Source organism: Hassallia byssoidea VB512170, from assembly GCF_000817785.2.
Taxonomy (GTDB): Bacteria; Cyanobacteriota; Cyanobacteriia; order Cyanobacteriales; family Nostocaceae; genus Hassallia; species Hassallia carrinoi.
The window spans coordinates 1-57,671 of the sequence record NZ_JTCM02000035.1 but is presented as its reverse complement, the minus strand read 5'-3'; the positions used below and the strand labels follow the sequence as shown (position 1 = coordinate 57,671).

Below are 57,671 nucleotides of genomic sequence, written 5' to 3'. Positions count from 1 at the left end.
ACTTAACTTCAGTTAATCGCTCAATTGCATCTTGGGTTGCTGCAATCCGTCGTTGTGCGAGTGTTTGTTTATCTTCATTCAGCTTTTGTTTAGCAACTTGCTTATTCAAACCTTCTATTTCCGCTTTCAGATTAGCAATTTGCTGTTGATTTGCACCTTGTTCTAACGTTAATTCTCTGATTTTTTCTTCAATTTCATCTAATCGCTTTTGCAAACTGCGAATTTCTTCACTTGGGTCTTTTCGCAAGCGTTCTTGAATAGTATCTAACTCTCCTTCAATTTGAGATATAGTTTGCCTTAACTGATTAATTCTGGCTTGTTCTTTATCAACTTCTTCCCAAAACGCGACTGCTTGCTTGTCAATTTCATCTACTTGAGCGCACATGCGGAAAGCTGTTTCTTCTACCGCTGAAGAACCAGCTTTATCGAGCAACTTTTTCACATTCTCGTGTCGGTGGGTTCCGTCGTGTAATTCTGCACCACAAATACAGCGTTTAGAATTCAATAAGTCGGTAACAAACTCCCGCGAAATTCCCGCAGTTAATTTACCACGCTGCTTTAAATCTTCGACAATAGTACGAAATTGTATTGTACTTGACGATAGCAACACCGTATAACCGCGTGTGGAAATAAGTTTTTTTAACGCTTCTCTGGTTTGTTTGAGATTTTCTTGGTTTGCTTTTTTCTGGTTTTCTAACTCTTGTCGTCTTTCTTGAATTTCTTTGGCAGCGCTGAGTTCTCGCAAACGGTTACTTGTCTCTTTTTTAAAGGTTTGTTGATACTCTAACTCTTGTTTTATTTCGGTTTGTCGCTTGGTGATGCGCTCAATTTCCCGCTCTAGCTTTTCTTGCTGTCTTAAAAGCTTTTTCGTTTCTAAATCACCGATGAGTTTTAATTCATTATCTAAACTTTTCTTTGCTTCCCCCAAATGCTTGATAGAACGATTTATTACTTCTACCCCCAAAAGCATCTTTGTCGCTTCCGCGATTTCCGCTTTTTTATCAGAACGCACTATTTGCTCAATCCGTTCGCCATCAAAGAAGAAATATTGATGTAAACTACTAGGTAAAATCTGATTTATAATATCTTCTGGTTGTTGGAGTGGAAAGTACCAGCGTCCATCATCTCCAGATACTTGCATTAGTAATTCTGTCTTACCAACATCAATGTCAGTTGCATTTTTATAAACTCGACACTGACGTTTGACGTTGTAGCGTTTGCTGTCATGTTCCCAAGCTACTTCTACCCAACATTCTACAGCTTGCCCGATTTTAGCTTCTGCGATCGCTCGCTTATTAACTAACTGCTCAACTGATGCAAATGCTGCACTAAATTTCTCATACAGCACCCATGTAAATGCATTTAGCAGACTGGTTTTTCCCGCACCATTATTACCGTGAATAATTGTCGTGTTATCAGCCTCACCAACTGCTAAGATGATTTCCGGTGTTTTGCCATAAAAAGAGCGAAAGTTACACAGCTTGATTGAAGTCAGCTTCATTGCACAACTTCCTTCACTATTTTTAATATATCATCATTAATATGGCTGAGACTTTTCTTATCCAGTCTGCTTTTTTCTAGATACCATACCCGCTCAATTATTTGCCGCACTTCCTCAGGAGCATTGATAATTGGCTCCTGAACATCATCGATATTCGGCTCTTTTGTCATCTCGGTTTTAAAATAGATTTTTTTCTCTATTTTAACCGTCTCTAAGGAGTGTAAGCGTCGCCTTAAAGGTACTCTTACCGTTATCTTTACTTTCACCCAAAAAAAACAAGAAAATTTGCAATTTTTTGACAAAAATCGCTTTCTTTTTGGGCTGTCTCCTGGTATTATTAAAGATAACTAAATAACTTTCATCATAATGGAGTGGTCGCTGTTTTAAAAATTTTGCTAATACCCCATTATACTAAAATCTATCTCATACTTATTATTATCTCACATTTACCCCTGTTTTTATCGATTTTTTTTACTTCTTTCACAAAAATTTATCTAAAGTATAAAAATCGTTGTTTTTGGTGTCTTAGTGCAATCATTAGATATCCAATAAGTCGTATCTCTTTTGTAAAGCGAGTAATTTCATCCTGGCTTCACCAGCGTTATCAGCTAAATCAGCAAATTCGACAAAGCGACGCAATTCTTTTCTTAACAGATTGCGCTCAACTTCGAGAGTATTCCTGTCAAGTTCTGGTGGAAGCACAATCATGTCAAATATAGTAGCGCGTTCTTTACCTGGGTGAGGGCGTAAAACTCGCCCTCTTCGCTGGATAAATTGGCGGGGATTTCCCGAACTTGCCAAAATTACAGCAGTTTGAATTGCCGGAATATCAACTCCTTCATCTAAACAGCGAATTGCTACTAAACCTTGCAATTCGCCGCTTTCAAATTGAAGACGCAAATTTTCTCTTTCTTGTAAAGGCGTTTTTGCAGTGTAGGTGCTGACTCGATACCCCAGTTCTCCTCCTAATATTTTGGCGACTGCTTTGAGTTGGTGTAGCGATGACCGCTGTTTCTCTTCTTGTGCGCCATCACTACAATAAAAAAGGGTGTGAGTAGTTTCGCGACGAGTCGCCATTAGTTCGCGCAAAGCGTTTAATTTATTTTCTGCCGCACCAATTAATCTTGCCCGTTGCATTAACAAAGGTTTTAAATCTTCGTTGTCTTCAAAGTCCCCTACATCTAAATTTTCTCGTTCTCGATATAATAAAGCTCGTCCTATTCTTTTGGTTAATTTTAAGTAAGCAATACTTTCGGCTTCTGTTAACTCTACCAAGATGGGATGATACAAATAATGTACTAACGCACCTTGAGAAATTGCATTTCTTAAAGTGAATTCTGGCTGAAGAACGGCACCAAAGTAATTAAATAAAGATTGAGTGCCATCATCATCAAAATATCTTTCTGGGGTAGCAGAAAGAGCAAGTCGTAAACCCACGCGGCGTGGTAAACTTTCTTCCAACTTAGGTGCGCCTAAGTTATGTGCTTCGTCACCAATAATCAAAGTCTTTTCGGGAAAGTACTTGAGTTGAGATTGAAAGCCATCGCCAATTAATGTGGAATTGGTAGTAACAACCGTGAGAAACGATTGCGAACCAGAACGCACGTTATAAAGTTGGGTAGAAAGTTGACTTTGCCACGTTCGTAAATCTTCAAAAGCTAAAATGGGCTGCAAGTTGAATTTTTCACATTCTCGCGCCCATTGGGTGACAAGATGACGGTAAGGACACACCACAAGTATTGCTTGCAAGTTAATTTGTTTGTATAACTCGCAAGCGATCGCCAATGCTGTAATCGTCTTACCACTACCAGTAGCCATCTTCAGCGTACCTCTGCCGTTGTTGGCAAACCAAGACTCAACAGCTTGTCGTTGATATTGCCGTAATTGCAGATATTGCGGCATTCTGGGGCATCCTGGTAATTTATGAGTTTGATAATTGCCCTTACTTTCACCTGCAAATGGTTTTTTCAGCTTGAAAGTGGGCAATTTCTCAACTCGTGGCGTCAAATACATATAGACAGCGATGACTAAAATGGTGATGAAACGAGAATTGGTAATTGGTAATGGAAAACGCGGTCACGGGTTTTTTTGTTACCCATTAGGTATTAGCTATTAGCTATTACCTATTACCTATTATCTATTACCCACTACCCATATATCAGTTGTAACCTCGCCAGACACCGATAAGGGTACCTTGCACCTCCACTTTTATAGCCGATACTTCGATGGGGTTGTATTTGGGATTTGCAGGTTTGAGGGTGACGCGATCGCCATTTCTGTAAAATCGCTTCAATGTCGTACCGTGTCCTTCGACTCTGGCGGCGACAATCGTTGCATTTTTCAGATGATCTGGTTCTGGTACTGGACGCAGAAATACCACATCTCCATCGACAATTCCTACTTCAACCATACTATCGCCAGCTACCCGCAAAGCATATGTGTGCGGAGGTAACGACAAATTAGCCAAATCCAGATGTTCCACAGCATCGGTGAACGGTTCGATTAAACCGCCGGCGGCAATTGTACCTAAAATTGGCACACCTGGTTTTTGCGGACGCAAAATCCTAATTGTTCTCGCCTTACCTTCACTCCATTCAATATGTCCCTTGGCGCGTAAATGTTCCAAGCGGCTTTGAATGGGTGCAGGTGATTTCAGGTTCATCGCTTGCATCATTTGCCTAATTGAAGGCGAATGCTGGTGCGTTCGGATGTATTCCGCCAGCCATTCGTAAAGTTCTTGTTGAGCTTCTGTTAGTCTTTCCATAAATTAGTAGGGAGACAAAGTACAAATGTCTCTAGAACATTAGTACTACAAAAACTCCCCCAATGGCTTGTAAATTTTGAATTTTTAATTTGAGATTTTCAATCCTAGCCCACTAATCCAAAATCTAAAATCTAAAATCTAAAATTATTCTGCCCCTAAGATACTTGCAAGTAAAGCTTTTTGAGCGTGCATCCGATTTTCTGCCTGATCCCAAACTCGTGAATGAGAGCCTTCAATTACAGATTCAGTAATTTCTTCACCGCGATGAGCTGGTAAACAGTGTAAAACAATTGCGTGGCGATCGGCAAGACTTAATAGCGGCTCGTTGATTTGGTAGGATTGGAAAATTGGTAGCCTCGCGCCGGCTTCTGCTTCTTGCCCCATACTTGCCCAAACATCAGTATAAAGTACAGAAGCTCCCTTTACTGCTGCTTCTGGGTCATTAGTTAAGATAACTTCAGTTTTGTTGTCGGCTATTGCGCGTGCTTTTTCGGTGATGGCTGCATTTGGCTCATAGCCAATTGGCGTGGCAATTCTTACATTCATCCCTACCAAAGCACAGCCTAGCATCAGAGAATTGGCGACATTATTACCATCGCCTACATAAGTTAAGGTTAAGCCAGCCAGAGTGCCAAAACATTCTTGAATCGTCATTAAATCTGCCAATACCTGACAGGGATGTCCTAAATCGGTAAGCGCATTAATTACAGGAATTTTGGCATAATGGGCAAAAATTTCCAAATCTTGCTGTGCGAAGGTGCGAATTGCCAAAATATCCAAATATCGATCCAATACCCGCGCTGTATCTTCTATCGGTTCCCCGCGACTCACTTGGGTGACATTCGGGTTAAGATCAATTACCTGTCCACCCAGTTGATACATCGCCACTGTAAAACTGACTCGTGTCCGAGTTGAAGCTTTGGAAAACAACAACCCCAGCACTTTCGGACAATGCAACTTTAGCCGTTGTGATTTCAACTCAGTTGCCAAAAGCAAGAGTTCTTGAACTTCGGTTGCACTCAAGTCCGCCAAACTTAATAAATCTCGTCCGATCAAGGCTGCCATTGTTGTGATCTGTAAAGAACAATTATGTCTTTATGTTCGCTTCGCGCGTGCCGTATTCAAAAAATACCACTTTAAAACCTTACCAGATATTTTGGTGTTCAGCCTGCGATTTCAGATATGAATCTTCATTACTCCCTACTCACAATTTTTTCTATATTTTTGCACGAAGAAAGCAGCCTTCAATAAATCATTTACAGGCGGAAAAATCATAAATATGAGACAAAGCAAGCATTTTTTTCTTTTTTTGCACTTGACTTGTGCAAAAAGCTTGCTTATGCTACGATATGAAATTGGTATGATGTGTAAAAAGAAAAAATTTTTGCGATCGTCCAGAGTTAGCGCTTCGCCAGCATAGCACAGTGGTAGTGCATCCGACTTGTAATCGGAAGGTCGTCGGTTCAAATCCGACTGCTGGCTTTGTCTGTGGAATCGTCTTATAAGAAGGTAGGTTGAAAACCCCGTGCAATCTACGCCGGGGACGGCGGCTAAAATGTCGGACGCAGGTTCCGACATCGCCGCCTCATGAAAACCACTTTAAGGCAGGTTTTAAGGTGCCAATCACTTATTTTCGGAATAATCTTATAAAATAGTGTATAATGACTGAGCAATTTTTTAATCAATACAAGTCTTGATTAAATCTTCCACACCAGCGACTGGTAAGATTTTTGTATTCAGTTGGCTAGCTACCTCTTCAATACTCATATCATCTAAAAATATCAATTCACCATGTTTGAGCATAACTTTTGGTAGCAAAATTCCTTCTCCTAAATCTTGCCCTTGTAAGTTTAAAAGCAAATCATGACCAGTTAGCAACCCAGTAACGGTGATAGTCTGTCCCCAATAATCGCTGTTCAAAGCACGCATATTTACTTTCAAATTCTCTACAGCATTCAATTGCTGTAAAATAGGTTGAAATGCTTTTTCAACTGCATTGCCAACTACCCAAGTAAATTTTCGCGTCTTTGAGATTTTTGGCGGTAATAATTCAGCAGCAGCGGTTGCAAACTGCTTGAGAAATAAACGAATCGAACCTACACCGTTATCAATTTGCGGATAGTCGTTATATTCAACTTCGCTGGGTAATTCTTCACCAGCAATCAAAAACCACTCATCAGCTAACCAAGCTACGTTAGAACCGTATTTTTTGCTAAATTCTTGTTGAAGCGATCGCACTTGCGAAATCACTTCTATCGCTTTTTCTTCACTTACTGGTATAAGTTCATCTTTCTCTAAACGAAATCGCGTCAAACCCACAGGTACCACTGCTACTGACAAAATCGCAGGCACTTCCCCAGTACAAAATGACGCTAAATCCCGCAATGTTTGTTCTAAATGTTTGCCATCATTTATACCAGGACAAACGACGACTTGAGCATGAATTTGCAATCGTCTTTCTTGAAACCACTTCAGTTGTTGTAGAATTTGTCCCGCACGGGGATTTTTCAACAATCTAATTCTGACTTCTGGTTCGGTAGCGTGAACCGAAACATATAACGGAGATAGTCGCATTTTTTCAATGCGCTGCCATTCTCGCTCTGGTAAATTAGTAAGAGTTAAGTATGAGCCATACAAAAAGCTCAAGCGATAATCATCATCTTTAAAATACAAGCTTTGTCGCTTGCCTGGTGGCTGTTGATCGATAAAGCAAAATGGACAGCGGTTATTACACTGAATTAAATTATCAAACAGTGCCGTTTCAAATTCTAATCCTAAATCTTCGTCGTAGTCTTTTTCAATTTCAATATGATGAGTTTTTCCTTTCTCGTCTAAAACTTCTAATTCCAGAACTTCATCAGCGCACAAAAACTGATAGTCAATTAAATCGCGGGGATGCGTACCATTGATAGCAACGATCGCATCCCCCACCGCAAAGCCAATTTCCGCAGCGATGGAATCTGGTAATACCCCAGTAATTCGGGCAGGATTAATGGTAGACATGAGTCAATCAAGGGTCAATAGTCAAGGGTCAATGGTCAATAGTCAAGGGTCAATGGTCAATAGTCAAGAGTCAAGGGTCAACGGTCAATAGTCAAGAGTCAAGGGTCAACAGTCAGTTAAATTTGGACTTTAGACTTTGGACTATTGACTCAAGACTATTGGACTTTGGACTATTGACTCTTGACTATTGGACTATTGACTCTTGACTTTAGACTATTAATTATTTTTCAACATTCCAGTTGCGATCGCACTCAAGATTGCTACTCCAAATGCCAAACGATACCAAACAAAGATCCAAGTGTCTTTTCTTTGAAGATATCGCAACAGCCAAGCGATCGAGATATACGAAAATATAAACGCAGATAATGTTCCTACACCTACCAACACCAAGTCAATCTTACCCAAAGCTTCTTTGATAAATTCATATAAAGTTGCAATTGTCAAGGCAGGAATGCCTAAAAGAAAGGAAAATTTTGCTGCTGTCTCCCTTTGCAAGCCCAAAAACAAGGCGGTAGTTAAAGTTGCACCAGAACGAGATACCCCAGGTGCTAAAGCCAGCATTTGTCCTAACCCAATCAGCAGTCCATCGCGAATCTTCAAGCTGTTAAAGTCGCGTTTGCGGCTACCGAATTTTTCTGCCGCACCTAATAAAAGTGCCATCACAATCGAATCGATGGCGATCGTCGTCATGCTGTTAATTGCCGAATTTTCATCATTGAGTAAATCCTTGATCGCAAATCCCACTACTAAAATCGGTAAAGTGCCTATTGCTACACCAACCAATAATTGCCATTCATCCCGTCGCCAGTCTTTTTCTTGGAAAGCTACCCAGCCTCCAGTCAAAATTAGACTAATATCTTTCCAAAAATAAATCAAAACGGCAATCACGCTGCCAAATTGAATCGTCGCGACAAAAGACTTTTCTCCCAAAAGTTTCCAGCCTAATGCTTTGGTAAATACTTGTAGATGGGCAGTGCTACTAATGGGCAGAAATTCTGTTATCCCTTGCACAATCCCCAAGATAAATGCCTGAATTATTTGCAGTATCAGGTTCGGTTCACCCGTTGCTACAGCAGAGGGAACTCCCACCTGTAATATATGACTTGATGCTGGCAATAGCAAATCTAGACCGGCTTCTAACATTATTCCCATTAATCAGACTCCCATATTAGCTGCGTAATTTTACCGAATTATCCAACTTTACGCCTCTGTTGTCGTTGTGTCCGGGTCAGATAATTTTAGCCAATTAAAATTAAAGTAAAATAAATATGCCCCCCTAGGGGATTTATTGTTGTGATATCTTAAATAATATAAAGTTAAGTAAACAATATTAAAAACTTTGATTAACAATACATTGTCTTCTTACGCGGCTTCTAATCCTTCAATTAATGCCCTAGAGACGGAAACGGTGCAAAAAAGCCGAGAGGAGTTAGAGACAGCACTGTCTTTGAGTCCCTCATTCGGAGTGATGGCATCGTCTCGCCAAGGTTGGTTAGTGTTTGCGGCAGCGGTATTTTTAGTATCTGTGCCAGTGTTTATCGAAGCGCCGTTAGTGCGATCGCTACCTTTATTAAGTTTTGTATTAACAGGCTTTTGGGTTTGGCTGAGTTTTAGATTAATGTCAAATTCCGCAACTTATATTTGGGGAGATTTACTCTTAGGGTTCAGCTGGAGTTGGTTAGCCGGTTCAATTTATTGGGGCTGGTTGCGTTGGGAACCGTTATGGCATTTGCCAGTAGAGTCAATCGGGCTACCATTTGCTTGTTGGTGTCTAATGCGGAATTGGGGCAAAGTCGGTAACTGGTTTTATTTCGGTTCTTTACTGGGTACAGCTTTAACCGACGTGTATTTTTACTTGGTAGACTTAATGCCTTATTGGCGGCAAATCATGCGTGTCGAACCAGCTTTAGCATCACCAATATTACATAGTGCTGTGGCGCAAGTCCAAACACCTTGGGGAGAAACTTGGGCGCTAATTCTCGCCGTAGTATTGTTGATTGCTGGCGTTTTGCCTTTAATTAAACGCCAACGGCATTGGTACGCCTTTAGTGGAGCGGTGCTAAGTACAATTTTGGTAGATAGCTTATTTCTGCTAGCTGCCGTTGCGTCTTAAACCGGACTTACGCCAAAACCCTCTACAACTCTTATTCCTTGGCTTCCTTGGCTTCCTTGGCGGTTCGTTTTTTAGTCCTAAAACCAGTCATAACATGCGAGTTGTAATCATCACAGGTGGCAGTAGTGGCATCGGACGTGGCATTGCGGAAGCTTTTGTTAAAGAAGATGCTCAAGTTGTGATTATTGGACGAAATAAAGAAAAGCTTAAATCTACAGCTCAAGCAATTGGTTTGAATTGCGTGTGGCAACAAGCAGATGTCAGCAAGCGAAACGAAGTTACTGAAGTTGTTAATTTTGTTGTTCAGCAATACGGCAATATTGATGTGTTAATCAACGCCGCAGGCTTTCCGCGTTGGTTGACAACCAGTACCCCGTTAGACGAAGCCGAACAACTTTGGGATGAGGTAATAAATACTAATCTCAAAGGTACTTTTCTGATGGCAATGGCGGTTGCCCCTCATTTGACCAAACCGGGAGGTCGCATAATTAACATCAGCACCAATGCCGCGTTTACGGGAGGAAACCGACCGGGTTATTTAGGCTATGCCTCAGCCAAAGCAGGCGTGCATGGATTAACTTATGCTCTTGCACGCGAACTCAGTCCCCAAGGAATTACGGTTAATGCTGTTGCTCCTGGTTACATTGAAAACACCGCTATTACAAACGAGTGGTCTGAAGAAATCGTTCAGTCAATTGTCAACCAAACTCCTGTAGGTCGATCTGGGAATGTTGGGGATGTTGTGGCAGCTGTTTTATTTTTATCTTCACAGAAAGCCTCATTTATCACAGGTGAAGTGCTGAACGTTAATGGGGGCTTACTTTTTGGGCGTTAAAGCGCGTGCTTGACGCATTACGCGCTCTCAAAAACGGTGTTGCACCAAGCCAAAAAGAATAGGTATTTTTGCTTTATTCTTTGATAATTTTTAGTAAAAGTACAACCAATGGCAGTGGCAGTAAATATTGTGGATATTAATACGCTGTATATTAGTTTCTGATGACTGCTGTGTTGATTAAGTTATGAGCATAGGATTGAGGATTGTCTTTTGTCGTTCTGTGACGAATGACGAGCGATCGCTTTAACTGCTCTGAGCTTAAAACTTTTATTTCAGTTTGATAGAGAGGTAAAAAATTGTGAAAGGATTGGTGCGTTTATTAACAGTGTTTAGCTTGTTGCTTGGCTGCTGGGGATGGTTGGGAACAACTCAGATAGCCCAAGCTAGCAATATCAATGGTGTCAGTTTGCAATTTGTGCCAGTTCTTGCAGTTGAGTTTACTCAACCAACGCAAAACAGGGCAGACCAAAAACTAGCAACGGAATTTGGGAAAAAACTTGACTTAAATAACACCAACGTGCGAGCTTTTCAGCAATATCCAGGACTGTATCCTACCCTCGCCAGGAAAATCATCGAAAATGCTCCTTACCAGCAGCTAGATGATGTGTTCAACATTCCCGGATTAAGCGATCGCCAAAAACAAATCCTGCAAGCCAACCTAGATCACTTTACCGTGACCGAGCAGGAAGCCGTCTTCAACGAAGGAGACGATCGCTTTAACAACGGCATCTACAGATAGAGACAAGGGGACTGGGGACTAGGGGGACAAGGAGGACAAGGGAGACAAGGGGAGCCAGCGCGTTGCGGAGGTTCCCTCCGTTGTAGCGACTGGCGTGGACAAGGAGGACAAGATGAATTTTCTTCTCCTTTATCTCCCCCATCCCCCTTGTCTCCCCCATCTCCCCCATCCCCCTTGTCTCCCCCATCTCCCCCCTCTCCCTTGTCCCCCCATCCCCCCCTCCCCAACCTTGTCCGCGTGCTAAATATCAACAGCCAATTTGATGTCTTAGTAGTCGGTGCCGGTGCTGCTGGATTATACACGGCACTTTGTTTGCCAGAGCACTTACAAGTCGGCTTGATTACTAAAGAAACAGTTTCTTTGTCCGCTAGTGATTGGGCACAAGGAGGTATTGCTGCGGCGATCGCTCCGGAAGATTCTGCTTATCTGCACATTGAAGATACTTTACGCGCAGGTGCCGGTTTATGCGACCCGCAAGCGGTAGAATTCCTCGCCGAACACGCCAAAAGTTGCATTCAATCTTTAGTAAATTTGGGAGTAGCTTTTGACCGTCATAATAATGAGTTAGCTTTAACTTTAGAAGCTGCCCATTCTCGGCATCGCGTTCTTCACGCTGCCGATACTACAGGTAGGGAAGTAACTACTACTCTTACCGCTCAAGTATTGCGACGCCCGAATATTCAAGTAATTCAGCAAGCTTTGGCGCTATCGTTGTGGCTGGAACCCGAAAGCGGTAAATGTCAGGGAATTAGTCTGTTTTATCAAGGTAAAATTACCTGGATACGCGCTGGGGCGGTAGTATTGGCAACAGGTGGTGGCGGTCAAGTTTTTGCCCAAACGACTAACCCAGCGGTGAGTACCGGCGATGGAGTAGCGATCGCTTGGCGTGCTGGAGCAATTTTGCGAGACTTAGAATTTGTCCAATTTCACCCGACTGCTTTAACTAAAAGGAGTGCCGATCGCTTTCTCATTAGTGAAGCTGTGCGCGGCGAAGGCGCACACTTGGTAGATAATGAAGGGCGACGCTTTGCTTTTGACTACCACCCGGCTGGTGAACTCGCTCCTAGAGATGTCGTCAGTCGAGCCATTTTCAGCCACTTACAACGCACTTCTAGCGACCTTGCCACGGCTCATGTCTGGTTAGATATGCGTCCCATCCCTCCTGACAAGATTCGTTACCGCTTCCCCAACATTGTTAAAGTTTGTCAGCATTGGGGTATTGATGTCTTCTCGCAATTAATTCCGGTTGCCCCAGCTGCTCATTACTGGATGGGTGGTATTCTTACGGATCTGATGAATCAAACAAATATTTCCGGTTTGTATGCGGTGGGGGAAACTGCCAGTACCGGCGTACATGGAGCGAATCGTCTGGCAAGTAATTCCCTACTCGAATGTATTGTGTTTGGCGCACAAATGGCTAATCTGAAGTCAGAAGTCACAAAAAAGAAGGATATCAAAGAATCTGAATTTACACTTTATCCTTCTGAGTTTATCCTTTCTCAAGGTGAGTGGAACAACGAAGAAGCACAGCTAGAAGCACTACGACAGAAGTTACCGCGTTTAGTCTGGGAAAGTGCTGGTATTTGTCGTCAACAATCAAGTTTAGAGCAAGCGATCGCTACTATTGAATCTTGGCAACAAGATTTTGCAGCTTTAAAACTGAGCCAATTTTTACTTACATTACGTCCAACACAACCAGCTAGTTTCACTTTACCCGACGTTGAAAGGCAGTTGCGACTCTGGGCTGAAACCCGCAATTTATTAGATGTAGCTTATTTAATTCTTAAAAGCGCTGCTTTTAGAACCGAAAGTCGTGGTGGACACTTCCGTTTAGATTATCCTCAAACCGCTCTCGATTGGCAGGCACACACACTAGTACAAAAAAACTACTGGGGCAAAAGTGCGATTATTAGCAACTCACAATTTTGATGATAGAACAATATGCATGAGGCGTAGAAAAAAGCAACTTAATTTTGTTGTAAATTTTTAATTTGGTAAATTTTTAATTTCTTAACGTGTGCCAGTACCATGTTGACTATCAGGACTACCATTATTTGGCGGTTCGTAAATATCGCTACTTGATTCAATATTTAAGTTTGTAGTATTTAATGTCTGAGAATTGCTCTCAATTACCCTAACACTATTAACAGCCAAACTGTTTAAAACTGCTGTTGCATCGGCAACTTTGGGGATTATTAAAGCAGAGCCAATACAAAATACTATAGCACTAGCAATTCTTAAACTTGTTTCTATTTGTCTCGGTATATTCCCTTGCATTTTGATTTAATCCTGTTTTTTATTATCTTCAGTAGTCTGATTAATTTTTTCGGAAAATAACTAAATTTTTATTTTCTATTTGTAAATAAAAAGCTGCGAGTAGCTGACTGTTTAACTTCAATTATTCTTAACATTTAATAAATATTCGCAAACTCCTGCTTTTGACATCAGCCAAAAGTTATATATATTTACAACTCTTTACTTTACTGATAGTGGTCTTGACATCAACCAAAAGATATATATATTTACAAACATTTAATTTTTAATGTGTATTTTTTTGACAAAATATTAATATTTTCCGAGCAAGCACTGTTGACTGTAACACAAAATCGGGCATTGGGCATTGGGAATTGGGCATTGGGAATTGGGAATTGGGAATTAAAGAAGTTCGGTGATGCGCTCTTTGGGTGAATAAATACGATTCTTTCCATGCCCTATGCCCCATGCCCTATGCCCTATGCCCCATGCCCAATGCCCCATGCCCAATGCCCCATTCCCCATTACGCAAATTCATAGCGGTTTTTACCTAAATGCTTGGCACGATACATCGCGGTATCTGCAAGTTTTACCAAAGTTTCGCAGTCGTGGCTGTTAATTGGATAGATACTGATGCCAATACTGGCGGAGACTCTGGTAGTATATTCGTCAAAAACAATTGGCTCGGTAATGGTTGTGAGAATTTTTTCGGCGACTCTTGCTGCAACTTTTACATTAGGAATTGCGCGTAAAATCACGGTAAATTCATCGCCACCCAAACGGCAAACGGTATCAGTGCCGCGCAAAGAGTTGTTGAGTCGCTGGGCAATCGTCACCAACACGCGATCGCCGATCTCGTGTCCAAAAGTATCATTAACTTGCTTAAAGCCATCTAAATCAATAAACAGTAGTGCTAGTAACAAATTGTTGCTTTGCGCCCACTCTAGCGACTCGTGAAGTTGTTCGGCGAAAGATTTGCGATTGGGTAGACCGGTGAGCGGATCGTGATAGGCAAGAAAACGCATGTGGTCTTCTTTGCGTTTTAATTCATCGTTTGATTGGAATAACTTATCAGCTCTGTCCTGGAGTTGTTTTTCTTTGCGTTTTAATTCATCGTTTGATTGGAATAACTTATCAGCAGTGTCCTGGAGTTGTTTTTCAAACAGCTTGCGTTGCGTAATATCACGAATGACTCCAACTAAATAGAAATTACCAGCGGCATCTTTGTGAAGCGATCGCTTAGTAGCAATCAGATGAGTCTTACCAACAGCATCGGTAAATTCTTCTTCATTTTCTTGGGGTTCTTGACTGCAAAGCACCAGATTATCATGTTGGCGAAAAACATCAGCTTCATGTTTGGTGAAAAAGTCATAGTCTGACTTTTCAATTAACATAGTTTTCGGATAACCGAGAAATTGACAATAAGCCTCATTTAAAACAATCCATTGATGTTTTTCATTTTTGACAAAAATTGGGTCAGGAATCGTATTAATCACTTGTCCTAAAAAGTCTTTAGAGCGCTTTAACTCTTCTTGCATGTGGGCAAGTTGATAAGTCAGCACAACAGCTGAACTGCAAAAGGTAAGCAACCCAGGTAAGATTGGTATCCACCAACCATCAAGAAAAGCAACATAAGCATAACCAGTTAGCAGCAAACAACAAAAAACTATACTTAAGGCACTAATACAAGGGCGTTGTATTCGCCGTCTGGTAGCAACTCCCAAATAAGCCCAAGCGAAAATCCACAAACATTCGATTTCATCAGACCAAACTTTTAGTAAAGGTCGTCCTTTTAGGGCGGCTGCGATCAACTCACTGATAAAATAGGCTTGTAATTCGATGCCAGCTACAGGCTGAACCGTCCCCAGCAAACGGCTAGAGTATGGTATTAACACATCATCTGGGAGACTGGGGGCAGTCGAACCAATTAGCACAATCGAATCGCTAATCCAGTCTTCTCGTACTCGGTTAGCTAGCACATCTATAAGAGAAATCTGACGAAAAGGACAGGATTGTTGCAAGTTTTTGCAAGCTGGTTTAGGAAAGTTAGATAAAATTTGGTAGCCTCTAGCATCAGCTTTTACATAAGCACCATGATTCGCTTCAAAACGATGAAATACTGCTTGACCCAACTGCAAATACTTATGATTGCTGGCTGCTTTTTTGGGAGTAATACCTTCGTTTTTTAAATATAGTAAAGCCAGCTTCAATGCAAAACTTTCATGTGATTTACTATTGATGTCGTGCGAATACAACAAGCTGCGACGTATTTTGCCATCACCATCTAACACCACATTATTAAAACCAACTTGATCGCGATCGCTTAGTTCTCGTGGTGCGGAAACAATAGTATTTTTGTTATGTCCGAGTAATTCAATGCCAACCAAGTTTGGCATCGACTTGTAAGCTTTTACTAAATTGTCATGTCCTGGTTCAACTGGCAAATCTCGATATATATCTAAACCAATAGCACGAGGTTTGTGGACTTTTAGTTTCTCTAATAGTTCTGCGATCGCCTTATCTGGAATGGGCCAAGATTTTACTTGGCGCAAAGAAGCTTCATCAATCGCTACAATAGTAATACGGTTTTCTTCAGCTTCATCTGGACGTAAGCGGAAAAATTGATCTAAGGCTCCCCACTCTAAGGATTGTAATAGCCCGAAAGAGCGCAAAACTAAGATGCAGACTGCTACGCAGAAGGCAGTAATCAATTCCCTGTATTTTCGACCAAGCGTTTTTTTGCGTCTAAATAGTAACTTCAAAAAACGCTTGCCTAGCTGCTTACTCATTCCCATTACCTAATTGGGACAAATATTCTCTCTTGACTGTAGTTATAAGCTACCTAATATATGTAGCTTACACACAAGTCAATGGGTGCATTTTCAAAAAGACAACACGCTTATGTTTTACCATTCAATTATGCAACCATCACGCATAGTAACGCTGGCTTTGATAACAATTCCGTTCTTTAAGTATAAATACTAAATAAATCAATCAAAACAAACATAAAAAAGTCAACTAAAAGCAAATATAGAGGCTGCATTCAGTTGACTTTTTCAGGTGAAACCAAATCACCGAAAATAAACTTGTCGAAACAATTACCTAAAATACTTGAAATTCGTCGAACCTGTGTAACCAGAATTTGTTGCTAGTTCCTGCAAGTTTTGCACTCCTGCATAGCTTTTACCATTGATGATCCAAGTAGGGAAACTTTCAACTTTAGCGGCTTTACACAATTCTGGTTTACCTTTTGGACTATCGTTAGCACATTCAACTTTGACATTATTGGTCTCGATTTCTTTGTAAGCTTCTTTACCAAAAAGTAGCTTCTGTTCGTGGCAGTGAGGACACCAATAAGCAACGTATTCTTTAGCACCTATTTTCGCCAAATGGCGTGCTAGCGCTAATTCTGATTCACCAGATTTGGTGGTAATTTCCCAACCGAATTCGGGATTCGGCGCTACTTTTGGTGTAAAGGTAATTTGTACAGGTTTGCCGTCAGTTGATTCAGCGATCGCACCTGATGGATTGACACCAGCATAAACGCCTAAAGTGCCAATTAGCGTCACCATGCCAACAATAATTGCCGTAAAAAATATTTGTCCCAAATCTTCCCAAACATGACCGATAAGCGTCAGCACCAAAAGACTGAGAGAAAATAAAGCTGAACCAATACAGTAAGGACAAAAAGCTTTAAGTTGGAAGAAAAGCACGTACATTAAGTACCCGCTGAAAACTGTCATAGCGATCGCTCCTGCCAGCAGCAGCAACCATGTGACATTTTCCAGCTTTTGACGCTTGTCTTTATTTTCGGCTCCTTTAATTGCCAAGGGAGCCAAAGCAAATATCAACATGCTAGTGTATGCCAAAAATCCAAACAGAGCTAATGGCTGACCAAAAACTGTTCCCCAAGGACTAGAAAGAACATCATTACAGCCTTTAACACCAGCCTGTGCAACACAATTGGCATTGCCTCCGGTTAACTTTTCAAACGTGAGATAAGCTGTGGTCAAGGCACCACATGCAGCGATCGCGGCAATTAAAATACGCGACCATCTTTGAATCCAAGGTGTAGAACGACGGCGAATCATAACCTAAACAACGGTGAATGGGCAATGGGTAATGGGAATTGGTAATGGGTAATGGGGAATTGGTAATGGGTAATGGGGAATTGAGAATGGGGAACGTGGTAATTGGGGAGGCAGTGCGGTCTTCTCCCAAAGGGAGAGGCGCTCCGCCAAGGGGAGGCAGTGCGTTGGGCGGCTTTGCCGACAGTCACGCACCTGCCGTGGTCTCCCCAAGTAGAGCATCTGCCGTCATTGCTCATGAGGGGAAAAGGGGTGCATGGAAAAATTTTTATTTCATTACCCATTACCCATTACCCATTACCCATTCCCCACTACCCAATTAAAATTGATTTTTTTTCAGCCTTAGAGTTCCAACTCCGATGTGCGGCTTCGACAAATTGACTTACGCGAATCGGGTCAATTGGTTGCTCGATACGACCGTGGCGTTTTAGAGAACTGGAAACAATCACACCATCTGCTGCCTGCAACAGTGTAGCAATATTTTCCCAACTCGCCCCACTACCGATAAGTACCGGGGTATCATTTGCTGCACCCGAAGCTAATTCTAAATCTTCTTCGTTCGGAGGACTACCAGTAGCCCAACCGGACAAAATCACGGCGTCTGCTAAACCCCTCTCAATTGTATCTTTCACGGCGACGGTGAGATTTGGGGAACTTAAAGGACGGGCGTGTTTGACCAACACATCAGCAAAAATTTTCACATCGCTGCCTAACTCCCGTCGATAGCGCAATAATTGATGTGCTTCACCCTCAATTAATCCTTGATCGGTTGCCATTACGCCTGTGAGGACGTTGACGCGGATAAATTGCGCCCGGACACAGGTGGCGATCGCCATCGCACTTAATCCATCATTCCGCAAAACATTTAACCCGATTGGCAGCGTCACCAAATTCTGTATCCGCTGCACCACCACAGTCATGGCACTCACAACCGCCGGATCTACTTTATTTTTGGTAAACGGCGCATCGAAAAAGTTTTCTACAATAATCCCATCAACGCCTCCACTCGCCAAGGCTGTTGCTTCTTGTTCGGCGCGGTCTATCACCGCTTTTAGGCTACCTCCCCAACGGGGGGAAGTCAGCAGCGGTAGTAGGTGAACTACGCCAATAATCGGTGTTTTGGTTTTAAATAGCTGATATAAGTCCACGTCTTTAACCCGCTTTGCGGAGTCTAAAGTCAATAGTCAATAGTCAATAGTCAAAAGTCCAAAGTCCAAAGTCCATTGACCCTTGACCATTGACCATTGACCCTTGACCATTGACCATTGACCCTTGACTCTTGACTCTTGACCATTAACTCATTACCAATGACTGATGACAAATTTGTTTAAAACAGTTTGTTTTACTGCCTCCCCCTTCAGATGGAAATTGCCGTAAAACATTCCATAAGATATGTTAAGATAAAAACTGGCTACAAGAGGAGTTTGCCACTCACAAAACGCGAGGCACTTTCAAGCGCAGTTTGGGTGTTTTGCCGACCCTTCCATTGGAAGGCAATACCTGAGCGCAAGGTGAGCTTACCGTACAGGCGTAGTCGCGAGTTGCGATTTCCCAAAGGGCGAGCGACTTCTCACAACCAGCCCTTAGGGCGGCTTCCCGATGGGTAAATTAACAACCCACACCCTGCGGTAGTGTAAAATACAACAGGTTATTTGTTAAAATATATTAAAAGTGTTCTATTTATCCGAAGACACTTTAGTTTTACCCAAGGAAACAGATTAATAAGAATATCATAGCATGAGCTCTATTTACTAATTAGAGTCAGAGAAATGCTGGGCATTTGAGGGCGTCAATCGCCTTTACAAGTGTCCCTAAGGGAGGGTGCGTATGACTAAGAACTCACAAAAGGCGATCTAGTAGTTGAGTCTTGAACAAACAAAGAAGATTTTTTATAATATGGGTGATAAGCCAACAATTGCAATTTCTCACCTGGGCTGCGAGAAAAATCGAATTGACACAGAACACATGTTAGGACTGCTGGTAGAAGCAGGCTATGGTGTAGATAGTAATGAAGATTTAGCAGATTACGTTATTGTCAATACTTGTAGTTTTATTGAAGCGGCTAGAGAAGAATCGGTAAAGACATTAGTAGAACTGGCGGAAGCGAATAAAAAAATCGTGATCGCGGGTTGTATGGCGCAGCACTTTCAAGCGCAGTTATTGTCAGAGTTGCCAGAAGCAGTAGCGGTAGTAGGTACTGGCGATTATCACAAAATAGTTGATGTAATTAAGCGGGTACAATCCGGAGAACGAGTCAAGCTTGTTAGTGCCGAACCGACCTATATTGCTGATGAAACCACACCGCGCTATCGGACGACAAGCGAGGGTGTAGCCTACCTGCGGGTAGCGGAAGGATGTGATTATCGATGTGCGTTTTGTATCATTCCTTATCTGCGGGGAAATCAGCGATCGCGTACTATTGAATCGATTGTCAAAGAAGCGCAACAGCTAGCGAGTCAAGGTGTAAAAGAAATAATTTTAATTTCCCAAATCACCACCAATTATGGATTAGATATCTACGGCGAGCCAAAATTAGCAGAATTACTTCGCGCTTTGGCAAAAGTAGATGTACCGTGGATAAGGATGCACTACGCTTATCCGACCGGATTGACTCCAGAAGCGATTAAAGCGATAAAAGAAACACCTAACGTATTACCTTATTTAGATTTGCCCTTGCAACATTCCCATCCAGAAGTTCTGCGTGCCATGAACCGTCCTTGGCAAGGACGGGTAAATGATGGGATCGTTGAGCGCATTAAAACCGCGCTACCAGAAGCAGTACTGCGGACAACATTTATAGTTGGCTATCCTGGGGAAACACAAGAGCATTTCGAGCATCTGCTACAGTTCGTCCAGCGGCATGAATTCGATCACGTTGGTGTCTTTACGTTTTCCCCAGAGGAAGGAACTCCTGCTTATAACTTACCAAATCAATTGCCCCAAGAATTGATGGAAGAACGCCGTTCAGCATTGATGGAACTACAAATGCCGATTTCTTGGAAGAAAAATCAACAGGAAGTAGGCAAAGTTGTTGATGTGCTGATTGAGCAACAAAATCCGGAAAGTGGAGAATTAATCGGTCGTTCTGGGAGATTTTCTCCAGAAGTCGATGGACAGGTATATGTTAAAGGCGAAGCGAAGCTAGGAGAGATTTTCCCAGTCGCGATCCACAGCGCTGATACATATGACCTTTATGGTCAAGTTGTCAATACTAACAAGCTAAGTGTCGGTTAAAGAGTCCAAATCAAAATAAATCTTAGGAGAATTAATGAATCTTTTTGCAGAATTAGGTATTTCTACCGAACGCGCTGAACAACTAGAAAAACTAGGTTTCACTACACCAACCAATATTCAAGCGCAAGCAATTCCTCAACTATTAGCCGGTCGTGATGTCGTCGGTCAATCTCAAACAGGAACAGGTAAAACCGCAGCATTTTCACTGCCAATTTTAGAACAGCTAGATGTGAATCACAGAGCCGTGCAAGCTCTGGTTTTGACTCCAACTCGTGAATTAGCAATGCAAGTTCACGACGCGATCGAGCAATTTATTGGTAATGATGGATTGCGCGTGTTGGCAATTTATGGAGGTCAATCAATTGAGCGCCAAATTTCCCAACTCAAGCGCGGAGTTCACATGGTCGTGGGTACACCCGGACGTGTGATAGACTTGCTCGATCGCGGCTGTTTAAAGCTCGATAGTGTGAAGTGGTTTGTGTTAGATGAAGCCGATGAAATGTTGAGCATGGGCTTTATTGATGATGTAGAGAAAATTCTCTCACAAGCACCCAAAGAACGGCAAACAGCTTTATTTTCGGCGACAATGCCACCTTCGATTCGCTCGTTGGTAAACAGATTTTTAGTATCGCCTGCGACAGTCACAGTCGAACAGCCAAAAGCCGCACCAAATAAAATCAATCAAGTAGCTTACTTGATTCCCCGTCACTGGACAAAAGCTAAAGCTTTACAACCGATTCTGGAAATGGAAGATCCAGAAACAGCTTTAATCTTTGTCCGCACCCGACGCACAGCCGCCGAACTCACCAGTCAATTGCAAGGAGCCGGTCATAGTGTCGATGAATACCACGGTGACTTGTCGCAACAAGCGCGGGAACGTTTATTAAGCAGGTTCCGCAATCGTCAGGTGCGCTGGGTGGTAGCAACTGATATAGCGGCACGCGGTTTGGATGTCGATCAACTATCGCACGTCATCAACTTCGACTTACCCGATAGCCCAGAAACCTACGTCCACAGAATTGGTCGGACAGGTCGCGCCGGTAAAGAAGGAACCGCAATATCTTTAGTGCAGCCGTTTGAAAGACGCAAGCAGCAAGGTTTTGAGCGCCATGTACGCCAAAGCTGGCATGTATTAACGATTCCCACACGCGCTCAAATTGAAGCGCGACACATCGACAAATTGCAAGAACAAGTGCGGGAAGCCTTAGCTGGCGAACGTCTGGCTTCATTTTTGCCGATTGTCAGCGAATTAATTGAAAAATACGATCCTCAAGCGATCGCAGCTGCTGCATTGCAAATCGCTTACGATGAAACTCGTCCCGCTTGGCTGCAACAATCAGAGGCTGACATTCCTTCTGAAGATATGTCCACTCCCAAGCCGAAGTTGGTTAAGCGTCGTGAAGGTTCAAGCGATCGCCCGCGTACTTCTTGGAGTAAATCTGATGGTAATTCTGAAGAAGAAAGACGCGGTACTCCCAAGCCCAAACCTCGCATCACCCGTCGCAGTGATGTTTCGATGACACCGAAAAAGCTTGGTTCACCTACAGCGAGAGAATCTGCTTCTTAATTAAAAGTTAGGAGTTAAAAGTTAGGAGTTAGGAGTTAGGAGTTAGGAGTTAGGAGTTAGGAATATAACTCTTAACTATTAACTGTTAATTCCTAACTTTTTATGATGGGGACAGAAGCATTCTCGGTGGTTTTATGTTTACTATTACAGACTTAGAGCAACTGCAAGCCGAACATCCAGAATGGCAGATGGAACTGGTTGATGGAAGCATGTTGGTTATGGGTCTATCTGATTACGAGTCAGAGGAAATAATTTCTGAGTTTGCGCGGCTACTTGCTAACTGGGTGCGTCCACAGAGATTAGGACGAGTTACTGGTTCTTCGGCTGGTTTTATTTTGCCAAGCTTAGAAGACGTAGAAGCTGATAAATTAAAGAGAAACTTACGCGCTCCGGATGTATCTTTTGTTCGCGCCGATCGCTTGAAAAGAACTAAGCGCGATTTTGTGGAATTAGTACCAGACTTGATGGTTGAAGTCAAATCTAAAAGCGACCGCATCAAAACGCTACAAGAAAAGATTCAACTATTTCTGCAACTTGGATCGACTGTGGGTATCTTAATTGACCCTGACGAATTGACGTTAACAGTTTACCGACTTAACCAAGAACCGATAATTTTACAAGATAACGACAAGTTGACTTTACCAGATTTATTACCGGGTTGGGAGCTAACAGTATCAGAACTGTGGCCCCCTGTGTTTGAATAAGTATCGTAGCGTTTTTAAACGCACCAGGTAGCTGAGTTTTTGTTACTTAATGCAGCCAAGGGCGGCTAACTTCGTCTAACTGGGCAATATCATCATCAGTTAATTGCCAGTTCAAAGCGCCGGCGTTTTGTTGTACTTGTTGAGCGGTTTTCGCTCCAGCAATCGGGATTGTGTTTCCTTGAGCAATTAACCAGTTGAGAGCAACTTGAGCGGGAGTGCGATCGCGTTTTTCAGAAATAGTGCGTAGCAAAGATATCACTGGTGCAATTTTCTCCAAGCCTTGCTTACTAAATCGCGGGTCAATTTTCCTGGCACCGTTGGGAGTTTCCGCGCTATCAGTTGTGTACTTACCTGTGAGTAATCCCTGCGCTAAAGGACTGTATGCCAAGATTGTCACACCCAACTCACGGGCAGCGGCAAAAATGCCATTACTTTCGATTTGCCGCGTCAGTAAAGAGTAGCGTACCTGATTCACAGCCAAAGGCACTCCGCGTTTAGCCAAGATATCGTGCGCTTCTCGCATTTGTTCTACCGAGTAATTACTGACACCAATTGTAGCGATTCTGCCGCGCTGCACTTCATCTGCAAGGGCATTCATCAGAGTTTGTTGACTCATAAAAAAGGCAAAGGGCCAATGCACTTGATACAAAGCAACTTGCTCGACTCGTAAGCGTTTGAGGCTGGCTGTTAAGGCATCGGCGACTGATTGAGATGTAAATCGCCAAGGTGCAGGACCGTATTTAGTAGCAATTTGCACTGGTTGTTGCCGTTGTTGCATGAATTGCCCCAAGAATTCTTCACTCATTCCCAAGCCGTAAACTTCGGCAGTATCAAAGAAAGTGACACCCGTTTCTAGTGCTGCGATGAAGGCTTCTTTGAGTTGTTCGGAATTGTAGTCTTTGCCATAATTCCAAAAAAGTTTATCACCCCAAGCCCAAGTGCCGATGCAAAGAGGTGCTACAGTCGGTCCGTTTTGTCCTAATGTGATGGTTGTCACTTTTTTTAGAAGGTAGAGATTAGCAAGAAAAATGAATCATATTTAACCTTTTATCTTTTTTCATCTACCCTGCTGAGGTTTATCCTGGAAAATAAATAAAAAAATCCGATTAATCTCGAAAAAGAATATGGCAAGCGGTGATTTATCTGATTCTGGGTCAGCTTTTGTGAGTGTCCCGCGAATCAAAGTTTTGACGATGTTTCGTCTGGGCTTATTTCAGATGGCTTTGGGTATTATGTCGATTCTCACTTTGGGAGTGCTGAATCGAGTCATGATTGAAGAGTTGAAAGTACCGGCGTTAATTGCTGCTGGGGCGATCGCTATGCATCAATTTGTCTCACCAACGCGAGTCTGGTTTGGACAAATTTCAGATTCTAAATTGTTGTTTGGCTATCACCGCACTGGTTATATCTGGGTGGGTGCGGTTTTGTTTGCGATCGCTTCTTTTTTAGCGGTACAAGTCGTTTGGCAACTCGGTTTCAGTTTGCAAGCGGGAACTTGGACAACTCAAACTACAATTTGGGCAGCATTTCTCGCTTTTATCTTCGCACTCTACGGCATGGCGATCGGTTTGAGTTCGACACCTTTCGCAGCGCTGTTAGTTGATGTTTCTGATGAAGACAATCGCTCTAAATTAGTCGGGATTGTTTGGTCAATGCTGATGGTGGGTATCATTGTCGGGGCAATTATTAGCAGCGGCTTACTCAAACAAATTGCTTTAAACGCACCGTTAGATGTACTGCAATCGCAAATTAATCGTTTGTTTTTAATCGTACCCGCAATTGTCGTCGGATTGTGCTTTCTCGCGACAGTTGGCGTAGAAAAAAAATATTCTCAGTATACTACTCGTTCGACGGTAGTTGAGCGCGAAGATAAAATCACTTTGGGCAAAGCGCTGCGAGTGCTAACAGCGAGTCGGCAAACTGGGATATTTTTCAGCTTTTTGCTATTAATGACCATCAGCTTGTTTTTGCAAGATGCAGTTTTGGAACCTTACGGTGGTCAAGTGTTTAAGATGACGATCGCCGAAACAACAAAGCTGAATGCTTTCTTTGGTACCGGGACGCTGGTTGGTTTGAGTATCACCGGCTTTTTGATTGCCCCGCGTTTGGGAAAGAAAAACACCACCAAGCTGGGATGTGTGGGGGTATCGATATGTTCGCTATTGATTATTTTGGCGGGGACAACCGCTAATCCGAAGCTGTTGCAATTAAGTTTAATTTTGTTTGGCTTTGCTTCCGGTGTGACGACAACCGGCGCCTTAAGCTTGATGTTGGATCTCACAGCGGTGGAAACTGCGGGGACGTTTATCGGTGCTTGGGGGTTAGCGCAAGCAATGGCAAGGGCATTAGCTACAGTATTTGGTGGTGGGTTGTTGAATTTAGGGAAAGCTTTTTTCACAACACCGATTCAAGCTTACGGATTGGTGTTTGCGACGCAAGCTGTAGGTATTTTGCTGGCGCTGTGGTTTTTAAGTCAAGTGAATGTCAGAGAATTTCAGAATAATGCAAAGCAAGCGATCGCCTCTATTATGTCAAATGATTTAGATTAGGGAATGGGCTTTTTGAAGAGGGGAAAAGGGTAAAGGGAAAAGGGGAAAGGGGAAAAGCCCAATGCCCAATGCCCATTGCCCATTGCCCAATGCCCCATGCCCATTGCCCAATTCCCAATTACCCATTCCCAATTCCCATTTATCAAATGACTGACTTTTGGACAACAATTCTCGAATTTGCCCAAACCACTACCACCAGGGTAGGTAAGCAGCTAATGCTAGATTTTGGGCAGGTGCAAGCTTCGCAAAAAGCTGATGGTACTTTGGTTACACAAGCTGATAAATGGGCGGATAAGACAATTTGTGATGCGATCGCTTCCACTTTTGCGGGTTATGGTATCCTCAGCGAAGAAGCTGATAAGGTGTTTCCCGCTACAGAGTGGTGCTGGGTAATTGACCCTCTCGACGGCACAACTAACTTTACACGCGGTATTCCTATTTGGTCAATTTCCCTAGGTTTGCTGTATCGAGGCGTACCAATTTTTGGCTATGTATATGTGCCGCCAACTGACCAAGCTTTTCACGGCTTTTGGCAAGGTACATCTGAGTTAACAACACCTACCGGGGCATTTCTCAATCATCATCCCATCCACAGCAGTGTTGATGACCCCAGCAACAATCATTTTTTTAACCTTTGTTCTCGCAGTACAGCAGTTATCCAAGAAGGCTTTCCCTGCAAAATTCGCATGTTAGGCGTTGCTAGCTATAATTTTCTCACCGTGGCGACTGGGGCTGTATTGGGCGGTATGGAAGCGACACCAAAAGTTTGGGATCTTGCCGCCGCTTGGGTAATTGTTCAGGCAGCAGGCGGAAGTTGGGTATCTTTGAAGACAGAGCCGTTTCCTTTATTACCGGGAGAAGATTATAGCGATCGGTCTTTCCCCACTCTTGTTGTCAGTCGTGCAGAATTGCAACCTGTATTTCAGCCGTTTGTAGATAAAGTGAAAATTTAAACTCTTAGGTAGTAAGCGCTGAAGCGCTTTAAATTGAGCGATAAATCGCTCACTACGAATAAGAGCAAGAAAAAAGTTTCTGGCTCTTGATATAATTTTTGCGGTGTTTCGTGTTCGGAACTCGAAGTTTCGTGTTCTGAACTCGAAGTTTCGTGTTCGGAACTCGAAGTTTCGTGTTCTGAACTCGAAGTTTCGTGTTCGGAACTCGAAGTTTCATGTTCTGAAGCTGAAGTTTCGTGTTCGGAACTCGAAGTTTCATGTTCGGAACTCGAAGTTTCGTGTTCGGAACTCGGAGTTTCGCGTTCAGAAGCTGAAGTTTCGTGTTCAGAAGCTCAAACGATCAATCAAAATAATTACGGTCAAACATATGCAAATCGAACAAAAAGAGGTGATGATTTCCACGCCGGATGGAGAGATGCCGGCTTTCTTGTGTACACCTACTGAACCTGACCGCAAGCCAGCCGTCCTGCTTTTCATGGAGGCTTTTGGCTTAACGTCGCACATTCGAGACGTGGCAGCGCGGATTGCCAAGGTCGGATACGTAGTTCTCGCGCCGGATTTATACTATCGCGAGTTGCCGAACAACAAGTTCGGATACGACGAGGTTGAGCAAGCAATGGCTATGATGTGGCGTCTCGATTTTGGCAAGCCCGTAGAGGAGGATATTCGGGCAGCGCTGGCTTATGTGAAGTCACGACCGGATGTGTACCCAGATAAAGTTGGCGTTACAGGGTTTTGCTTGGGTGGGGGATTGACTTTTCTCACTGCCTGCAAAATGTCGGACGCGATCGCCGCCGCAGCCTTCTTTTATGGTATGGTTTTAGACGATTGGATCGACGCAGTAAGAAACATTACTGTACCCGTATACTTATTCTTCGGTGGTGTCGATCCATTTATTCCTCAAGAACGTGTTAAACAAATCGAATCCCGGTTCAAGGAACTCGATAAAGAGTATACCTTGAAGGTTTACAGTGATGCCGACCACGGGTTTTTCTGCAACGAGCGTTCTTCTTACAACCCCTTGGCAGCTGAAGATTCTTGGCGCGAGCTTACACAATTCTTCGATAAACATTTGCAGGAAGTCGTCTAACAAGACCGAAGACGAAAACGTAGCAATACAATCGGCTGAGTCTTTTTTGAGAACACCTGCATCAATTTTATTGCTGGGAACTTGATTAACCTTGGCGACGAGGACACAGCAGCCTATCTTTGTGCCTCATGAGAGTGCAAGCAACCGATGAAATTCAATATTCGCTCAATGCCAGTTATTGGCTTAATCATAGCTGAATCCTTGTCTTTGATGGGGAACCAAATTGCGGCGGTTGCAATACCGATATTGGTCTTGCGGTTTACTAATTCTCCTATAGTTACCGGAATTGCCAGCGCAGCTAACATAGTTCCGATTATATTGGCTGCAATTGTGGGTGGGCGAGCTATTGATAGATTCGGTGCGTGGAATATCAGCGTGGCTGCCGATGTGTTGAGTTTTTTCTCTGTTCTTGCCTTACCCTTTGCATTCATTTATCTCGATCAAGTTTCCCCATTCTTGATATTTTTGTTGGTATTTTTAGGGGCACTGTTCGATCCTACCGGAATATCAGCTAGACAAACACTCGTGCCAAACTTGGCAAAGTTGTCCGGTAAGCCGTTGCCAAAAATCAATTCATGGCGAGGAGGACTTGAAAACGCAGCTGACTTTCTCGGTCCTGTAATCGGCGTTGGTTTAATTGGCGTAGCTGGAATCGTTCACACTTTTTTGATTAATGCCGTTACTTTTCTGCTCTGTGCAGTCATATTTGCGATCGCGGTTCCCAGAAAGCAGGAGATCGCATCAATGGGCAATGAAGGTGCTGCACCTAGGGGCGTGACTTTTATTTTTAAACACCCTCAACTCAGACCGTTGGCGATCGTCGGTATGGTTGCGAATTTCGCGATCCTACCATTTTTGGGGTTGCTTCTTCCGGTGTTGACCACACAAAAGTTTCATAGCACAACTTTACTCGGTGTGTGCCTATCAGTTTTTGGGCTGGCAGCAACCGTTGGTGCAGCCTTTTTCTCACGGCTTTCTCATCGCTACTCTCGTTCAGTCATTTATTATGGCGGATTATTAATGACGGGAAGTTCTATGATACTTTGTGCGGTTTCCAGTCATAAATATGAAGTTATATTTTGTGCGGGTTTGGCTGGATTGTTGCTAGGTGCAGGCAATCCGTTACAGCAGACAATTTTGCAAGAGGAAACACCAAAAGCGATCGCCGGACAAGTATTCACCTCACTAACAGCGATTCACTTTATTGCTGGACCTTTTGGACTGCTGTTTGCCGGCATTTTTACCGAGTTCTCGAATGTTAAGCGGGTGCTTTTGTGTTTTGGCTGTTTGCTGCTAACCTCAGCAATCTTCGGTTGGTTTCGGTTGCCATTGAAACGGTGAGCAATCTTGCAGGAGGCAGGCGTTGCTGTCTGTATTGGACAAGGTGCAAACCGCTATAGACTTTATCGTTTATACTTTTTTTATAAAGGGTAGGCTGAAAACCCCGGAGGAACAAGCACGTAGTGCTGAATTCCACAGCGTAAGACCGGGGATGAAAGCCACGACGCAGGGTTTACCCTGCCTTAACACAATCTTGGCACAAACCAAACAGTAGTATTATGCTTATGTGTTAGCATAAATGTGTAGTTGGTTGGTCGAGCCAGTGATAATTTACGAGTTCAAAGTCAAAGGGAAAGACAAGCAGTACAGAGCGATTGATGATGCTATCCGTACTAGTCAATTCATCCAAAACAAATGCTTGCGTTACTGGATGGACAACAAGGACAAGAAAGTTGACAAATACGCTTTAAATAAGCATTGTGCAGTCCTTGCTGCTGAAGTTCCATTTGCTGATGAACTTAACTCAATGGCTCGTCAATCTGCGGCAGAACGTGCTTGGAGTGCAATATCTCGGTTTTACGACAATTGCAAGAAAAAGATTAAGGGGAAGAAGGGCTATCCAAAATTTAAGAAACACTGTCGTTCAGTGGAGTACAAAACATCAGGATGGAAGCTTTCTTCTACTCGCAAAGTCATAACTTTTTCAGACAAAAAAGGAATTGGGACTCTTAAGTTAAAGGGAACCTACGACCTTAATTACTACGACATCAAACAGATAAAACGTGTTCGTCTATTGCGTCGTGCAGACGGGTACTATGCTCAATTTGCAATTTACGTTGATGTCAGGATTGAAAGTGAGCCAACCAAAGAGATGGTTGGTATTGACTTGGGATTAAAATACTTCATTGCTGACGACAAAGGTAATGTTGAAGAATCTCCTCAGTTTTACCGCAAGTCTGAGAAACAATTGAACCGTGCCAACCGTAAAAAATCCAAGAAATACGACCCCAAAAAGAAGAAGACGAAACAACCGCAATCAACCAACTACCACAAAGCGCGAGAAAGATATGCTCGGAAACACTTAAGAGTAAGTAGGCAACGAAAAGAGTATTGCAAGAGAGTGGCATACTCCGTCATCCAATCTAACGATTTGGTAGCCTATGAAGACTTGAATGTTAAGAGTTTGGTACGGAATCGTCATCTGGCTAAGTCAATCAGCGATGCTGGCTGGTCAACTTTCCGAGCATGGTTAGAATATTTTGGTCACAAATACGGGAAGGTAACAGTTGCTGTCCCTCCCCACAACACAAGCCAAAACTGCTCTAACTGTGGCATGAAAGTAATAAAGTCTCTATCCACTAGGACTCATGTTTGTCCGCATTGTGGATTTGTGGAAGACAGGGACGTGAACGCAGCTATCAACATCCTGAAAAAGGGACTCAGTACCGTGGGGCACACGGGAACTTACGCTTGGGGAGACTTGCCCTCCTGGGCAGTTGGCGCAAGCCTGCTGTCTAGTGGTGAGTCGTTGAGCCAAGAATCCCCGCGTCTTTAGACCGGGGAGTGTCAATTTCCTAATGTGACAGAAATAGTGCAGCAGTGTTTGCAAATTGCAAGTGAGCAAACAACAAGTCAGGCGATCGGGTGGTTAAGGAACTTTTTGCAGTAGCCACCGGCTTTGAGCATTTATATCAGCTTTTATATGTAAGCAAATAACAATGAAAGGACTCTGGTTAGAAAACAAGCAACTACAACTTCGCACGGATATCCCCATTCCAGAAGCACCACCAGGAGAAGCGCTGGTGCGCGTTAGAACTGCGGGTATCTGTAACACTGATTTAGAATTGCTCAGAGGTTATTATCCCTACACTGGCATTTTAGGACACGAATTTGTCGGTGTCGTCGCCCAAGGACCAGAAAACTTAGTTAATAAGCGGGTAGTCGGAGAAATTAACGCCGTCTGTGGCAAGTGTCGCTTTTGTCGCAGCGGACAACCGACGCACTGTGAAAACCGCACCGTCTTGGGTATTGTCAACCGCAACGGTGCTTTTGCTGATTATCTCTGTTTGCCGATAGAAAATCTACATCCCGTGCCCGATAACGTGCCTACAGAAGTAGCAACATTTACCGAACCTATAGCCGCAGCCTTGGAAATTCAGCAGCAGATACCGTTAAGTGTAAATCAGCGCGTGCTAGTAGTGGGAGATGGTAAGTTAGGGCAACTTGTAGCGCAAACACTCGCTTTGACAGGCTGCGATTTGTTAGCTGTCGGGCGTCATCGTGATAAACTTGCTAATTTAGAAGCACGAGGTATCAAAACTGGCTTCGCAGAAGCTGTTACAGATAGAGCTTTTGATGTTTCTATAGAGTGTACCGGCAATCCCGAAGGATTTGCGATCGCTCGTCGTGCTTTACGTCCGCGTGGTACATTAATACTCAAAAGCACCTACGCAGGCAACCTCAGCCTTGATGTTTCCTCTTTAGTAGTAGACGAAATCACCCTCATAGGTTCGCGTTGTGGTCCATTTCCTGCCGCACTCGACTTGCTAGCAGCAGAAAAAGTAGACGTACAACCTTTAATTCACGCTACCTATCCCCTTTCTGACGCGCTTGCCGCTTTTGAACAAGCTCAACGTAAAGGTGTTATGAAAGTGTTGTTAGAAATTAGTTAGTGGATAATGGGCATGGGGCATTGGGCATGGGGCTTTTTTAATTTGGGTCAAAGGGAAAAGGGAAAGGGGGAAAGGAAAAGAAAAATATCCCAGGAGTGATTTAAATAACTCTTTATTTCCATACCTTTACCCTTTCACGGCAGGTGCTCCACTTGGGGAAACCCCAAGACCGCACTGCCTCCCCTTTACCCTTTTCCCCTCTTCAAAAAGCCCAACACCCAACACCCAACACCCCCTAATAAAGCATCGGATTCGTTTTCGCTTGATAATCAAGACAATTTATTGCATCTTCTGTATTCGCAGCGCTGGGATGTACAGTGCATTTAAGGCGATAATCGTCAGTAAAAAATTGGCAGCCACTACAAGGGATTTGATGCATTTGCTTGGCTACACTGACACTATCTCGCGCTGTCGTCCAAAGACTCCAACCTACAAGAATAATTAATGTCCAAGCAGTAACAAAACAAACCGGCACTACAAACGGTTGAATAGTATGAATTAAAAAATAAAGTGCTTTTAACACAATTAGTTCCACGTTAAACCTATAAATTAAGAGTGAGAAGTTTTGAAGTTATGTTAACTTCTTACTTCTCACTCTTATCTCCTACTTAGGAAGTATAAATCAAATCGCCGCATGATGACCTAGTGCTATACCAGTTACAAGCATTCCCAAAACGAGAAACGGTTGAGCGCTTGCTTGGTATTTCACGTCATTGTTAACTGGGTCACGTAGGAAATACATATCCTGGAAGGTGATTTGCGGGATGATTAGCAGTACGAGAATTGCTGCGTATAAATTTTCATGGATGCTGACGAGATAAGCTGCAATCAATCCTTGAAATAAATCAATCATCACCACACAAATCAAAGCAGCATTGGTGACACCAAACATTACAGGTAGTGATTGTAATCCTAATTGGCGATCGCCTTCGACACTCTTAAAATCATTGACAATGGCAATGCCTAATCCAGCTAAACTGTAGAACATTGTCAGAATGACAATAGTTAAATTTAGGTCGCCAAACAAAGCATGACCCGTACACCAAGGAAAGGTAATATAACTTGCACCCAAAGCATAACTACCTAACCAGCCGTTTTGTTTCAGCTTCAGAGGTGGGGCAGAATAGATATAGCCAACAAAAGAACCGATAATAGCGATCGTTGTAATTGTCGGAAATGGATTACCAGCCCACTTATCGAGAGCAAAGGCGATTCCTAGCCCGGCAATAAGTAATACCCATATCTGCGTAATTACCTGGGGTAGAGAAATTGCGCCAGAAGGAATTGGGCGGTAGGGTTCGTTGATGGCATCGATTTCGCGATCGTAATAATCGTTCATGATTTGTACGTAACCTGCCATCAAAGGTCCTGATAGCAACATACAAAGTCCTGCCTTCAAGACATTTTCCAGCGTCCAGGTATAGTTTCCACTTGAAGCCGCACCGCAAACTACACCCCAAATTAAGGGAATCCAGGTAATCGGCTTCATCAGTTGCAAGCGGATTTTCCATATCGAGGTTTCTCCGGCTGCTGCACCTTTCATGCCCAGGAGTTGCCTAGTTTTAGAACCGCTTTCGACAACAGCTTTAACTTCCTCTGAGGCATTAATTGCCTCAGTAGAATTAGAATTTGGGGTAATCGGAGTTGATTCAGACATAAAGCGTATTGGTTAATTGGTAATTGGTAATGGGTAATTGGTAATTGAGAATTGGTAATCACAGAACGTGAAAATTGGGAATTAGAAATTGAGAATTGGGAATTAGAAATTGAGAATTGGCAGATAATACGTTTTTCCATTACCCATTACCCATTCCCCATTCCCCATTACCCATTCCCCATTACCCATTCCCCATTCCCCATTCCCCATGCCCCATTCCTAAAAAGAAATTATCAAATAATTATTCTGAAACTTTGCTCCCGCAACAGATTTGCCACTTAAAGCCGGAGGTAGAACAATATTGCGTCGTTGATCTCCTGCTTCTACAGTGACTTCCGGACCGAATTGAGTCAGCTTGACCTGTTTTTTATCGAATCCAGGCAAAAATAAGCGTACCTGACGACTTGGGACATCAATTTCAATTGGTTTGGGAGCCTGTACTGCTTGTGCTACAAAGTCGGGTAGGGCATTCATTAGTGGTTGCCAATCGCCTGCTTTTAAGTCAGGAACAACACTAACTGGCAGGGGGGCAAATTCCGGCGACAAATTGGCGTCCGTGTCGGAATTAACCAACAAAACACCGCCAACAGTTAAACCAACTTGTTGAGCGCTACCCCACAAATAACGGGCAGTGGCAACTTCTATCGGGTCTTGTGTAGTTACCAAAAAAGCCGCCATGCGCTTGGGGTCTGCAAGAGCGGCTTTACCCTTTTCTAGTAAATTATTCGCGGTGTTGGTGGGTTGGGCGAAATTATCTGCTGTCCAGTTGACGTTAAAAAAGGTACTAACTAGCGGTTGAATAAAAGGTGATTCAGAAATTGCCTTTCCTAAGTCGGAGTTGACAAATAATTGCCGAAATCGCCGCAGATACCAACTTAGAGACTCTGGCAAACCGAGCGATCGCAAAGTGGAAGAATCGCCTGTGCCGTTGTAGACTATGGTGTCATATTTGCCGCTTTCGTCGTACTGACGAATAGCATTCAAAGCAAGGGCGCTGTCCATCCCTGGCAATACTGCCAGTTCTTGACCAAAAACCTCTTTGAGGATGGGTGTGCGAAGGTATTGCGCCTCAAGTTTTTTCACATCTTCCCAACTGCGTTCTAACAGTGCAGATGTTTGAAACTGCACGACTTGTAAATTGGGAGCGATTTCTTGGGGGTCTGCTGCTAAAGTCGTACCTAGGAGAATTGATAATTCTGGTTCTGCTAGTCCTGCTAGGAGTACCCGCTTTCCTTGGCTTGCTAATAACTTGGCGGCGGCGATCGCGCAAAAAGTACGAGCAGTGCCGCCTTTGCCCAAAAATGTCAATATCTGGGTCATTAGTTGATTCTCTTTTTACCGCCGTTTGTGTCAACTCCAACTTAGCACTCGGCAAATCATCCAACTTCTGCCTTGAAGTGCGATCGCAGAGGCTTCCGGACGAAGTTTCGAGCGGAAGAACTCTATCTTTAGACTTTCAGTTGCTGGAAGTTCTGTCTATTGTTCGACTCGGAGTTCATCTTCAAAAAACCAAGTGGAAAAATTATCTTCAAACTTCACCACCACACCGACACCGCTAGCATCAGTCATTTTGAAGCTTTGGATGACACCGACTTGTCCTAGCCTTTTGACTACAGGAGGAGACACGCGATCGCGCAAACGAAAGACTTTAACTTTTTGTCCGATTTCCATGCCTATTTACAATGCAATAAACCACTGATCAGTGTAGCTGAATCCGTGACTCAGGAGGAGTAGTTATGTGGGGAGCAACACTAACTGTATGGCGATCGCGTTCTTCTTGCAAAAAACAACACAATAGCAGTCTAAATTGATACCAACAATTTGACGATTTTGATCCCAACCGGGAATATGGCGCTACAAACAATTTATGGTACAATCACCAAGATGATTTTGAGCTAGCTTTTCGGTGACTCTTTATTAAAATGGAACTTTGGTAGCTATATAAGCTTCATTGAAAAAAACTAAGTCCATAGATAGTAAGCGAGGAAGCAGGAATTATTGTTAAACTTTGTTGCCAAACCCATTTCATCCAAATAGCAAGATGTTAATACCACTCATAGGTTTCATCTTAGGAATACCTCTACTTGCCTACGCAGTTTTGTGTTATACAGGTATTGCCATTTTTCGTAAAATACCACAATTTAAGAAACAAAAAGGTAATTTGCCTTTAGCGATCGGGCTGGGACTAATTGCTATTGCTTTAATGCTCGGTATAACCGGCTATTTTAGCCCAGTAAATGGTAATTCAGTACGTTATGTCAGAATCATCATTGGCACTGTTGGTTTGTTGCTAACTGGCTATCAAGTCGGAATAATTTGGTTAACAAGTAAATCGTTTAAGACCCTAATTAAGCGTTTCCAGCAGTACATAAAATTGCAACAGCAGCAATTACGACGCTATTGGGAATTGTTGCACGTATTGGTAAGTCGAAATTTAAAGGTACGTTATCGTGGATCTTTCCTGGGAGTGTATTGGTCATTATTGAACCCGTTGATTATGACGGGGTTGTACACTGCGATTTTTGGAGCAGCTTTTGCATCCTATTATGGTAACTCGATACTTAATTATGTTTTGGCAGCCTTTACGGGACTGGTAGTAATTAATTTTTTCTCAGCATCCACGTCTCAGGCTTTGGCGAGTGTAGTAGGCAATGGCGCATTATTGAATAAAATTCGTCTACCAGTCAGTATTTTTCCGGTATCGATGATTGCAGCAAATTTATTTCAGTTTTTAATTGGGGTCTTACCTTTACTGGCAATAATGACTTTCATTAATTCTAAGAGCATAGTGAATGTCCTCGCGCTACTACTGCCATTATTTTCGCTAGCTTTAGTATCTACGGGTGTCGGTTTTTTGGTGAGCGCATTATATGTATTTTTTAGAGATTTGCCTTATTTTTATGAATTAGTTGTATTTATATTGGGAATTGGTACCCCTGTATTTTATCCAGCAGCAATTGTCCCAAAACAAGTAAAGCCTTTTTTAGACGTAAATCCTTTGTCACCAATTATTGAAAGCATACGTCAAATTGCTTTGTCTGGAACATTACCCAATTTTAATTTGATTTGGGGATCTTTGCTAAGTGGGCTGATTATGTTGTCACTAGGAATAATATGTTTTCATTCGTTACGCCCTAAGTTTATGGATCTGCTATAGATGGAAGTAATTCGCTTGGATAACGTTTCGCTGTGGCGAAGGACTCAAGAAGAGTTTTCCTACGATCTTAAAAAAACAGTTTTATCCGTTTTCGAGGGTAAATATCACCAACCAGCAAAAAAACTGGTATTAGACAGCATTGATTTGGTTGTTGAATCAGGTGAAAAAGTAGGAATTATTGGGGCGAATGGCTCTGGCAAATCGACAGTATTGAAGGTAATTTGTCGGATTCTTCAACCAACAAGTGGTTCAGTGCGCGTGCGGGGACAAATTGCACCATTAATTGAACTGGGTGCAGGGTTTGATACAGAAATTTCAGTAATGGACAATATCCTGCTTTATGGTGTATTGCTGGGATTTTCTCGGATGGAAATGCGAGAAAGAGTGGGGTCAATTTTAGAATTTGCTGAACTACAGGATTATGCACTAGTGCCTGTAAAAGGTTTATCTTCGGGTATGGTAGCGCGATTGGGGTTTGCGATCGCTACAGATATTCAACCAGATATCTTAATTTTAGATGAGGTTTTATCAGTAGGTGACGAAAGCTTTAAAAATAAATGTCAGCAAAGGATTGAAAACTTTTGGAATAAAAATGCTACTGTTTTAGTGGTTTCTCATGGCATGGACTTTATTAAACAATCTTGTGAACGAGCAATTTGGTTAGATAAGGGAAAAATCATGTTTTCAGGTCAAGCTGATGAAACGATTGATTATTACTTAAAACACGTTACGCAGAAAGATAAATTTTGAATGGAAAACAAGATATTCAAAGTATATTCTTGAAAGCAGTTAAAATTGTTTAATTGCTTATCATTAACTAATTATAATTCTTGGGAATCAACATGAAAGTAATACATTTAACTACATGGCAAGAAGTATGTGGGATTGCAACATATACAAGTAACTTAATAAATAATCTAGAAAATCAAGGAATTAATAATGAGATTTATCCAATTAATAGAACATCATTAGAATACTTGTCTTTCAATGAAATTAGAGAACACTTTGCCAATTTTTGCCGAATGGCTAAAGATTTTGATATAGTTCATATCCAACACGAACATGGTTTTTTTCATGGTTCTTACCCGTTTGATAAATCTATAGATATTTTTCATGATATTTTAATATATTTAAAGAAACATAGAAAAAAAGTCGTTGTAACTTTTCACACAGATCCGATTTTTGTGCAATCAATATTGAAAACATTTAAAGAAGGTTCAAGTCAACTTAGTAGAAATCTTTCCAACTCCCTACAAACTTGGAAATGGAAATCAAAAATAGCACCTTTTTTTAATAGCAGCAATAGCAATTTTACAGCTTTAGTACATACTAAAAAATCAAGATTGCTTTTGATAAATAGTGGATTTGCTCCCGAATCAATTAAAGTAGTAAAACATGGAATTACTACACGCTACAATACAACATATTCATTATTAAATAGTCAAGACTGTAAATCAAAGATAGATTTAGACGAGGGTTGTAAGCTACTATCAATATTTGGCTTTGTATCTGGATACAAAGGTTATGAAATAGCTATAAATGCTCTAAAATATCTTCCTAGCCAATATTACCTAGCTATTATCGGTGGTACTCATCCTAATGAAAGACACGATAAAACTATAGACAGAATTTTTAACTTAATAATAGAATGTAAGCTACAAAATAGAGTAAGAATAACAGGGTTTGTTGACTTTGAAGTTTTGGATTTGTATCATGCTGCAACAGATATCTGTTTAGCTCCTTATTTGTCTTCGACATTATCAGCCTCTGGAGCATTAACCTGGGCTTTGAACTCTGGTAAGCCGATTATTGCTAGCAAAATTCCAGCTTTTTATGAACTTAACCAGGAAGTTGATTGTATGTCAATGATTACACCAGAATGTTCAATGGAGCTAGCATGGCAAATTTTGAATTTGGATAAAGATGAACAACTTAAAGAACAACTTGTTAAAAATGCGTTCACCTATGTGAATGAAAATTCTTGGGATAAAATTAGCTCAATTCATATAGAAATTTATAAAAATTTAATGTTTAATTAATCATCTAGTTTTTTATTTTGAGGAATCTATGATTGAATTTACACTAACCAAAGACTTTTCAATTATTGAGTCTGTAATAGTTGAAGAAGACTGGAAGATTTTTGATGAAAAGAGAAGTATTGCAACATCTGAGTATTATAACTTTTACTATTCTTACGCCAATAGCTGGAAACCGAAATCTATTTTAGAAATAGGTGTTAGGCGTGGTTATTCAGCCGTTTCTATGCTGATTGGTTCAGGCGATTCTTTGGAGAGATTTGTCGGAATTGACTCAGAAGTTGATTTACCTTCAAGTTCTAAATTCGCTCAAGAAATTTTTCGAGCGCATTCCAATGCTGAAATCAAATTAATAAATATTGATACACAAAATAGCTATATTCAAGATGACATAGGAATTTTTGATTTAATCCATATAGATGCAGATCATACATTTCATGGTTGCATAAATGATGTATTGTTAGCTCTTTCTCTTTCCAAACCCGGAACAAAAATTATCGTTGACGATTGCTTGTATGCACCTGTTAGAGCAGCAGTAGAAGCTGTAGCCAAAATTTATGATACTGATTTAGAGCTAAAATATGTTACAAACTTTAGAGGACATGGATTAATTCAAACATTACGTAGTTTTCCGGAACTAGCCAATAAAGAAATAAGAAACCAAATTATTAATCAGCAGAAAAGTCCTTTTAGCGTAGTCAATTTTTCCTTAATAGCCAATAATTATTCTGCAATTAGGACTCAAGCAGAAAATTTTTATACAAATAATAATAATTTGTCAAATGATATTTTAAATTTAATAGGTCAGATTATCAATCAAACAGATTCATATCTGAAGGATGTTGTGCAAAAAACTAAGTTAACACTGAATTTTTATCAAGATAATGGATTTTGTTTAGACGAGATAATTCAGGCAGTTGATTTAATTGAGTCAGAGCTATTAGTAAATAAAGATGAAGTTAATTATTTTTTTAATCGTAGATTTGTTGGCTTTGTAGGAAAATTACAGCCAGAAGATGTGAAATTATGTAAAAAGGTTTATACAAGACTATATTTACTAAATCAATTTAGAATAAAGCTACTTGCTAGTCCTGTAGGAAAGTGTTTTAGTTATTTTTGTAAATCGGAAAAACATTTTAGCTACCTAGCGACACGTATTAGCGAAGGCTCTAATACTTTTCAGTTCCTTGAAGAATTACCAGGTATAGAAAAATATAGTAAAAGCAGAGCCAAGAATATTGTTACTAATGAAGGTTATTTATTAGTCATTATACTGGTTGATGCCTTGATAAATGTATTGTCTAATTTTGAAAGCGAACTAGAGGCTCAGTACTGGGCGAAAAACCAGGACAAACCAAAGACAGAGAAGTTACAACTTTGTCCCCGAAAATTAGAAATAGGTACGGTATTTGACCCAGCTACTCATTACACAGAGGAATATTATAATGGTGCAGGCTTAGAATATATCATGCCTGATGGTACATGGAATATTTATTATGGACCGGCACCTACTTGGGAAGGCTTTTATTTAGTTCTAGAAATTTTAGACGGCATTCTTGATAAAGAACAGGGGCGAAAATTACTTGATATAGGCTGTTCATTTGGAGACTTTGTTCATAAAGCTGTGCAAAGAGGTTGGGATGCTTATGGTGTAGATATTAGCTCTAAGGCAGTAAAGAGAGCTAATCCTGATGTGCGAGATAGGATTATTTGCTCTGATGTGAATAAACCGAATGAAGCTTTGGATAGACAAGCACCTTTCGATTTAATCACAGCTTGGGATTTCTGGGAACACATCTACGAGTCTGACTTAGATCAACTAATGGCGGGACTTTTTAAACTTTTGCGTCCAGGTGGAGTTATATTTAACATCATCTGTACTTCTGCTCAGGCAGAAAGAGACTTCGTAATGAACAAGGGAGAAATGTTTACCCAGGAGAACAGCTTAAAGCTATGTTCTGGACACATTACTATTCATAAGTGGCATTGGTGGGTTAAAAAGTTTATCGAGCATGGTTATGTTTTTGATTATGATCTAGCTTATTTGTTCCAGGTTGCCCGTGCAGAAGATGAGAATAGCAATTTTGCAAATATTGTGAGTTGGTCATCTCGGAATCTATTAGTTTTGCGTAAACCTGAGTAAAACAATACTGTCATTAATGCAAGTCAAATTTCTGTTTTAAGGTGTAAAAGTTAGAATGCCATTTGTATCTGGATACAAAGGTTACGAGATAGCTATCAATACTCTAAAATATCTTCCTAGCCAATATTACCTAGCTCTTATTGGTGGTACTCATCCTAATGAAAGACACGATAAAACTATAGACCAAATTTTCAAGTTAATCATCAAATCTAATTTACAAACTAGAGTAAGAATAACAGGGTTTGTTAACTTTGAAGTTTTGGATAGATATAGTAAAAATGCAAAAAGATAATATCTTTTGTATATAATAAGTTGACTTGAGAAGAACAAATTGAATAATTCAGTAGTATTTAATCTATCTTTTATTAGTAACGAATATACGGGTATAGCTAGATATGCAACTGAGATTATTCCTTATCTTCAGGGTTTGAACCCTACGATATTGACACCAAAGGCTATCGATAACTACATTTGCTATGCCGTTCCTCCTAACCTAACCCCTGAAGATGGTACAAAAGGACATTTTCAGCGGTTATTATGGACTCAGTTTCAACTACCTAGAATTTGCCAACAACTGCAATATAGTCTACTTTTTTCTCCGCTTCCTGAAGCACCTTTATTTTCTGGTTGTCGTTATATTGTCACTGCTCACGATCTAATTCCTTTACGGTTTGGAAAACGGTTTTCCCGGTTAACTACCTATTTTCGCTACTACATACCCCAAGTCCTTAAGCAAGCACAACATATTATTTGCAACTCCCACGCTACTGCTAAGGACATCACTGACTTTTACCAAATTCCAGCCAGCAAAATTACTCCGATCCCTCTGGCTCACGATCGCAACCACTTTCGTTTTCTTAACCTACCCACCCGCAACTACTTTCTCTATATTGGACGCCAAGACTCTTATAAAAATTTACAGCGACTTATAGCTGCTTTCGCTGCACTACCTAATTGTCAAGATTACCAACTTTGGCTAGCTGGACCAACACATCAGCGTTATATCTTAGTTTTACAAGCACAAGTTCAGGAATTAGGTCTAACTAATCAGGTAAAATTCCTTGATTACGTTCCTGACAACGAATTACCAACGATCATCAATCAAGCGATCGCCCTCGTCTTTCCCAGTTTATGGGAAGGGTTTGGTTTCCCTGTTTTGGAAGCAATGGCTTGTGGCACCCCAGTAATTACCTCCAACCTCTCCTCTCTACCAGAAGTTGCTGGTGATGCGGCGATTCTCATCAATCCTTACAATATCGGGGAAATTACAGAGGCAATGCAGACAATTGCCACTGATTCAGCATTGCGATCGCGTTTTTCCAGCCAAGGCATCATTCAATCCCAACAATTTAGTTGGGAAAAAACAGGAAAAGCCACAAGTCAAGTTTTATCTCGCTACCTGTAAGATATAAAAGTTAAATTTTGACAACAGTATGACGGCACACGAAAATTTATGAATATTGTGCCTAGCGAAATTCCCGAAGTTTTGCAAATCGAACCGCAAGTTTTTGCAGATAATCGCGGCTTCTTCTTGGAATCATACAATCACCAAAAATTTATAGATAAAACAGGTATCAACGTCAAATTTGTCCAAGACAATCACTCCTACTCCAAGCAAAACGTTTTGCGAGGGCTACATTACCAAATCGTACAACCCCAAGGTAAATTAGTCCGCGCCGTCGTTGGTAATATCTTCGATGTAGCCGTAGATATCCGTAGAAGTTCCCCCACCTTTGGACAATGGGTGGGTTGTGAACTGAGCGCTGAAAATAAGTGTCAACTTTGGATACCACCAAGCTTTGCTCACGGCTTCTTGGTGCTTTCCGAAGTTGCAGAAGTACTTTACAAAACTACAAATTACTATAATCCCCAAGGCGATCGCTCTATTCTTTGGAACGATCCAGATTTAGCCATAGATTGGCATCTCACTGCACCACCAATTTTATCAGCTAAAGACCAAGCTGCGAAAGCGTTCAAAGATGCCGATTTGTTCCCATAAAATTTCCATACCGTCGGCAGCATCATTAAACAAAATCGCGAACATGGCGATCGCATGTTCAATGTTTCTGTCAAGCGTGCGATCGCCATGATTAATCAATTCAATATTTTGACATTAGGTAGAAATTACACCAAAATCTTGCGTCCAGTAGAAGTGCTCATTGACATTACCCGTATCATTCGCCAGGTAATAGTAACCAATGCCAACTTCTCGATAACTGGGATTAAAAATATTGGCGCGATGTCCTGGACTGTTGAGCCATCCTTGAACAACATCTTCAGGTGTAGCGTAGCCTGCCGCAATATTTTCCCCAAGCCGAGAAAATTGATAGCCAGCTGCTTTAGCGCGATCGCCCATTGAAGATCCGTTTGAACCCTTATGGTCAAAAAAGTCATGAAGTGCCATGTCTTCACTATGCGCTTGAGCAGAATTATTCAACTTACTATTCAACGTTAATGGCTGTAAACCAGCTTGCAAACGTTGAGCATTCGTCAGTTCCAAAACGCGATTTATAAAATAATTGCCAGATGATGGCTCCTTGGGAGACTCAACTGTAATAGAGGTAGATGTAATTGTAGGTTTAGCCGGTTCAAGTGTGGCAGGCGTCGCAGACAGGCTCAAATTGTAATTAGTGTCGCTGCCCTCGGCTGCTTGGTACACCCGGATGTAGTAAGTACCAGCCTGTAAATTGCTGACATTTAACAATTCACTGGCATTATCAGCATAGTTTCCACGACTTATTGCTTGCCCATCGCTATTGAGTAGCTCCACATCAGCATTTGCAGTCAAACCATTGAGCAAAATTTTAAAGTTGCTGATTGGAGACGCGAAATTGAAGCTATAAAAGTCAATCGGGTCAGTATTGCCAACAGAGTCTCTAAAGGTAACTTGCTCTTGGTCTATAGCTATTTTGTGAGCGTCATTCATCGTATTACCGGCGCGATCGCTCTTGATATAGTCGCTAGCAATGCGACTCTCAGACAAACCATTAGTTAGGAAGTGTTGCAATGCTTGAGAGTAGCTCAAATATGCTAAATCAGGATTCTTAGACAGATAAAACTTTGCATTGAAAGTCTCTGATGATGCACGTCCCTCAATTGAACCAGAAAGTGCAAAATGGTCTAAAAGTTCTTTGTTACTTAGCGTTGTTGCAGCTAAGTCAGAATTGGCACTTTGATAGTAATTGACATCAAACGTAAGTGAAAATTTGCGTCCTTCATTCAATCCATAAGTTTCAAAGTGATTAAATGCACCCTCTTTGCTTCCTCCATAAGCTTGAGCTACATCAGGGTTATCAGCAACATAAAAATTGATATCGAACAACGGTGAAAATCTGCGTCCTTCAGCTACACCGTATTTTTCTAGATGCTCAAATGCTTGTTTGTTGCTGAAGCTAGCCAAGTCACTATTGCTTGCACGATAGAAGTTTAGATCCACAATTGGAGAAAAACGAAGACCTTGGTCTAAACCGTATTTCTCAAAATGTGATAATGCTTGTGCATCATTCAAACCGAGCAAATCAGAATTTGCGGCGCGATAAAAATTCGCGTCGAATAAATTTACGGGCATAGGTAAGTTTGACTTATTAGTGTCTACTTTTTTGTTGGAGTTAGTATTCCCTATGCCATAGGACTTCTAACCCCAAAATGAAAAACTTTTAGGGTTATAAGCACACTTAAATTTTCTGGGAACACACGTAGGCATTGTATCAGAGTGACTACACCAAAACTTATATCTGTCATTAGATAGAAATTCTCAAGCCCGGTATTAATGGTTGCGCGATCGCCTAAAATCATCTAAAAGTCTAAAATTTCGCAAAAATTAGACTGAGTAAGCGATCCCCAAAAAAATCACTTATTAGCAAATACTGATTGAATGTATGCTTTTTAATAAGTATAATTTATGAGTTATTTTATCTGACGGTATAAAAAATCAGTCTTCAAAGCTCTGGAAAATAAAATGAGTCAATCAATTTTGCTGATCGGCAATAATGGTCAACTGGGCAAAGAACTAGAAACAATTCTCACCCCTGACGGAAATATCATTACAGTTGCACGCCCCACCGTAGACCTTACCCAACCAGATATTCTCCGCAGCATCATTGCTTTAAACCAACCACAAATCATCATCAACGCTGCTGCTTACACCGCTGTTGACAAAGCCGAAAGCGAACCAGAATTAGCAAAAATTATCAATGCAACAGCACCTCTGATTCTCGCTGAAGAAAGCCAAAAATTGAAAGCTTTTTTAATTCATATTTCCACCGATTACGTCTTTGATGGCTTATGTTACAGTCCCTACCAAGAAAGTAGCGCAACTAATCCCTTGAGTGTCTATGGTAAAACTAAACTTGCAGGAGAAGAAGCGATTCGCCATACTTGCAACGATTACCTGATTCTTCGCACTGCTTGGGTTTATGGAACATATGGCAAAAGTAACTTTGTCAAAACTATGCTGCGATTGGGTGCCCAAAAAGAAGAAATCCGCGTTGTTGCCGATCAAATTGGTAGTCCCACTTGGGCGAAAGATATAGCGGGTGCGATCGCCTCTCTAATTAAAAATAGAATTACCACCAAAATTACTGGCATTTATCACTACACAAACAGCGGTGTTGCTAGCTGGTACGACTTCGCCGTTGCTATCTTTGAAGAAGCCCAAGAACTAGGCTTCCCTTTGAAAATCCAACGAGTTGTCCCCATCACCACTCCCGAATATCCCACACCAGCTTGTCGTCCCGCCTATTCTGTCCTTGCTTGTGAGAAAATATCCGCAGTTCTCGGAACTTATCCCCCCCATTGGCGACAAAGACTTCGGAAAATGTTAAAGGAGTTAGTTGTTAGTTGTTAGTTGTTAGTTGATAGTTGTTGGTTGATAGTTGTTGGTTGATAGTTGATAGTTGATAGTTGTTGGTTGAACAAAAACTACTAACTCCCGTACAGACGTTCCGGCGGAACGTCTCTACCTAACCACGCTTTTCCTAACCCTTATGAAAGCACTAATTCTCTCTGGTGGTAAAGGTACGCGCTTGCGTCCCCTTACCTACACCGGGGCAAAACAACTCGTACCAGTTGCCAATAAACCAATTTTGTGGTATGGCATCGAAGAAATGGTAACTGCTGGTATTACTGATATTGGCATCATCATCAGCCCGGAAACAGGGGCAGAAGTTCAGGCAAAAACAGGAAATGGAGAACGTTTCGGAGCTAACATCACCTACATCTTACAAGATAAGCCAGCAGGACTTGCTCATGCAGTGCAAGTCGCCCGTCCCTTCTTAAGAGATTCCCCGTTTGTGATGTACTTGGGCGATAACGTGATTCAACAAGGCGATTTGAGTTACTTTTTGAAAAAATTTATCCAAGAAACCCAAGATGCGTTGATTTTGCTGCGTCCAGTTGCCAATCCTAGCGCCTTTGGGGTGGCAAAGGTAGATGACGCGGGACGGGTGTTGCAATTGATTGAGAAACCGAAAATTCCCCCTTCAAATTTGGCATTGGTTGGAGTTTATTTTTTTTCTCATATCATTCATGAGGCGATCGCCACCATCCAACCCTCCACCAGAGGTGAACTAGAAATTACCGACGCTATTCAATGCTTAATTGACCGGAAAAAGCAAGTTGTAGCCTGTAAACTTGAAGGCTGGTGGTTAGACACTGGCAAAAAAGATGACTTGTTAGAAGCTAATCGACTGATTCTTGACACCTATCTGACAAAATCAATTTTAGGTATGGTGGACTCTGAAAGTCAGATTATTGGACGAGTGCAAATCGGTGAAAGGTCTAGAATAATTAATTGCACAATTCGCGGTCCGGTAGTGATTGGTACTGATTGTCATTTAGAAAACTGCTTCATCGGTCCTTACAGTAGCATCGCCGACAATGTGACATTAATCGAGACAGATTTAGAACATAGCGTTGTTTTAGAAAATGCAAAAATAGTCGGTATTCATCAACGTATTATTGATAGTGTAATTGGGCAACGCGCACAGTTAACAATTGCACCCCGTCGCCCCAAAGCTTTGCGATTTATGATAGGAGATGACTGTCACATTGAACTTACGTAATTTACTTTTTAACAGTTAACTCTTATTCAAGATTGCATTCAAACCTTTAGTTAAGGCGTGTTAATTGATTTTCGGCAATAATCTACACTTGCTGACATTTTTATTAAAAATGCTAAGTTAAAATTATCTTACTCAGTTATAAAGTTACAGGCGATCGCTATGGTTGTAGAAACCCCACCCCGTCACTACTCGATTGAGGAGTACTTCGCTCTTGAGGAAACTACCGAGTACCGCAACGAATACCGTAATGGAGAAATTGTTCCGATGACAGTCGGCTCAATTAATCATAACCAAATTATTGTAAATTTAGTAATTGCTCTGAGCCTTGTTCTGCGCGAGCAAGATTATGGGGTTTACGCAAATGATGTACGCTTGTGGATTCCTCGCTATCGCGAATACACTTACCCAGATATTTTAATTATCAAAGACGAACCTGTTTTTGAAGGACGCACCGATACTGTAGTTAATCCTTGTATTATCTTTGAGGTTTTATCTAAATCTACAAGTAGCCGCGATAGAGGGGATAAATTTACTTTCTACCGAACAAGATAGCGAATTTAAAGAATATATTTTGATAGACCAATATCAAGTACATATCGAGCAGTTTAGCAAAACCCCGGAGGGTAACTGGCTACTCACCGAATCTGATGCTGAGGAGCAAATTTTGAATTTAGTTTCAGTTAAGTGTCAAATTCCCCACCGTCAGATTTATGAACGAGTTAAGTTTGAATAAATGAGTAATATATTAGTTAACTTATCGATTGTTTTTTCTAAACCAACAGGTATAAGTAACTATGCCACAAATCTTTTTCCCTATTTAAAAGCTATTAACCCTACTTTATTAACGGCACAAAATTATCCGGAATTTAATTGCTATCCAGTACCAGATAATCTTACTCCGGCTCAAGGCACAAAAGGGCATTTAAACCGCTTAATTTGGACACAATTTGAACTGCCACAAATCTCTAAAAAGCTAAAATCTCAACTTTTATTTTCTCCTCTGCCGGAAGCACCTTTATTTTCTAACAGTCGATTTGTTGTGATGGTTCACGACTTTATCCCGTTGCGCTTTCCCAAACGCTTTTCACCTTTGTTGCCTTATCATCGCTACTATATTCCCCAAGTCGTTGCCCAAGCACAACACGTTATTTGCAATTCTCAGGCTACAGCAAACGACATTATTAAGTTTTGTCAAATTCCCGCGAGCAAAATTACGCCTATTCCCTTAGCACATGATGGTAATCATTATTATCCTCTCAAAGACCTAACCCCCCTAACCCCACGCCAGTCGCCTCAACGGAGGGAACCTCCGCACAGCGCTGGCTCCCTTCCCTATAAGGGAAGGGGGGAATTCTCCCCTCTCCTTGCAGGAGAGGGGACGGGGGAGAGGTCAGCAGGAGAGGGGATGGAAGAGAGGTCAAATTGCCCCTATTATCTTTATATTGGACGCCACGACCCTTACAAGAACCTGCATAGACTAATTGCTGCTTTTGCTGCAATTCCTAACTGCAAAGACTACGAACTCTGGTTAGCGGGATCAACTGATGCGCGTTACACCCCAGCTTTGCTTACGCTTGCCGAAGAACTGAACATAAGCGATCGGGTAAAATTCCTCGATTATGTATCTTACAATCAATTGCCGAAAATAATTAATAATGCGATCGCCCTCGTCTTTCCCAGTCTCTGGGAAGGCTTTGGTTTCCCAGTTTTAGAAGCAATGGCTTGCGGTACTCCCGTCATCACCTCGAATCTTTCCTCATTACCAGAAGTCGCCGGCGATGCAGCGATTTTGATTAATCCCTACAACACCAGCGAAATTACAGAGGCAATGCAAACAATTGCTACTGATAGAGAATTGCGCGATCGCCTTTCTGCCCAAAGCATCATTAGGGCAAATCAATTCAACTGGCAAAAAACCGGACTTGCTACCGTCGAAGTCCTCAAAAAATATCTTTAAGGGAATGGGGAATGGGGCATTGGGCATTGGGCATTGGGCATTGGTTTGGCTGTGCGTTGCGCGGGTACACATACGGCAGCGCGTTGCGGAGCCAGTGCGTTGGGCGGCTCTGCCGACAGTCACGCATCTGGCGTTGGGGTTCCCCCCGTTGTAGCGACTGCCGCCCCGTTGTAGCGACTGCCGCCGCGCTATCTGCACCTGCCGTCATCGGTAATAATTCTTTCCCAATCATAGGCAGATGCTCCACTTGGGGAGCCAGTCTCGTGGGCGGCTCTGCCGACTTGAGAGAACTGGCGTGAAACCCCAAGACCGCACTGCCTCCCCTTTCCCCTTTCCCCTTTTCCCCTCTTCAAAAACCCTTGTCCCCAGTCCCCAGTCCCTAGTCCCTAGTCTTAAGACGTTCTCACTGCCCCAGAGTAAATTAAACCGCGTTGCATGTCCATTGTCAAAATCGCCCCATCGCGAATTACTTGCGTTGCTTTTTTCACACCAACAATTACCGGCACGCCGAGACGCAAGCCAATCACCGCAGCGTGACTTGTTAAACTTTCCTCTTCAGTAATAATACCCGCAGCTTTTCTAATTGCATCAACAAAATCAGCACTTGTGCGGGGGGCGACCAAAATATCTCCGTGATTAAAGTTACTCACATCCAACCCGCTGTTACCGACTCGTGCGCGACCGCTGACGGAACCTTGTCCGAGTCCAATTCCTTGACCTAATATTGCCGTTACGACTTCAACTTTAATCAAATCCGTCGAGCCAGAAATTCCTTGGAGAGTGCCGGCACTCATTACCACCAAATCCCCTTCAAACAAAAGCTGATTTTCTTGAGCAACGTTGATCGCAGCTTGAAAAGTCTGACCGGCGGAAGGCAATTCTAGCACCAACAGCGGTTTTACTCCCCACACCATCTGTAATTGCCGTGCCACATTGACGTGAGGAGTTACAGCCAAAATCGGTGTTTGCGGACGAAATTTGGAGACATTGCGAGCTGTTGCGCCGGTTTGCGTTAAAGTCATAATTGCTGCCGCTCCGAGTTGCTCGGCAATTTGCCCCACCGCTTGACTGATGGCGTTAGGAATCGATCGCCTGGTATCTCTAGAGAGACGATTATTTGATTCTCGCGCTTCTTCCTGCTCAATACGCTCGGCAATTCGTGCCATAGTTGCTACAGCTTCCACTGCGTATTCTCCCACCGCAGTTTCATTAGAAAGCATCACCGCATCCGTGCCATCTAAAATCGCGTTTGCCACATCCGACACTTCGGCGCGAGTTGGACGGGGATTGTTCACCATACTGTCTAACATCTGGGTAGCGGTGATGATGGGAATTCCCATGCGATTTGCCGTGGCAATCAGCCGCTTTTGCAGGATAGGCACATCTTCTGCGGGTAATTCTACGCCTAAGTCGCCTCTAGCTACCATCACACCATCACACAAAGCCAGAACTGCTTCCATTTGTTCGATCGCTTCGTGCTTTTCAATTTTGGCAATTACTGGCACTTGTTTACCGGTGCTAGAAATTAGCTCTTTAATTTCGATCATGTCCTGCGGATTGCGGACAAAGGAAAGTGCTATCCAATCTACGCCTTGGTCTAGACCGAACATTAGATCCTCGCGATCTTTGTCAGTCATCGCTTTAATTGAAAGGTAAACTCCGGGAAAGTTCACACCCTTGCTGTTAGAAAGTTTACCAGCCACCGTGATGCGACAATGCAAATCGCCTTTTTCGCGGTTAATTTCCTCCACGACCATTTCCACTCGTCCATCGTCAAGAAGGATTTTTGCGCCAACGGGGACTTCCTCTGCCAAATAATCGTAGGTAACGCAGCTTATATCTTGCGTGCCAATCACCGGACGATTTGTCAAAGTAAAGCGATCGCCTTTTGCCACAACTATAGATCCATTCTCAAACTTACCCAAACGAATTTTTGGTCCTTGCAAGTCTTGGAGAATACCCACAGGCTGATTTAGTTCAAAGGCAGTTTGCCGAATTAAGCGAATATTACGTTGATGATCGGCATGACTACCGTGGGAAAAGTTTAGCCGCAGTGTCGTTGCACCAGCCTCAATAATAGCTTTGAGCATTTCTGGGCTGCTGGTAGCAGGACCAATCGTAGCGACAATTTTTGTCCGGCGTAGAGAATCTCTTAGTTGCATATAAGCTGAATAAGCGCGATCTATCCTGGGAGTCATACTAAGTTAAGCGCCATCTATTTTCAGTCACTGCTATATCCAAGCAGTTAGGGAAGTGGGGGAGGAGGGGAGGAGTGGGGGAGGGGGGGCAGGGGAAACTGGGGGGGCAGGGGGAGAGAGTATTAAATTTGGAATTTTCCTTATCCCCTTATCCCTCTTATCCCCCTTGTCCCCTTGTCCCCTTGTCCCCTTGTCCCCCCATCTCCCTAAAGGGTTCGTCACAGAATCATATCGTTATTCAGCTACAGATATCCTAAAATGGGGATAAATCTTGCTACACAAAACTTTATTATTAATGAGTTTGTATCGTAGTAACTACAAAATTTGATTAACAAGGAGTTAAAAATGGTAACGTCGGAGGCACAAAAGCCACTGACAGTCCCACCGAAGGAATTTTTAGCGCCTCCGGGTGATTTTAATCCCACGCTGCTAATGTTACTAACGGCAGTGACAATGCTTGTTTTATCTAACTTCGGTTACTGGCTGTGGGAATGGCAGCACTGGCTATGCTTTACTGTGAATACGATCGCTTTGCATATAGCCGGCACGGTGATTCACGATGCTTGTCATCAGTCTGCCCATCGGAACCGGGTAATTAATGCCATTTTGGGACATGTCAGTGCATTGATGCTCGTTTTTGCTTTTCCTGTGTTTACGCGGGTACATTTGCAGCATCATGCTCATGTGAACGATCCAGAAAACGACCCAGACCATTATGTTTCTACTGGGGGACCGCTGTGGTTGCTTCCAGTCCGCTTTTTATACCACGAGGTATTTTTCTTTCAGCGGCAACTGTGGCGCAAAAATGAGCTGATAGAATGGTTTCTCAGTCGGTTGTTTGTGGCGGTAATTTTCTATATCTCAGTTCAATACCACTTTTTGGGTTACATTCTCAACTTTTGGTTTATACCTTCTGCGGTAATTGGTTTAACACTGGGATTATTTTTTGATTATCTGCCACATCGTCCTCATCAAGAGCGCGATCGCTGGAAAAATGCCAGAGTTTACCCCAACCGAATTCTCAATATGATGATTATGGGGCAGAATTATCACCTAATTCATCATTTGTGGCCCTCTATTCCCTGGTATAATTACCAGCCCACATACTATATGATGAAACCCCTTTTAGATGAAAAAGGTTGTCATCAAACTTCCGGACTGTTACAAAAGAAAGACTTTTTCGAGTTCGTCTATGACATCTTTTTAGGTATTCGCTTTCATCACAACAAAGTAGAATAATAGGGTAGAGACGTTCCGTCCGGAACGTCTCTACTAAATATCCCAGTTAAAATCCAAGAAGAGTAAGCAGTTTATTTAGTATCTCTCAAACTTTAAGTAGTAAGCGGCTCTATCCCTTAAAATGTTAGAGGATGTTTGAAAAGTATTGTTATTAACATCAAAACCTCCCAAACCTAACCCCCCTGCCCTTGGAATGAACCTGGACAAAAATGGACAGGCTTCATCCGAGGGTATCGTTGGGCATCGCGGATCTTTAAAACAAGCCTGTCCATTTTTGTCTATTGTTTGTGAATCCCCACGCCAGATGCTTCAAGCCGGGGAACCCTTTCGGCAACAGCGAGTGGGGGAAACCACGCCAGTCCCCTCAACGGAGGGAACCTCCGCACGGGGCTGGCTCCCCAAGACCGCGCTGCCTCACCAACGCACTGGCTCCCTTCCCTACAAGGGAAGGGGGGTTTCAAAGCCTCTCCCCCTGTGGGGGAGAGGAATGGAAGCGGGGTTTTTGGTATATTTTAGGACTTTCCAAACATCCTCTTATGAGCGGTAAACCGCTCACTACGAACATAGTATATTTTATGTTTAATTACGCCCACTTACTTATCTCTAAAAGACCCACAGGTAAATACTTTGCTTCTCTTCTTTTTATAGGTCGGCGTAGTAGTTCACGCTGTTTAAGAAAGCACTGGTAACAATCATATGAAAATTATGAAAATTTGGATGTGGAGTGCCCTTGGGCTTTTAGTTGTTAACTTATTTGTAGTTGCAATTGTGGCATTTTTGATTCACAGAGATAGTACACAATTAAACCAGAATCAATCACAAAGCCAACAAAACCAAGTATACACAAATTGGGTTTAATAATTCGCCAAGGTTAATGAAAAAGCCCTGATGGTTTAGGCTGGGAATTTTCCACTTGAGCAGGAGCAATTACCTGCAAAGACCAATAGCTCACGACCATAAGAATTAAACCAGAAACCGCGCCGATTAATAAGCCCATCAGTAAAGCAGATTTACTAGGAAAAATAGAAATAGTCGTATCATTTGTATAATTGTTTAAAAGCTGTGCTGATACCTCCGATTCAAAAGCTTCGTTAGTGTTGTCTGTGGATAAAGGTATTTGAGGTTCAAATGTAAAGTCTTCTGATAGTAGAGTAATATCTGACTCATGCAGTGGCGTGTATAAATTTTTAAGTGGCAGAAGTGCCTCTAATACTTCTTTTGCCGACTTATATCTATCTTTAAAGTGATAATGCACCATATTATTGAGTACCGAGGCAAGCTGAGGATTAACCTGAGTTAGGTGTTGCCAAATTAGCTCACCTGTATTGCGATCTTCTGGTAATTGTGTTGGATGTACCCCTGTTAAAGCTTGGATGGCAATTATGCCTAAAGCATAAATATCGCTATTGGGACGTGGTTTGCCTCGCTGTTGCTCCTGCGGCATGTAGCCCGGAGTGCCGATAGCGATCGTAGAATATTCAACAGGAATAAAGTTTTCTTGACCTCTAATCAATTGATTCCAGATTGGCTTGACAGCACCAAAATCAATCAACACTAACCGATTATCTTGCTTTCTTCTAATAATATTACTCGGCTTGATATCTCGGTGAATCATGCCCTGGCTGTGAACAAAATTCAGGATACCCAAAACTTCTTGCAGTAGTTGAAAAACTTTATTTTCCGACCAACGTTTACCAGGCAAAAATTCCGCGTTTAAAGGATGCCCTTCAATAAATTCTTGCACTAGGTAAAACTCAAGATTGTCTTCAAAATGAGTTAAAAGATGAGGAACTAAATCATAATTGTTCAGTTTTTTTAGAGCCTCTGCTTCTCTAGTAAATATCCTTCTACGAATTTCTACCGGGATGGCACATTCACTGCTAGGTAAGAAATGTTTAACAATGCAGGTGGGATGCTCGGGCTTCTTAGTGTCTTGAGCCATGTAAGTTCGACAGAATATACCTTGACTTAAAACTTGGACAACCTGGTAACGTTGTTTTAGTAACTGGCTTAACATGTTACGATCTACCTAACGGTTGTATTAAGTAATTTTACTTAAATAAATTTATCTATAAAATTAATATATAGTTTTTATGTCAGAAGCTTTACGTAAATTATCTACAGTTGTATTTAAACTTCATAAAAAATGTATCTAGCTTTTGCACTTTTGTTTGTCAAGCAGGTAAATTGATCGGTGAACCAGAAATTGACATTCAGTACTCATTGCATCCTGTTTATGACTAACTAAATTACAGGAAGAAAAAAATGAAGAATACTAGCAAAAAAATCCCACTAAGCAAAGATGCCCAACAAATGATCAGAGGTCTGATATTTGGCGAACTAATTACAATTGTAATAATTGGCGGACTGTGGTTGTGGCTAAGACCGCGCTTGTGGGTCAACAATGGTACTTTTTCTTCCTCTGGTCAAGATGCAAACACTGCCTCTAGTACTGCTAATTCCAACTTTCAAACTGTTACTGATGTGCCAATTGGAGCATTTAAATACGGTGGAAGTACGACTTGGGCACCGATTAGGCAACTCGTAGATTCTTATATTCAAAACACTCGTCCGGAACTACAACTGCAATACGTAGACCCTCCTAACGGTAGCCCTGGTTCCGGAGCAGGTATTAAAATGTTGCTTGATGGGAAATTAGATTTTGCTGAATCTTCCCGTCCCCTAACAGACGAAGAGTATGCGATCGCTAAACAGCGAGGTTTTACACTTGAGCAACGCGAAATAGCTACTGATGGAGTAGCAGTAGCAGTTAACCAAGCACTTAATTTACCAGGGTTAACCGTTGAGCAGTTAAAGCAAATTTATTCAGGGCAAATTACTAACTTCAAGCAAGTAGATGGACCAGACTTGGCGATTATCCCTTTGTCGCAGCAGCCAGAGAACGCAGACACAGTATTATTCTCTGACAAGCCATTAAAACAGGCGCTTGGTTCTAATGTTCAGTATGTCTATTCTACCACGGAAGCACTACGCCGAGTCAGTAAAACTCCTGGTGCTGTATATTACGGTTCTGCGCGAAGTGTAGTACCTCAGTGTACCGTCAAGGCTTTACCTTTAGGTCGGGTGTCTACACAGCTAATTTCTCCTTATCGTGAACCGTTGATACCTTCAAATCAGTGTCCGCAAAAGCGCAATCAGGTTAACACCGAAGTTCTCAATAACGATAGTTATCCAATAAAGAGCAAATTATTTGTGATTGTTAAGAAAAACAAGGGTCGAGAAGAGAAAGTTGGGGAAGCTTATACTAGACTTTTGCTGACTGACCAAGGAAAAAAGGCGATCGCTCAAGCTGGGTTTATCCCCTAGTTCGTCGTAGTGAGCCGTAGTGAGCAGTTTACTGCTCATAACTTCGATTTTAAGGACTGAAGTCCTTACTACGTTTAGGAGCGTTTGCTTAATAAAAGTTTATAATTAACTAGAGAAGTTAGGGCGAATTCCAGTCTGGGCGCAAGTTAGCAGCGTGACGTAAATAGACATGGTGAATTGGTTCGGAGGGTGGGACGTAGGCGTGAACTAGAAAACGGACGCAACGTTCCAAACTACCCTCAACGTGCATTTGCTGCACATCTAACATTGCCACATTATCCCAACAAGGACGAGTTCGTGCGATCGCCGCCGGAAAAATAGCATCCAAATCCTGTGTCACTGAGAAAGTAACACTAATCATGTCTGTTGGATGTAGGTGATTTCGTTTTTCCAGTTCATCTAACAGTTCTATAACCGCTTCACGCATCGCCTCAACGGTATTGGACGCAACAGTTGTTGCTCCGCGAATAGCCCGCATTCGCCACTCCACGCCAATTTCCTCCTTTTTTCGATTTTCGATTTTGGATTTTGCGAAAACTTTGAGCGGAGGAAACCTCCGTTCGCCCTTGGCGTTGCCGAAGGCATCAAAGCTTTTCAAGACGGATTTTGGATTTAACAACAATCTAAAATCCAAAATCTAAAATCCAAAATACCCTTTACGGTCGATACAACCACAAAGGCTGACCGCTGGTAGACATTTCAAATTCCATCCAATCAATTCCAGCCTTTAGTCCTGACGAAACCTGAGCGCTTCCTGGTAGCAAGCGACTCAATAACGGTTTAGGTTCTTCTAAGGTGTAAGTGAGCGTTTTTTCTGGATCGAGACCCACCAGTTCTGCTGTCCAGCGTCGCGCATCTTCTTCTGTTCCCAGTCGGTCTACAACACCCAACTCTAAAGCTTGCTGTCCGGTAAAAATCCGACCATCGGCGAAACTTTTCACAGTTTCTTCTGCTAAAGAACGCCCTTCGGCTACTGCTTGCACAAACTGTTGGTAACTTGTGTCAATTAGCTGTTGCAGGATGTTTTGTTCTGGTTCAGTTAGTTCTCGGTCGAATGACAAAATGTCTTTGTAGGGACCAGATTTAACTACCTGAAAAGAAACACCGATTTTTTCCAGCAAGCGTTCTATATTATTTCCACGCAAAATTACACCGATGCTACCCGTAATTGTACCAGGGTTAGCAACGATGTGTTCGGCTCCCATGCCGATATAGACACCACCAGAAGCGGAAATATTACCAAAACTAGCGACAATTTTGATTTTTTCGCGCAAACGCTTCAAAGCGCTGTAGATTTCTTGAGAATCTCCGACTGTACCGCCAGGACTGTCAATGCGTAGCAGCAATGCGGGGAACTTGCGTTCCTCTACAGTTTTTAGGGCTTCTAAAACACGTTTGCGAGTAGCACTGGCGATCGCTCCAGTAATTTCAATCCGAGCAATTTGTTTACGAAACTTGGACTTAAAAGGCCAAACCATGAGCAGTCAAAAACCTCGTTATAAACTTAATATAAAATGCCATTGCGCGAATCTGACTCGATGAATCTATATAAACAACGAGCAAGCCGCAGTGCTATCGGCATTTTAATTGAATTTTTGTGATTTATGCGTATCTTCATTTATTATCTTATCTCCTACCCATCAAGCCTTTAAGCCAAATCGTGCGTTTTGGGTAGGTGATAACTTTTAAATTAATATTTAAATAATAATTAACTTTTACCAATCCCTTTCTAGATAAGGACTAGCAGCTTTTTCAAGTTCTGTTTTATCTATTTTTTAGAAGTTATGCAATTTACGAGCGAATCTATAATGCTGTTTGCCGCACTTAAGAATCGCTTCGTAAAATTTGACACCGATAATAAACATAAGTGTCAAATAGCGCACCAACGAAACTACAAGTTAAACAAATTACAAATATTCCGCGTAAGGGAGTGCCGCTGCCAAAGGTTGCAAGAAAACGGATAATAGATGTGGCGATCGCGCTACTCACATCTTGTATACCTGGAATGTTACCGATCAGCGATAGAGAAAACAAACAAACGCCCACTAAAAACAAAGGAGCGACAAAACTAAAAATAATCGTCAGCAGCAGCGAGCGGAGAAAGTTAGTAAAAATAGTCATTTTCGGACAGGCTCCGTGAGTGAATTGGTAAGAGCTATATACCTGTATGTCACTTTCTACAATAAGTGCGATCGCCCTCCCACAGACAATATGTCAAAAATCTTAAGTTTTCATTAAAATAATTATCTACCACTTTTACTAGATGCTAAGAGCAGTTCTAATACCTAAAATTCTTAAAAACCTGGATAAATAAAGCTTTCCATCAAAGATTGCCGCAGTTAAGAGACTACCAAGCAACCTCAGACACGCTTAATATTCTGAGAGGAGCTTTAAGCTAAGTTAATATTCCGCCTGGGTGGGGAGGTGGGGAGACAAGGGGACAAGGGGACAAGGGGATTCACAAACACTCTTTCACTCATTGACAGGCTTGTTTTAAAGATCCGCGATGCCCAACGAACCTGCAAGATGAAGCCTGTCCATTTTTGTCC

Annotated in this window: 50 protein-coding genes, 1 tRNA gene and 1 pseudogene (1 of these 52 running past the window's edge); 28 read left to right on the top strand and 24 right to left on the bottom strand. The window is 42.0% G+C overall.

Annotated features, from left to right (window positions below):
• The 5 genes from PI95_RS16775 to argF all read right to left on the bottom strand — a co-directional run.
• Positions 1 to 1,501: the 5' portion of an AAA family ATPase gene (locus PI95_RS16775; protein ID WP_039752465.1), read on the bottom strand. It extends 569 nt beyond the left edge of the window; 1,501 of the gene's 2,070 nt are visible here — the first part of the coding sequence; the start codon lies at positions 1,499 to 1,501; its stop codon lies off the left edge, out of view.
• Positions 1,498 to 1,671, bottom strand: a complete 174-nt coding sequence (locus PI95_RS35265) for a hypothetical protein (protein WP_201280485.1) — start codon at positions 1,669 to 1,671, stop codon at positions 1,498 to 1,500. Before PI95_RS35265 ends, PI95_RS16775 begins: the two co-directional genes overlap by 4 nt.
• 367 nt (positions 1,672 to 2,038) lie before the next feature.
• The gene (locus tag PI95_RS16770) at positions 2,039 to 3,514 is read right to left on the bottom strand and encodes a DNA phosphorothioation system restriction enzyme (protein ID WP_039752467.1); all 1,476 of its coding nucleotides are present in this window, start codon (positions 3,512 to 3,514) and stop codon (positions 2,039 to 2,041) included.
• A gap of 145 nt (positions 3,515 to 3,659) precedes the next feature.
• Positions 3,660 to 4,265 carry a transcriptional repressor LexA gene (lexA, locus tag PI95_RS16765; RefSeq protein ID WP_039752468.1) on the bottom strand — a complete coding sequence of 202 codons (606 nt, stop codon included), beginning with the start codon at positions 4,263 to 4,265 and terminating at the stop codon, positions 3,660 to 3,662.
• Positions 4,266 to 4,409: 144 nt separating this feature from the next.
• Complete coding sequence (argF, locus tag PI95_RS16760; RefSeq protein WP_039752470.1) at positions 4,410 to 5,330, bottom strand: ornithine carbamoyltransferase; 921 nt, start codon at positions 5,328 to 5,330, stop codon at positions 4,410 to 4,412.
• Positions 5,331 to 5,675: 345 nt separating this feature from the next.
• Here argF and PI95_RS16755 point away from each other — a divergent pair.
• A tRNA-Thr gene (locus tag PI95_RS16755) sits at positions 5,676 to 5,747 on the top strand.
• A gap of 195 nt (positions 5,748 to 5,942) precedes the next feature.
• Here PI95_RS16755 and PI95_RS16750 read toward each other — a convergent pair.
• Together PI95_RS16750 and PI95_RS16745 are read right to left on the bottom strand one after the other, a co-directional pair.
• Complete coding sequence (locus PI95_RS16750) at positions 5,943 to 7,268, bottom strand: TIGR03279 family radical SAM protein (protein WP_039752472.1); 1,326 nt, start codon at positions 7,266 to 7,268, stop codon at positions 5,943 to 5,945.
• A gap of 216 nt (positions 7,269 to 7,484) precedes the next feature.
• Complete coding sequence (locus PI95_RS16745) at positions 7,485 to 8,420, bottom strand: undecaprenyl-diphosphate phosphatase (protein ID WP_039752473.1); 936 nt, start codon at positions 8,418 to 8,420, stop codon at positions 7,485 to 7,487.
• Positions 8,421 to 8,607: 187 nt separating this feature from the next.
• On the opposite strand from PI95_RS16745, the gene PI95_RS16740 reads away from it, so the two are divergent.
• From PI95_RS16740 to nadB, 4 genes are all read left to right on the top strand, one after another.
• On the top strand, positions 8,608 to 9,381 hold the full coding sequence (locus tag PI95_RS16740; protein WP_039752474.1) for a DUF3120 domain-containing protein: 774 nt from the start codon (positions 8,608 to 8,610) through the stop codon (positions 9,379 to 9,381).
• 94 nt (positions 9,382 to 9,475) lie between these two features.
• Complete coding sequence (locus PI95_RS16735; RefSeq protein ID WP_039752475.1) at positions 9,476 to 10,216, top strand: SDR family NAD(P)-dependent oxidoreductase; 741 nt, start codon at positions 9,476 to 9,478, stop codon at positions 10,214 to 10,216.
• A 298-nt stretch (positions 10,217 to 10,514) separates the two neighbouring features.
• Positions 10,515 to 10,955, top strand: a complete 441-nt coding sequence (gene psbU / locus PI95_RS16730) for a photosystem II complex extrinsic protein PsbU (RefSeq protein ID WP_039752477.1) — start codon at positions 10,515 to 10,517, stop codon at positions 10,953 to 10,955.
• Positions 10,956 to 11,192: 237 nt separating this feature from the next.
• Complete coding sequence (gene nadB, locus PI95_RS16725) at positions 11,193 to 12,884, top strand: L-aspartate oxidase (protein ID WP_039752478.1); 1,692 nt, start codon at positions 11,193 to 11,195, stop codon at positions 12,882 to 12,884.
• 81 nt (positions 12,885 to 12,965) lie between these two features.
• Here nadB and PI95_RS16720 read toward each other — a convergent pair whose 3' ends face one another.
• The 4 genes from PI95_RS16720 to PI95_RS16710 form a co-directional block, all read right to left on the bottom strand.
• The gene (locus tag PI95_RS16720) at positions 12,966 to 13,232 is read right to left on the bottom strand and encodes a hypothetical protein (protein ID WP_052325730.1); all 267 of its coding nucleotides are present in this window, start codon (positions 13,230 to 13,232) and stop codon (positions 12,966 to 12,968) included.
• 378 nt (positions 13,233 to 13,610) lie between these two features.
• A complete protein-coding gene (locus tag PI95_RS36850; protein WP_268896782.1) occupies positions 13,611 to 13,733 on the bottom strand; it encodes a hypothetical protein in 123 nt (40 codons plus the stop codon).
• Complete coding sequence (locus PI95_RS16715; protein WP_039753885.1) at positions 13,733 to 15,997, bottom strand: CHASE2 domain-containing protein; 2,265 nt, start codon at positions 15,995 to 15,997, stop codon at positions 13,733 to 13,735. Before PI95_RS16715 ends, PI95_RS36850 begins: the two co-directional genes overlap by 1 nt.
• Positions 15,998 to 16,306: 309 nt before the next feature.
• Positions 16,307 to 17,299: a vitamin K epoxide reductase family protein gene (locus tag PI95_RS16710; RefSeq protein WP_039752479.1), complete on the bottom strand. Its 993-nt coding sequence runs from the start codon at positions 17,297 to 17,299 to the stop codon at positions 16,307 to 16,309.
• Between the two features lie 44 nt (positions 17,300 to 17,343).
• Here PI95_RS16710 and PI95_RS16705 point away from each other — a divergent pair, with 44 nt between their 5' ends.
• The gene (locus PI95_RS16705) at positions 17,344 to 17,619 is read left to right on the top strand and encodes a hypothetical protein (protein WP_039752480.1); all 276 of its coding nucleotides are present in this window, start codon (positions 17,344 to 17,346) and stop codon (positions 17,617 to 17,619) included.
• On the opposite strand, the gene btpA is transcribed toward PI95_RS16705, so the two are convergent.
• On the bottom strand, positions 17,608 to 18,444 hold the full coding sequence (gene btpA, locus PI95_RS16700; protein ID WP_039752481.1) for a photosystem I biogenesis protein BtpA: 837 nt from the start codon (positions 18,442 to 18,444) through the stop codon (positions 17,608 to 17,610). The two genes, PI95_RS16705 and btpA, sit on opposite strands and share 12 nt — an antisense overlap.
• A 748-nt stretch (positions 18,445 to 19,192) precedes the next feature.
• On the opposite strand from btpA, the gene rimO reads away from it, so the two are divergent.
• From rimO to PI95_RS16685, 3 genes are all read left to right on the top strand, one after another.
• Positions 19,193 to 20,530 (top strand): 30S ribosomal protein S12 methylthiotransferase RimO, encoded by a 1,338-nt coding sequence (gene rimO / locus PI95_RS16695; RefSeq protein WP_039752482.1) that lies wholly within the window; start codon positions 19,193 to 19,195, stop codon positions 20,528 to 20,530.
• 34 nt (positions 20,531 to 20,564) lie between these two features.
• A complete protein-coding gene (locus PI95_RS16690) occupies positions 20,565 to 22,097 on the top strand; it encodes a DEAD/DEAH box helicase (RefSeq protein ID WP_039752483.1) in 1,533 nt (510 codons plus the stop codon).
• Positions 22,098 to 22,231: 134 nt separating this feature from the next.
• Positions 22,232 to 22,801: a Uma2 family endonuclease gene (locus PI95_RS16685; RefSeq protein ID WP_039752484.1), complete on the top strand. Its 570-nt coding sequence runs from the start codon at positions 22,232 to 22,234 to the stop codon at positions 22,799 to 22,801.
• A 46-nt stretch (positions 22,802 to 22,847) separates the two neighbouring features.
• Here the strand turns inward: PI95_RS16685 and PI95_RS16680 are convergent, their stop codons facing one another.
• Complete coding sequence (locus tag PI95_RS16680) at positions 22,848 to 23,798, bottom strand: aldo/keto reductase (RefSeq protein WP_039752485.1); 951 nt, start codon at positions 23,796 to 23,798, stop codon at positions 22,848 to 22,850.
• Positions 23,799 to 23,925: 127 nt separating this feature from the next.
• Between PI95_RS16680 and PI95_RS16675 the strand changes: the two genes are divergently transcribed.
• From PI95_RS16675 to PI95_RS16645, 6 genes are all read left to right on the top strand, one after another.
• Positions 23,926 to 25,350: a BCD family MFS transporter gene (locus PI95_RS16675; protein ID WP_039752486.1), complete on the top strand. Its 1,425-nt coding sequence runs from the start codon at positions 23,926 to 23,928 to the stop codon at positions 25,348 to 25,350.
• A gap of 146 nt (positions 25,351 to 25,496) precedes the next feature.
• A complete protein-coding gene (locus PI95_RS16670; RefSeq protein WP_039752487.1) occupies positions 25,497 to 26,303 on the top strand; it encodes an inositol monophosphatase family protein in 807 nt (268 codons plus the stop codon).
• Between the two features lie 367 nt (positions 26,304 to 26,670).
• Entirely contained in the window at positions 26,671 to 27,393 is a 723-nt protein-coding gene (locus tag PI95_RS16665) for a dienelactone hydrolase family protein (protein ID WP_039753887.1), read from the top strand.
• Between the two features lie 147 nt (positions 27,394 to 27,540).
• On the top strand, positions 27,541 to 28,734 hold the full coding sequence (locus tag PI95_RS16660; RefSeq protein WP_039752488.1) for an MFS transporter: 1,194 nt from the start codon (positions 27,541 to 27,543) through the stop codon (positions 28,732 to 28,734).
• Positions 28,735 to 28,996: 262 nt separating this feature from the next.
• On the top strand, positions 28,997 to 30,229 hold the full coding sequence (locus PI95_RS16655; RefSeq protein ID WP_039753888.1) for an RNA-guided endonuclease TnpB family protein: 1,233 nt from the start codon (positions 28,997 to 28,999) through the stop codon (positions 30,227 to 30,229).
• Between the two features lie 163 nt (positions 30,230 to 30,392).
• Positions 30,393 to 31,346, top strand: a complete 954-nt coding sequence (locus tag PI95_RS16645) for an MDR/zinc-dependent alcohol dehydrogenase-like family protein (protein ID WP_039752490.1) — start codon at positions 30,393 to 30,395, stop codon at positions 31,344 to 31,346.
• 235 nt (positions 31,347 to 31,581) lie between these two features.
• Here PI95_RS16645 and PI95_RS16640 read toward each other — a convergent pair whose 3' ends face one another.
• The 4 genes from PI95_RS16640 to petP form a co-directional block, all read right to left on the bottom strand.
• Positions 31,582 to 31,869 (bottom strand): hypothetical protein, encoded by a 288-nt coding sequence (locus tag PI95_RS16640; RefSeq protein WP_039753891.1) that lies wholly within the window; start codon positions 31,867 to 31,869, stop codon positions 31,582 to 31,584.
• A 99-nt stretch (positions 31,870 to 31,968) separates the two neighbouring features.
• Positions 31,969 to 33,003: a chlorophyll synthase ChlG gene (chlG, locus tag PI95_RS16635; RefSeq protein WP_039752491.1), complete on the bottom strand. Its 1,035-nt coding sequence runs from the start codon at positions 33,001 to 33,003 to the stop codon at positions 31,969 to 31,971.
• Between the two features lie 219 nt (positions 33,004 to 33,222).
• Entirely contained in the window at positions 33,223 to 34,323 is a 1,101-nt protein-coding gene (locus PI95_RS16630) for a Get3/ArsA fold putative tail anchor-mediating ATPase NosAFP (RefSeq protein ID WP_039752492.1), read from the bottom strand.
• 156 nt (positions 34,324 to 34,479) lie between these two features.
• The gene (gene petP / locus PI95_RS16625; protein WP_039752493.1) at positions 34,480 to 34,674 is read right to left on the bottom strand and encodes a cytochrome b6f subunit PetP; all 195 of its coding nucleotides are present in this window, start codon (positions 34,672 to 34,674) and stop codon (positions 34,480 to 34,482) included.
• 697 nt (positions 34,675 to 35,371) lie between these two features.
• Here petP and PI95_RS16620 point away from each other — a divergent pair.
• The 7 genes from PI95_RS16620 (at position 35,372) to rfbC (ending at position 42,338) form a co-directional block, all read left to right on the top strand.
• On the top strand, positions 35,372 to 36,160 hold the full coding sequence (locus PI95_RS16620) for an ABC transporter permease (protein ID WP_039753893.1): 789 nt from the start codon (positions 35,372 to 35,374) through the stop codon (positions 36,158 to 36,160).
• Positions 36,161 to 36,910: an ABC transporter ATP-binding protein gene (locus PI95_RS16615; protein WP_039752494.1), complete on the top strand. Its 750-nt coding sequence runs from the start codon at positions 36,161 to 36,163 to the stop codon at positions 36,908 to 36,910. It abuts the gene before it with no gap.
• A gap of 92 nt (positions 36,911 to 37,002) precedes the next feature.
• On the top strand, positions 37,003 to 38,199 hold the full coding sequence (locus PI95_RS16610) for a glycosyltransferase (protein ID WP_039752495.1): 1,197 nt from the start codon (positions 37,003 to 37,005) through the stop codon (positions 38,197 to 38,199).
• Positions 38,200 to 38,227: 28 nt separating this feature from the next.
• Complete coding sequence (locus tag PI95_RS16605) at positions 38,228 to 40,339, top strand: methyltransferase domain-containing protein (protein ID WP_039752496.1); 2,112 nt, start codon at positions 38,228 to 38,230, stop codon at positions 40,337 to 40,339.
• Positions 40,340 to 40,394: 55 nt separating this feature from the next.
• On the top strand, positions 40,395 to 40,631 hold the full coding sequence (locus PI95_RS16600; RefSeq protein ID WP_039752497.1) for a hypothetical protein: 237 nt from the start codon (positions 40,395 to 40,397) through the stop codon (positions 40,629 to 40,631).
• A gap of 39 nt (positions 40,632 to 40,670) precedes the next feature.
• Positions 40,671 to 41,744: a glycosyltransferase family 4 protein gene (locus PI95_RS16595; protein WP_039752498.1), complete on the top strand. Its 1,074-nt coding sequence runs from the start codon at positions 40,671 to 40,673 to the stop codon at positions 41,742 to 41,744.
• Positions 41,745 to 41,792: 48 nt separating this feature from the next.
• Positions 41,793 to 42,338 carry a dTDP-4-dehydrorhamnose 3,5-epimerase gene (rfbC, locus tag PI95_RS16590; protein ID WP_039752499.1) on the top strand — a complete coding sequence of 182 codons (546 nt, stop codon included), beginning with the start codon at positions 41,793 to 41,795 and terminating at the stop codon, positions 42,336 to 42,338.
• Between the two features lie 114 nt (positions 42,339 to 42,452).
• Here rfbC and PI95_RS16585 read toward each other — a convergent pair whose 3' ends face one another.
• Positions 42,453 to 43,907, bottom strand: coding sequence for a CAP domain-containing protein (locus tag PI95_RS16585; protein ID WP_163518951.1), 1,455 nt, complete (start codon positions 43,905 to 43,907; stop codon positions 42,453 to 42,455).
• A 390-nt stretch (positions 43,908 to 44,297) separates the two neighbouring features.
• Here PI95_RS16585 and rfbD point away from each other — a divergent pair, with 390 nt between their 5' ends.
• The 4 genes and pseudogenes from rfbD to PI95_RS16565 all read left to right on the top strand — a co-directional run bounded on the left by rfbD (position 44,298) and on the right by PI95_RS16565 (position 48,358).
• Positions 44,298 to 45,185, top strand: a complete 888-nt coding sequence (gene rfbD, locus PI95_RS16580; RefSeq protein WP_039752500.1) for a dTDP-4-dehydrorhamnose reductase — start codon at positions 44,298 to 44,300, stop codon at positions 45,183 to 45,185.
• A gap of 139 nt (positions 45,186 to 45,324) precedes the next feature.
• A complete protein-coding gene (locus PI95_RS16575) occupies positions 45,325 to 46,401 on the top strand; it encodes a glucose-1-phosphate thymidylyltransferase (RefSeq protein ID WP_039752501.1) in 1,077 nt (358 codons plus the stop codon).
• A gap of 159 nt (positions 46,402 to 46,560) precedes the next feature.
• Positions 46,561 to 47,134, top strand: a pseudogene (locus PI95_RS16570) (Uma2 family endonuclease).
• Positions 47,135 to 48,358, top strand: coding sequence for a glycosyltransferase family 4 protein (locus PI95_RS16565; protein ID WP_039752502.1), 1,224 nt, complete (start codon positions 47,135 to 47,137; stop codon positions 48,356 to 48,358). It abuts the pseudogene before it with no gap.
• Here the strand turns inward: PI95_RS16565 and PI95_RS16560 are convergent.
• Together PI95_RS16560 and pyk are read right to left on the bottom strand one after the other, a co-directional pair.
• Positions 48,342 to 48,590, bottom strand: a complete 249-nt coding sequence (locus tag PI95_RS16560; RefSeq protein WP_163518950.1) for a hypothetical protein — start codon at positions 48,588 to 48,590, stop codon at positions 48,342 to 48,344. The two genes, PI95_RS16565 and PI95_RS16560, sit on opposite strands and share 17 nt — an antisense overlap.
• Before the next feature lie 160 nt (positions 48,591 to 48,750).
• Complete coding sequence (pyk, locus tag PI95_RS16555) at positions 48,751 to 50,520, bottom strand: pyruvate kinase (protein ID WP_039753895.1); 1,770 nt, start codon at positions 50,518 to 50,520, stop codon at positions 48,751 to 48,753.
• A gap of 381 nt (positions 50,521 to 50,901) precedes the next feature.
• Between pyk and crtR the strand changes: the two genes are divergently transcribed.
• Entirely contained in the window at positions 50,902 to 51,795 is an 894-nt protein-coding gene (gene crtR, locus PI95_RS16550; protein ID WP_039752503.1) for a beta-carotene hydroxylase, read from the top strand.
• Positions 51,796 to 52,666: 871 nt separating this feature from the next.
• Here the strand turns inward: crtR and PI95_RS16545 are convergent.
• On the bottom strand, positions 52,667 to 53,812 hold the full coding sequence (locus PI95_RS16545; protein ID WP_039752505.1) for a serine/threonine-protein kinase: 1,146 nt from the start codon (positions 53,810 to 53,812) through the stop codon (positions 52,667 to 52,669).
• A 248-nt stretch (positions 53,813 to 54,060) separates the two neighbouring features.
• Between PI95_RS16545 and PI95_RS16540 the strand changes: the two genes are divergently transcribed.
• Positions 54,061 to 55,122, top strand: coding sequence for a PstS family phosphate ABC transporter substrate-binding protein (locus PI95_RS16540; protein WP_039752506.1), 1,062 nt, complete (start codon positions 54,061 to 54,063; stop codon positions 55,120 to 55,122).
• A 118-nt stretch (positions 55,123 to 55,240) separates the two neighbouring features.
• Here PI95_RS16540 and aroH read toward each other — a convergent pair whose 3' ends face one another.
• The 3 genes from aroH to PI95_RS16525 form a co-directional block, all read right to left on the bottom strand.
• Positions 55,241 to 55,600, bottom strand: a complete 360-nt coding sequence (aroH, locus tag PI95_RS16535; RefSeq protein WP_201280486.1) for a chorismate mutase — start codon at positions 55,598 to 55,600, stop codon at positions 55,241 to 55,243.
• A gap of 178 nt (positions 55,601 to 55,778) precedes the next feature.
• On the bottom strand, positions 55,779 to 56,600 hold the full coding sequence (sppA, locus tag PI95_RS16530; protein WP_039752507.1) for a signal peptide peptidase SppA: 822 nt from the start codon (positions 56,598 to 56,600) through the stop codon (positions 55,779 to 55,781).
• 346 nt (positions 56,601 to 56,946) lie between these two features.
• Complete coding sequence (locus PI95_RS16525; RefSeq protein ID WP_039752509.1) at positions 56,947 to 57,243, bottom strand: hypothetical protein; 297 nt, start codon at positions 57,241 to 57,243, stop codon at positions 56,947 to 56,949.
• Positions 57,244 to 57,671: the final 428 nt, after the last annotated feature.

Excerpts from the sequence above, each read along its gene's own strand:
- PI95_RS16560 (WP_163518950.1), bottom strand. The coding sequence starts at position 48,590 with ATGATTGGGAAAGAATTATTACCGATGACGGCAGGTGCAGATAGCGCG.
- PI95_RS36850 (WP_268896782.1), bottom strand. The coding sequence starts at position 13,733 with ATGGGGAATGGGGCATTGGGCATGGGGCATTGGGCATGGGGCATAGGG.
- PI95_RS16585 (WP_163518951.1), bottom strand. The coding sequence starts at position 43,907 with ATGCCCGTAAATTTATTCGACGCGAATTTTTATCGCGCCGCAAATTCT.
- petP (WP_039752493.1), bottom strand. The coding sequence starts at position 34,674 with ATGGAAATCGGACAAAAAGTTAAAGTCTTTCGTTTGCGCGATCGCGTG.
- PI95_RS16605 (WP_039752496.1), top strand. The coding sequence starts at position 38,228 with ATGATTGAATTTACACTAACCAAAGACTTTTCAATTATTGAGTCTGTA.
- aroH (WP_201280486.1), bottom strand. The coding sequence starts at position 55,600 with ATGCGGGCTATTCGCGGAGCAACAACTGTTGCGTCCAATACCGTTGAG.
- PI95_RS16770 (WP_039752467.1), bottom strand. The coding sequence starts at position 3,514 with ATGTATTTGACGCCACGAGTTGAGAAATTGCCCACTTTCAAGCTGAAA.
- rfbC (WP_039752499.1), top strand. The coding sequence starts at position 41,793 with ATGAATATTGTGCCTAGCGAAATTCCCGAAGTTTTGCAAATCGAACCG.
- PI95_RS16710 (WP_039752479.1), bottom strand. The coding sequence starts at position 17,299 with ATGATTCGCCGTCGTTCTACACCTTGGATTCAAAGATGGTCGCGTATT.
- PI95_RS16610 (WP_039752495.1), top strand. The coding sequence starts at position 37,003 with ATGAAAGTAATACATTTAACTACATGGCAAGAAGTATGTGGGATTGCA.
- PI95_RS16615 (WP_039752494.1), top strand. The coding sequence starts at position 36,161 with ATGGAAGTAATTCGCTTGGATAACGTTTCGCTGTGGCGAAGGACTCAA.
- PI95_RS16690 (WP_039752483.1), top strand. The coding sequence starts at position 20,565 with ATGAATCTTTTTGCAGAATTAGGTATTTCTACCGAACGCGCTGAACAA.
- lexA (WP_039752468.1), bottom strand. The coding sequence starts at position 4,265 with ATGGAAAGACTAACAGAAGCTCAACAAGAACTTTACGAATGGCTGGCG.
- PI95_RS16735 (WP_039752475.1), top strand. The coding sequence starts at position 9,476 with ATGCGAGTTGTAATCATCACAGGTGGCAGTAGTGGCATCGGACGTGGC.
- rimO (WP_039752482.1), top strand. The coding sequence starts at position 19,193 with ATGGGTGATAAGCCAACAATTGCAATTTCTCACCTGGGCTGCGAGAAA.
- PI95_RS16675 (WP_039752486.1), top strand. The coding sequence starts at position 23,926 with ATGGCAAGCGGTGATTTATCTGATTCTGGGTCAGCTTTTGTGAGTGTC.
- PI95_RS16525 (WP_039752509.1), bottom strand. The coding sequence starts at position 57,243 with ATGACTATTTTTACTAACTTTCTCCGCTCGCTGCTGCTGACGATTATT.
- PI95_RS16685 (WP_039752484.1), top strand. The coding sequence starts at position 22,232 with ATGTTTACTATTACAGACTTAGAGCAACTGCAAGCCGAACATCCAGAA.
- PI95_RS16600 (WP_039752497.1), top strand. The coding sequence starts at position 40,395 with ATGCCATTTGTATCTGGATACAAAGGTTACGAGATAGCTATCAATACT.
- PI95_RS16540 (WP_039752506.1), top strand. The coding sequence starts at position 54,061 with ATGAAGAATACTAGCAAAAAAATCCCACTAAGCAAAGATGCCCAACAA.
- PI95_RS16670 (WP_039752487.1), top strand. The coding sequence starts at position 25,497 with ATGACTGACTTTTGGACAACAATTCTCGAATTTGCCCAAACCACTACC.
- chlG (WP_039752491.1), bottom strand. The coding sequence starts at position 33,003 with ATGTCTGAATCAACTCCGATTACCCCAAATTCTAATTCTACTGAGGCA.
- argF (WP_039752470.1), bottom strand. The coding sequence starts at position 5,330 with ATGGCAGCCTTGATCGGACGAGATTTATTAAGTTTGGCGGACTTGAGT.
- crtR (WP_039752503.1), top strand. The coding sequence starts at position 50,902 with ATGGTAACGTCGGAGGCACAAAAGCCACTGACAGTCCCACCGAAGGAA.
- PI95_RS16720 (WP_052325730.1), bottom strand. The coding sequence starts at position 13,232 with ATGCAAGGGAATATACCGAGACAAATAGAAACAAGTTTAAGAATTGCT.
- PI95_RS16645 (WP_039752490.1), top strand. The coding sequence starts at position 30,393 with ATGAAAGGACTCTGGTTAGAAAACAAGCAACTACAACTTCGCACGGAT.
- PI95_RS16630 (WP_039752492.1), bottom strand. The coding sequence starts at position 34,323 with ATGACCCAGATATTGACATTTTTGGGCAAAGGCGGCACTGCTCGTACT.
- PI95_RS16545 (WP_039752505.1), bottom strand. The coding sequence starts at position 53,812 with ATGTTAAGCCAGTTACTAAAACAACGTTACCAGGTTGTCCAAGTTTTA.
- sppA (WP_039752507.1), bottom strand. The coding sequence starts at position 56,600 with ATGGTTTGGCCTTTTAAGTCCAAGTTTCGTAAACAAATTGCTCGGATT.
- PI95_RS16665 (WP_039753887.1), top strand. The coding sequence starts at position 26,671 with ATGCAAATCGAACAAAAAGAGGTGATGATTTCCACGCCGGATGGAGAG.
- PI95_RS16745 (WP_039752473.1), bottom strand. The coding sequence starts at position 8,420 with ATGGGAATAATGTTAGAAGCCGGTCTAGATTTGCTATTGCCAGCATCA.
- PI95_RS16575 (WP_039752501.1), top strand. The coding sequence starts at position 45,325 with ATGAAAGCACTAATTCTCTCTGGTGGTAAAGGTACGCGCTTGCGTCCC.
- pyk (WP_039753895.1), bottom strand. The coding sequence starts at position 50,520 with ATGCAACTAAGAGATTCTCTACGCCGGACAAAAATTGTCGCTACGATT.
- PI95_RS16750 (WP_039752472.1), bottom strand. The coding sequence starts at position 7,268 with ATGTCTACCATTAATCCTGCCCGAATTACTGGGGTATTACCAGATTCC.
- PI95_RS16660 (WP_039752488.1), top strand. The coding sequence starts at position 27,541 with ATGAAATTCAATATTCGCTCAATGCCAGTTATTGGCTTAATCATAGCT.
- PI95_RS16565 (WP_039752502.1), top strand. The coding sequence starts at position 47,135 with ATGAGTAATATATTAGTTAACTTATCGATTGTTTTTTCTAAACCAACA.
- rfbD (WP_039752500.1), top strand. The coding sequence starts at position 44,298 with ATGAGTCAATCAATTTTGCTGATCGGCAATAATGGTCAACTGGGCAAA.
- PI95_RS16705 (WP_039752480.1), top strand. The coding sequence starts at position 17,344 with ATGGGTAATGGGGAATTGGTAATGGGTAATGGGGAATTGAGAATGGGG.
- PI95_RS35265 (WP_201280485.1), bottom strand. The coding sequence starts at position 1,671 with ATGACAAAAGAGCCGAATATCGATGATGTTCAGGAGCCAATTATCAAT.
- PI95_RS16715 (WP_039753885.1), bottom strand. The coding sequence starts at position 15,997 with ATGAGTAAGCAGCTAGGCAAGCGTTTTTTGAAGTTACTATTTAGACGC.